This is a genomic window from Vibrio sp. 661, from assembly GCF_033339315.1.
Lineage (GTDB): Bacteria > Pseudomonadota > Gammaproteobacteria > Enterobacterales > Vibrionaceae > Vibrio > Vibrio alginolyticus.
In genome coordinates this window covers 708734-766404 of the sequence record NZ_JAWOUJ010000001.1, presented here as the reverse complement: position 1 = coordinate 766404, position 57671 = coordinate 708734, and the positions used below count along the sequence as shown (strand labels likewise).

At 45.4% G+C, this 57671-nt stretch carries 38 protein-coding genes and 1 pseudogene (1 of these 39 cut by a window edge); 21 read left to right on the top strand and 18 right to left on the bottom strand.

All coding sequences use genetic code 11. From position 1 onward, the window contains the following. The first annotated feature begins 283 nt into the window (after nucleotides 1–283). Nucleotides 284–1738: a molybdate ABC transporter ATP-binding protein ModF gene (modF, locus tag R7P69_RS03450; RefSeq protein ID WP_085569277.1), complete on the top strand. Its 1455-nt coding sequence runs from the start codon at nucleotides 284–286 to the stop codon at nucleotides 1736–1738. On the opposite strand, the gene R7P69_RS03445 is transcribed toward modF, so the two are convergent. After that, nucleotides 1726–3198 carry an EAL domain-containing protein gene (locus R7P69_RS03445; protein ID WP_005375659.1) on the bottom strand — a complete coding sequence of 491 codons (1473 nt, stop codon included), beginning with the start codon at nucleotides 3196–3198 and terminating at the stop codon, nucleotides 1726–1728. The genes modF and R7P69_RS03445 overlap by 13 nt on opposite strands. Before the next feature lie 348 nt (nucleotides 3199–3546). On the opposite strand from R7P69_RS03445, the gene R7P69_RS03440 reads away from it, so the two are divergent. The 3 genes from R7P69_RS03440 to R7P69_RS03430 all read left to right on the top strand — a co-directional run bounded on the left by R7P69_RS03440 (nucleotide 3547) and on the right by R7P69_RS03430 (nucleotide 8460). Further along, nucleotides 3547–4281 (top strand): IclR family transcriptional regulator, encoded by a 735-nt coding sequence (locus R7P69_RS03440; protein ID WP_005386192.1) that lies wholly within the window; start codon nucleotides 3547–3549, stop codon nucleotides 4279–4281. Between the two features lie 6 nt (nucleotides 4282–4287). Beyond that, nucleotides 4288–5127 (top strand): arginase, encoded by an 840-nt coding sequence (locus R7P69_RS03435; protein ID WP_033907142.1) that lies wholly within the window; start codon nucleotides 4288–4290, stop codon nucleotides 5125–5127. Between the two features lie 306 nt (nucleotides 5128–5433). Further along, entirely contained in the window at nucleotides 5434–8460 is a 3027-nt protein-coding gene (locus R7P69_RS03430; protein WP_238952555.1) for a DUF6701 domain-containing protein, read from the top strand. A 64-nt stretch (nucleotides 8461–8524) separates the two neighbouring features. Here R7P69_RS03430 and R7P69_RS03425 read toward each other — a convergent pair whose 3' ends face one another. The 4 genes from R7P69_RS03425 to pcp form a co-directional block, all read right to left on the bottom strand. Next, nucleotides 8525–9817, bottom strand: coding sequence for a DEAD/DEAH box helicase (locus R7P69_RS03425; protein ID WP_025768979.1), 1293 nt, complete (start codon nucleotides 9815–9817; stop codon nucleotides 8525–8527). Between the two features lie 170 nt (nucleotides 9818–9987). Continuing rightward, entirely contained in the window at nucleotides 9988–10974 is a 987-nt protein-coding gene (locus R7P69_RS03420; protein ID WP_054574376.1) for a CobW family GTP-binding protein, read from the bottom strand. Nucleotides 10975–11037: 63 nt separating this feature from the next. Next, nucleotides 11038–11301: a hypothetical protein gene (locus R7P69_RS03415; protein ID WP_054574377.1), complete on the bottom strand. Its 264-nt coding sequence runs from the start codon at nucleotides 11299–11301 to the stop codon at nucleotides 11038–11040. 197 nt (nucleotides 11302–11498) lie between these two features. Next, complete coding sequence (pcp, locus tag R7P69_RS03410) at nucleotides 11499–12137, bottom strand: pyroglutamyl-peptidase I (RefSeq protein WP_054574378.1); 639 nt, start codon at nucleotides 12135–12137, stop codon at nucleotides 11499–11501. Nucleotides 12138–12425: 288 nt separating this feature from the next. On the opposite strand from pcp, the gene R7P69_RS03405 reads away from it, so the two are divergent. The 4 genes and pseudogenes from R7P69_RS03405 to trpB all read left to right on the top strand — a co-directional run bounded on the left by R7P69_RS03405 (nucleotide 12426) and on the right by trpB (nucleotide 15480). Next, on the top strand, nucleotides 12426–12674 hold the full coding sequence (locus R7P69_RS03405) for a hypothetical protein (protein WP_005375646.1): 249 nt from the start codon (nucleotides 12426–12428) through the stop codon (nucleotides 12672–12674). Nucleotides 12675–12980: 306 nt separating this feature from the next. Beyond that, entirely contained in the window at nucleotides 12981–13193 is a 213-nt protein-coding gene (locus R7P69_RS03400; RefSeq protein ID WP_005375644.1) for a cold-shock protein, read from the top strand. A 357-nt stretch (nucleotides 13194–13550) separates the two neighbouring features. After that, a pseudogene (locus tag R7P69_RS03395) lies at nucleotides 13551–13857 on the top strand (S1 RNA-binding domain-containing protein); the annotation flags it as partial. A 399-nt stretch (nucleotides 13858–14256) separates the two neighbouring features. Then, nucleotides 14257–15480: a tryptophan synthase subunit beta gene (gene trpB, locus R7P69_RS03390; protein WP_005375643.1), complete on the top strand. Its 1224-nt coding sequence runs from the start codon at nucleotides 14257–14259 to the stop codon at nucleotides 15478–15480. A 131-nt stretch (nucleotides 15481–15611) separates the two neighbouring features. On the opposite strand, the gene R7P69_RS03385 is transcribed toward trpB, so the two are convergent. Continuing rightward, the gene (locus R7P69_RS03385; RefSeq protein ID WP_005375642.1) at nucleotides 15612–17069 is read right to left on the bottom strand and encodes a DUF3360 domain-containing protein; all 1458 of its coding nucleotides are present in this window, start codon (nucleotides 17067–17069) and stop codon (nucleotides 15612–15614) included. A 418-nt stretch (nucleotides 17070–17487) separates the two neighbouring features. Here R7P69_RS03385 and R7P69_RS03380 point away from each other — a divergent pair, with 418 nt between their 5' ends. Further along, the gene (locus R7P69_RS03380) at nucleotides 17488–17904 is read left to right on the top strand and encodes a VF530 family DNA-binding protein (protein ID WP_005375544.1); all 417 of its coding nucleotides are present in this window, start codon (nucleotides 17488–17490) and stop codon (nucleotides 17902–17904) included. Between the two features lie 151 nt (nucleotides 17905–18055). On the opposite strand, the gene R7P69_RS03375 is transcribed toward R7P69_RS03380, so the two are convergent. Next, nucleotides 18056–19306, bottom strand: coding sequence for a DEAD/DEAH box helicase (locus tag R7P69_RS03375; RefSeq protein ID WP_053350636.1), 1251 nt, complete (start codon nucleotides 19304–19306; stop codon nucleotides 18056–18058). Between the two features lie 576 nt (nucleotides 19307–19882). Here R7P69_RS03375 and R7P69_RS03370 point away from each other — a divergent pair. Together R7P69_RS03370 and yidZ are read left to right on the top strand one after the other, a co-directional pair. After that, nucleotides 19883–21088 (top strand): MFS transporter, encoded by a 1206-nt coding sequence (locus R7P69_RS03370; RefSeq protein WP_238952554.1) that lies wholly within the window; start codon nucleotides 19883–19885, stop codon nucleotides 21086–21088. Further along, nucleotides 21063–22019 carry an HTH-type transcriptional regulator YidZ gene (gene yidZ, locus R7P69_RS03365; RefSeq protein ID WP_033907131.1) on the top strand — a complete coding sequence of 319 codons (957 nt, stop codon included), beginning with the start codon at nucleotides 21063–21065 and terminating at the stop codon, nucleotides 22017–22019. Before R7P69_RS03370 ends, yidZ begins: the two co-directional genes overlap by 26 nt. 251 nt (nucleotides 22020–22270) lie before the next feature. Here yidZ and R7P69_RS03360 read toward each other — a convergent pair whose 3' ends face one another. Then, on the bottom strand, nucleotides 22271–22516 hold the full coding sequence (locus tag R7P69_RS03360) for a hypothetical protein (RefSeq protein ID WP_005375556.1): 246 nt from the start codon (nucleotides 22514–22516) through the stop codon (nucleotides 22271–22273). A gap of 40 nt (nucleotides 22517–22556) precedes the next feature. Beyond that, nucleotides 22557–22772 carry a DUF3820 family protein gene (locus R7P69_RS03355; RefSeq protein ID WP_005375557.1) on the bottom strand — a complete coding sequence of 72 codons (216 nt, stop codon included), beginning with the start codon at nucleotides 22770–22772 and terminating at the stop codon, nucleotides 22557–22559. Between the two features lie 143 nt (nucleotides 22773–22915). Between R7P69_RS03355 and R7P69_RS03350 the strand changes: the two genes are divergently transcribed. Further along, on the top strand, nucleotides 22916–23224 hold the full coding sequence (locus tag R7P69_RS03350; RefSeq protein ID WP_080276966.1) for a cysteine-rich CWC family protein: 309 nt from the start codon (nucleotides 22916–22918) through the stop codon (nucleotides 23222–23224). Nucleotides 23225–23262: 38 nt separating this feature from the next. Here the strand turns inward: R7P69_RS03350 and R7P69_RS03345 are convergent, their stop codons facing one another. Further along, nucleotides 23263–23607: a HopJ type III effector protein gene (locus tag R7P69_RS03345; protein WP_005375560.1), complete on the bottom strand. Its 345-nt coding sequence runs from the start codon at nucleotides 23605–23607 to the stop codon at nucleotides 23263–23265. A gap of 199 nt (nucleotides 23608–23806) precedes the next feature. Between R7P69_RS03345 and R7P69_RS03340 the strand changes: the two genes are divergently transcribed. Beyond that, nucleotides 23807–25576, top strand: coding sequence for a choice-of-anchor I family protein (locus R7P69_RS03340; protein WP_238952553.1), 1770 nt, complete (start codon nucleotides 23807–23809; stop codon nucleotides 25574–25576). Nucleotides 25577–25646: 70 nt separating this feature from the next. Here R7P69_RS03340 and R7P69_RS03335 read toward each other — a convergent pair whose 3' ends face one another. Together R7P69_RS03335 and phhA are read right to left on the bottom strand one after the other, a co-directional pair. Next, entirely contained in the window at nucleotides 25647–25985 is a 339-nt protein-coding gene (locus tag R7P69_RS03335; RefSeq protein ID WP_053303750.1) for a 4a-hydroxytetrahydrobiopterin dehydratase, read from the bottom strand. Continuing rightward, nucleotides 25975–26769: a phenylalanine 4-monooxygenase gene (phhA, locus tag R7P69_RS03330; RefSeq protein ID WP_238952552.1), complete on the bottom strand. Its 795-nt coding sequence runs from the start codon at nucleotides 26767–26769 to the stop codon at nucleotides 25975–25977. The genes R7P69_RS03335 and phhA overlap by 11 nt, the downstream gene beginning before the upstream one ends. 222 nt (nucleotides 26770–26991) lie before the next feature. On the opposite strand from phhA, the gene R7P69_RS03325 reads away from it, so the two are divergent. Then, nucleotides 26992–28965: an acetoacetate--CoA ligase gene (locus R7P69_RS03325; RefSeq protein ID WP_238952551.1), complete on the top strand. Its 1974-nt coding sequence runs from the start codon at nucleotides 26992–26994 to the stop codon at nucleotides 28963–28965. A gap of 149 nt (nucleotides 28966–29114) precedes the next feature. On the opposite strand, the gene R7P69_RS03320 is transcribed toward R7P69_RS03325, so the two are convergent. Further along, on the bottom strand, nucleotides 29115–29690 hold the full coding sequence (locus R7P69_RS03320) for a class I SAM-dependent DNA methyltransferase (protein ID WP_005375567.1): 576 nt from the start codon (nucleotides 29688–29690) through the stop codon (nucleotides 29115–29117). A gap of 171 nt (nucleotides 29691–29861) precedes the next feature. On the opposite strand from R7P69_RS03320, the gene R7P69_RS03315 reads away from it, so the two are divergent. Beyond that, nucleotides 29862–30740 carry a LysR family transcriptional regulator gene (locus R7P69_RS03315; RefSeq protein WP_053307827.1) on the top strand — a complete coding sequence of 293 codons (879 nt, stop codon included), beginning with the start codon at nucleotides 29862–29864 and terminating at the stop codon, nucleotides 30738–30740. Between the two features lie 176 nt (nucleotides 30741–30916). Then, nucleotides 30917–31810, top strand: coding sequence for a cation diffusion facilitator family transporter (locus R7P69_RS03310; RefSeq protein ID WP_238952550.1), 894 nt, complete (start codon nucleotides 30917–30919; stop codon nucleotides 31808–31810). 151 nt (nucleotides 31811–31961) lie between these two features. Here the strand turns inward: R7P69_RS03310 and yddG are convergent, their stop codons facing one another. After that, entirely contained in the window at nucleotides 31962–32864 is a 903-nt protein-coding gene (gene yddG, locus R7P69_RS03305; RefSeq protein ID WP_053350622.1) for an aromatic amino acid DMT transporter YddG, read from the bottom strand. Nucleotides 32865–32984: 120 nt separating this feature from the next. On the opposite strand from yddG, the gene R7P69_RS03300 reads away from it, so the two are divergent. From R7P69_RS03300 to R7P69_RS03280, 5 genes are all read left to right on the top strand, one after another. Then, nucleotides 32985–33134 (top strand): hypothetical protein, encoded by a 150-nt coding sequence (locus R7P69_RS03300; protein WP_017634379.1) that lies wholly within the window; start codon nucleotides 32985–32987, stop codon nucleotides 33132–33134. A 12-nt stretch (nucleotides 33135–33146) separates the two neighbouring features. Next, nucleotides 33147–33797, top strand: a complete 651-nt coding sequence (gene elbB, locus R7P69_RS03295) for an isoprenoid biosynthesis glyoxalase ElbB (protein ID WP_017634378.1) — start codon at nucleotides 33147–33149, stop codon at nucleotides 33795–33797. A gap of 333 nt (nucleotides 33798–34130) precedes the next feature. Beyond that, on the top strand, nucleotides 34131–35279 hold the full coding sequence (yiaY, locus tag R7P69_RS03290) for an L-threonine dehydrogenase (RefSeq protein WP_005388247.1): 1149 nt from the start codon (nucleotides 34131–34133) through the stop codon (nucleotides 35277–35279). Nucleotides 35280–35428: 149 nt separating this feature from the next. Continuing rightward, nucleotides 35429–36505 carry a PQQ-dependent sugar dehydrogenase gene (locus R7P69_RS03285; protein WP_005375583.1) on the top strand — a complete coding sequence of 359 codons (1077 nt, stop codon included), beginning with the start codon at nucleotides 35429–35431 and terminating at the stop codon, nucleotides 36503–36505. Nucleotides 36506–36647: 142 nt separating this feature from the next. Continuing rightward, nucleotides 36648–37262 carry an HAD family hydrolase gene (locus tag R7P69_RS03280; RefSeq protein WP_005442617.1) on the top strand — a complete coding sequence of 205 codons (615 nt, stop codon included), beginning with the start codon at nucleotides 36648–36650 and terminating at the stop codon, nucleotides 37260–37262. Between the two features lie 108 nt (nucleotides 37263–37370). Here R7P69_RS03280 and R7P69_RS03275 read toward each other — a convergent pair whose 3' ends face one another. From R7P69_RS03275 to R7P69_RS03260, 4 genes are all read right to left on the bottom strand, one after another. Beyond that, nucleotides 37371–37850: a Dps family protein gene (locus R7P69_RS03275; protein ID WP_005388254.1), complete on the bottom strand. Its 480-nt coding sequence runs from the start codon at nucleotides 37848–37850 to the stop codon at nucleotides 37371–37373. Nucleotides 37851–38150: 300 nt separating this feature from the next. After that, nucleotides 38151–40151 carry a methyl-accepting chemotaxis protein gene (locus R7P69_RS03270; RefSeq protein WP_238952549.1) on the bottom strand — a complete coding sequence of 667 codons (2001 nt, stop codon included), beginning with the start codon at nucleotides 40149–40151 and terminating at the stop codon, nucleotides 38151–38153. A 121-nt stretch (nucleotides 40152–40272) separates the two neighbouring features. Then, a complete protein-coding gene (locus R7P69_RS03265) occupies nucleotides 40273–40626 on the bottom strand; it encodes a hypothetical protein (RefSeq protein ID WP_005453713.1) in 354 nt (117 codons plus the stop codon). A gap of 448 nt (nucleotides 40627–41074) precedes the next feature. Then, nucleotides 41075–57671, bottom strand: the 3' portion of a protein-coding gene (locus R7P69_RS03260) for a tandem-95 repeat protein (RefSeq protein ID WP_318121342.1). Its footprint extends 932 nt past the window's final position; only the last 16597 of its 17529 coding nucleotides appear in the window; its start codon lies off the right edge, out of view; it ends in the stop codon at nucleotides 41075–41077.

Sequence of the window (57671 nt, the reverse complement as noted above, 5' to 3'; positions counted from 1 at the left end):
ACATGTGTCCTTACATTGATTAATTAACAAACGGCAAATATGAATTTATCAGCATAACATATACATGCATAATGATAGGTTGATTCAAAAATAAAACAAAATTATTGACAAGTTTACTTGTTACTTAATGACTCTAGTCGCATTTTTATCCTCTAATACAAGGCTTCGTTAATATGCACAAGACTGAGCACTGTTCAAAATTAATACACAAAAGCGCTTCCGTACTGAGTTCGTAAATTGTTATAAGTAATCCACTAAAACGAAAACAGGGAAGACAAACACAATGACTATTCACTTTCGTCAGCTTGCAGCTAAGAGAAACACGACACACTTGTTTATTGACGATTGGAAAATTAACACTCAGCAGTCTTGGGGGATATTCAGCGCGGATGGAGATATTGGCTCTCTGCTTGGAGACCTTATTTGTGATGAAATGTCACCAAATAGTGGGGAAATTGAGCTAAATGGGCTGTCCGTTGCGCAAGTGTCGTTATCAGAGCAACAGCGATTACTGGAAAGAGAATTAGAAAAGGATGATACGGATTTTCTTGATCGTATCGACCAAGGGAGCACTGTTTATTCATTAATCCTAGAGCAGAGCCAAGACACCAACTTAACTGAACAGCTAATTAATGATCTCGACCTAAGTCATCTTAAAGATAGTGGCTTCCGCGTTCTCTCTACCGGAGAAACCAGAAGAGTAATGCTCGCCCGAGCTTTAGCCACACAACCTGACTTAGTATTACTCGATAATCCATTTACTGGCTTAGATATTGCGCACCGAGCTGCTCTCGCTCGCTATTTACACTCGCTTTCTCAAAATGTGCAACTACTCGTAACCTTCTCTCGCGAATCTGACATGCCTGAGTGGATCAATAGCATCGCGCTTTTCAGTGCAGGAAAGCTTGATAGTACAATGGATAAGTCCAGGTGGGATAATCATCCAATCATTGGACAAATAAAATCTCAGTCAGAGCAACAGAGTGAAGAAATGATGAGCTTGATACGTCAGCATCAGCACTCGACGCCATTCAACAACCCAATATTTGAACTAAAGAATGGGACTGTTGAATACACCGATAAGAAGATTTTTACTGACTTGAACTGGCGCATAGACAAGGGCCAACATTGGCAGGTCAAAGGCCCAAATGGTTGTGGAAAGAGTACCTTACTTGGATTGATCTTTGGCGATCATCCGCAATGCTACAGCAATGACATTGATATTTTTGGTAAAAAGCGTGGTACTGGCGAGACAATCTGGGAAATTAAGCAGCATATCGGTATGGTGTCTTCAGCGCTACACCTCCAATATCGAGTCAATTGCAGCGCATTAGAAGTCATTTTGTCAGGATTTTACGATTCGATTGGGTTGTATAACCAGCCAACTCGCAAAGAGATGAATATTGCAAACGAGTGGCTCGATATCTTACATATGAGCCAGTACAAAAAAACCTCATTCAAGCAATTAGAGTACGGTCAGCAGCGACTATTACTGATTGCAAGAGCCATCGTGAAACAACCCACATTATTGATTTTGGACGAGCCGTATCAAGGGTTAGATTTTTTGGGTAGACGGTTAGTTAAGAACACACTTGAGCTCATCGCTAGAGAGAATTTAAGCCAACTATTGTATGTGTCTCACTACCAAGAAGACCGCTTAGATAGCATCAAAAATGAGTTAGAGTTTGTGTTTGATGAAAATGCTCAGTGTTATAGAGCTAACGTCTACCAATCATAATGACTTCGCTGCGCAAGCTGCTCATAAGGTAATGGTTTGGAGTACAGGTATCCCTGATGATATCTCACTCCCATCTTCTTTAAGTGTTCAGCTTGCGCTATGGTTTCCACGCCTTCAGCGATCAATTGTACTTGTAATTCTTCCGCGAAGTGAACCATCGCTTTTAAGACAGAAGCACTAAGGCTAGGAATACCAATGGTTTCGACAAAGCACTTATCGATTTTTAAGTAATCTATGCGCATGTGCTGTAGAAATGCTAACGAGGTTTGGCCAGTTCCAAAATCATCGATCAGCACATCAATACCATGCACTCGCAGCGCTGCAATGCATTTTCTCGCCTCTGAATCAATGAGCTGACGCTCCGTTATCTCTACCCCTAATGAGACTTTGTTTCGGCTCAACTGTCTGTCGAGCAATTGAATTTTTCTGATCGCGTTTGGTCCGACTAAATAACCAGGCGGCACGTTAATACCAAGGTGGACAGGCTGATCAAAGCCTAATTTACTGAAGTCCTCTGCCGCTTTATCCAGAACGAAATCAGTAAGTAAAAAAACCAATCCACTTTGCTCTGCCGCAGGGACAAACTCATCCGGAGAAATGAACCCCTTACTTTGATGCTCCCATCGCACAAGCGCTTCAAACCCGAATAACTGGCCGGTATCAACGTTAACTTGCGGTTGGTAATACAGGGTCAACTCTCCTCTTTTTATCGCTCTTTTAAGATCCAGTATCAAATTGCGATGGGGATCAATAAACTTATTCAACGCATACAAGCAAAGGTAGATAACGAAAATAATTGGAATTGAGTACAAAAAATAGGAAAGTGTTCTCTGTTTGACGAAAAGATCGCTGGCTTCGCTCAAAGCTTCATACTCAAACATTTGCGACGATTTGATACCGATAGGATTACTTCCCGCTCTTAATGCTCCTTCAGGTGAAACTTGATCATGGATAAACAGCGCAGAGCGTTTTAGGCGTAAATCGTTGTTAAACCCTATTGTCGCATTAAAGTAGTCATGATCGATAATCGTTACGGCTTGATAACCCCGCTCTCCCTCCGTTACCACAAGCAAGAACTGATCGTACAAGCTATCAACACTACCAAACGCTAGCGTTTGTCCCTTAGGAAAGGTGATGTGCTCAGCTAACGGTTTAGAGATACTTCCCAATTTCGAAGAACAAGTAATGACTCCCTCTTTCACAATGAGCATTTCTTCAATATCTCGTTCAAACATTAAGCTTTGCTGGAGCTCTTCACATCGTTCAGGGTGTAGCAACGCCGTGCGGTTTTCTGTCTCTATTTGGAATAAAATTTCATCTGCAATTTGCACATTTTTTTCTAATAAATGATTGAGATTGTTTTGCACGCTTTCACGAGCTAAATACAAAACCTCTCCAATAACCAAGGGAATAGGCAGAAGAAAAATGATGGCTTTTTTAAAAATCGCCTTATTCAGCATATAAAAGTAACCTTTTATAAAACCGATTTACTGAGATGGTACCTCGATTCCGATACCCGCTAGCAACTCACGTTTTTTAACATTATTTGTTTGGATTAACTCAGTATGCGAAACGCTGAGTAATACCGCAAACTAAACAATGTCTTATTCACTCCTGTTCCAATTTAGTATCAAGCGCCTCAAACCTGAGACTTTAATTCGACACCATGTTATGTCTATCGGTACTTGCGAAAGTCTTTACCTGTCTGTTTCTCATCATGTAAGAATTACCCATTAAAATTATTTTTCTTTTCTCAGTGATTAAGAATTATATTTGTCGTAACTCCTACAACACGTTACAACACTCTCATGACGACAAACAAAGCTAATGCTAACCAGGTAAACGAAAAATCACTGCAGTTGTTAATGCAAGTTGCAGTTAGTCCGTTCCCAGTTTCTGCGAAAACGCTAAGCGAGCAATTGAACGTTCCTTTAAGCAGCCTTTACCGACACTTAAAACTGCTTAAAGAGTGGAACTTGATCGAAGAAAGCGTTCACGACAAGACATTTGTAGTTGGTCCGGCGGCATTATTACTCATGCACAGCTATGAGACCGCGCAACATGGGCTCGACATGGTCGAAACCATACTGGCTAGGTTGGTACAACAAACCGGGGAAATGGCCGCTTATATGGTACCAGCGGGTTATCGTGCGCTTTGTGTCAGACAGAAAGAAAGTATGCAGGCGCTGCGTTGCAGCTTCGTCCAGGGTCAAAGTCAACCTCTGCTGCGCGGTGCCTCATCTAAAGTGATGCTTGCTTTTATGCCTCAAAGTCGATGCGAGAAAATCTTGAGATATTTTAATCAAGATCACCGACGTGACGAGTGGGAAAAAGAGCTCACAACCATCCGTAAACACGGATATGCCGTCAGTACTTCTGAGATTGACCCTGGTGTTTCAGGTATTAGCGCACCGGTAATGAAAGGAAGCAAACTGATTGGCGCAGTCTCGGTGATGGCTCCGGCCCACCGAGTCGAAAAGGATAAGCAGCGCATTATTTTACATGTACTGCAAGCGGCAAGGGCACTACCACCAGAAAGGTAATTCATCATGTTAAGCTTTTTCAAACGCTATAAACTCCACCACACCGTGAAACAGCCGCAGCATTACCCTTTTTCTTTTATGACAGTGTGTGAGTATTTGCCACCCATGTCTAAGGGCGCGTTTGAATTAGCTGATCAAAGTTTGGAAAATGCTAGCGATTGGCTATACCAACAGCATGATCATGAAACCGCTGAAAACTTTGGTCACTTCAACCACGACAAGCTGGAGAATGGCGAGTTTCAAGAAGCGTTAAGCCTTTCGCTTTCTCGCCACTCAATTCCTGTTTTAGTCACTAACTGTACCGAGGCAATCTTGTCCATGTTACCTGTGGTCGTATCCTATCGAGACGAAGTGGGTGTCGTAAATATCGGGCATAACATGAACTTGAAGCCGACACTTGAGCCACGCTTAGGCTCTGCATTCCATTTTGCTCTTTCTCGCTATCAAAACGTACGATTGTTTTTTGCTGGCGTCAGTGAGCAAGAGACGAAGCAGGAAACGTGGGAATACGCGGAAGATCAAGGTTGTGATTGGGTGACCGAGAAAGAGTTTTCTTTTCGTCATCGCAATAACGTTAAGCAACAGATCGGCAATTACCTAGACCACTGCGACCAAATAATCATCAGCATCGACCTTGGATCTCTAAAAACCAAAAACAGCCTTGATGGCGCGTCAGAAATTGATATCCAAATGGTTCTACGCACGATTAGGCAATGTCTGGTTGCAGGTAAAGTGAGAGCAATTCAGCTCGTTGGCGATCGAGATTGCCTGGTCTATTCGAGACAAACGAAAGCCATACTAGAAGAGTTATATCAGATGGCTCCACTCATCGTTCACGCTGCCTAGCGTTATAAACATTCAGAATCAGGATCGCTTCCTTCCTGATTCTGAATCAACATGCTTACTTATTATCCTTAACTAACAAATGGTTACACATATAAATCGACACACATCACACTTGCCTCTTGAACTAACCTGGCACTTACGTTGTAATAAGGCCGCTAAACTTTGGTATGACATACGAAATAAAAAATAACCAAAGTTCAATAACTAAGCGGCTTCAAAACAAAAAGTACCGCAGCTATTCCAATTTCAGTGAGCATTTGCTCACGCTCGCTTGATGCCATCTTGTTCCACTCATTAGGACATTTGATGATGCGTCTTTGCAGTATTTTCGCTGCGGTTCTTGTTTTACCGCTAGCCTCACACGCCAACACCTATGACGTAAAAGATCTATCTGAGTTAGGTCAACTTTGCTCACACAAGAGTTTTAGTATCGAAAGCGATGGCACGACTTATCGCTGTACAGGGAAACTAGTCCTACCCGCTGGTGATAAAATTGTCTCCTCATTACCGGAAAAAGAGATAACATTAAAAGCAGATTATGGCATTGTGTTAGAGGGGAATAATACAATTGGTGAACCCAATAAACGTATCTCTCTACACGCCCTCGCTACCGGATTAACGGTTAACAATGAGAAAGCATCAAACCTCGACGATTACCAAAACAAACACACTGTCATTTATGGTGATCTTCTATCGGCATACCCAACAAAGCTTCATAACATTCTCATAGACGGGAATATTAAGCTAACAGGTTCGACACTTAACATTGATGGAACGTACAACACCATTATTGGTGATATTTCGACACACAGCACGACCAATATACTTAATACAAACATCTGTGGTAAGGTCGAATCACAAGGCGAAACACTACACCTAAAAACAAACCATCCTTTACAAGACCATTTTGTCGTCGGTAATGTTTCTGCGCACAACTCTCTGATTATAAAAGATATGTCGATCTATGGTACAGCTGAATCTGTAGGATCGTCAGCTACATTAAGTGGCTCATTCTATAGTTCCATCGCAGCAATTAAATACTTCCAAACATTGAACTTCAACAACGCTCCAAATCAGCCTAGTCAAGTTTGTGGTGAAATCCAACAAACGCCAGGAAGTGCACAAACGAAAGCACAAGACAACAAATACACGCAATACTGTGGATTGGGCGAGGCTGATTGTCACTACTCTTCCCAAGTCTGTCCAATCACCCCTCAAGATGTTCCGAATTGCAGCATGCAGCCACCATCAGAGAACGACTTCGACCTAAGCGTCACACCATCGGACGACATGGCACTGATGTGCGGCGACGATCTTCCGCAATTTACAGCAATGACAACCAATAATGGAGAAGTTGTAAGCGCAGAAGTCAGTGCAGCCCTATCACACCCTGACTTGTTCACTTTAGAGGTGATCAAAGGTCAGCAGACATTAAAAGCAAACCAATTTATGTCTGACGACAATGGTGAGCTCGTTGTTCGAGTGGTCCCGAACGATATTGATACCATCGCGTTAGGTACTAACTACACGCTGACTTTCACTATGGCAGAAGACACCAGCAAGCATCAAACTGTTCGCTTTATGTTTACGCCATTTATGTTTGAGGCCTACTCAAAGACGAAAAGCGCAACTTTAAATGAAATACGCGTTATTGCAGGTAAACCAGAAAACGTGCATACGCGATTGCTTGCTTGTGCCTCCACCGGCGAACCTGTAGTGGCAAGCAACTACAATGGTACGCCTAAGGTTTTTCATCCATTGGTTCAACCATTAGGAGGAAGTGAACGAAACTTTAGCTATTCAGCGGAATTTAAAGACGGCTTGTCTGAACATGGTCTTATCACGAACGAGTCCGGCATATTTGAAGTGACATTGTCCGATCATTTTGAATGTGAGGGATTTGAAGAGTGTCCAGAAGAAGGCAAAGTGGAAGTGAAAGGGACATTTAATGTGCACTCGCGACCATGGACACTCGCTATTTGTGACAACCAACGTGCTTTGCCTTCTGGCACCTCTGAACAAGGAGAAGGGTTTCTTGCTGCCGGAGAACTTTTCTCTCTAACGGTGAAACCAATCATTTGGCAACCTGACGGCTCTGTAAGTGGATCTGTTGAATCAGCACGCTATTGTGATGCTTCTATCACCCGTAATTTTACGCTTGATGACGCTCCAGCAGCATCGGTTGTCTTGTCGAGTGAGCAACATACGCCATCAGAGACAGCGAACCAAACCTCAAAATTGCTAAAAAGTAGTGACTCACTGGCTCAGGCGCATAATTCAGCCAAGAATGATCAATTCGTCTTTAATGGATTATATTGGGAAGAAGTCGGGAGCTTGAGAGTAAAAGCAAACCTAGAAAGTAAATATCTAGGTATGACTGTGAACGAAGGCTATCGTTACGTTGGTCGTTTTTACCCAAAATATTTTCAAGTGCAAGACCAAGAATGGCACTACCCACATGGCCAAACTTTTGCCTACATGAATCAACCTTTTGAGAAAGTCACTTACGATGTTGTCGCACTCAATGCGAATAAGGAAAACGTGAAGAATTACGTCCACTTTTCGTCTAACCTTCAACAACATTTCGATTTAGGCGAGCTAAGCTCATACTCCGATCGGTTTTTGCCGCCTAAGCCTAAGAAGGTAGACTGGAAACTACTGGGTAGCGCGAGTGTTGGAACGTTTGTTATAGAGAAGCCCTCGACCAATGCGACTTGTAACAATAGCCCATGCTGGAAAAAGAACACGACAGATAAGCAATATCCTGATGGCCCATTTAATAAAGGGACTAACAGTGACAGCAGCAAAATAGGTATAGTCACGACTAAAGCCGTTGATGAGGTTAATTTCTTTGATAACAGCGAAATGCTCACTCAACAACCGGACATTCGATTCGGTCGTTTGAACTTTCAAGATGTAGATGGCAACCAAGGCATGGTGTTCAAAGTGCCACTTGCTGTAGAAACTTGGCAAAACGGTCGATTTACGACTAACTTCGATGACAGTTCAACGACGGCGAATGGTGAATATTACTTCAGCACGCCAATTTGGTCGAATGCGCCTGCAAACAACGCCATGCTTTCTGGAGTTGGGACAATGCATGTTGGCAGGATGACCGATATCGTTGCAAGCCAAATTGACTCAGCACGCGAGCAAATACAATTCCACCTGGATTTAGACGGCTCAGGTAATCGCATCCCTTGGCTGAAATACGATTGGGATAACACGACAAGTGAAGAGGAAAATCCACCTGTTACAGTTACGTTTGGTATTCACCGAGGAAACGATCGCATTATTTATCGTGGTGAGCCAAATATGCTTGGCCTAAATTAACGCGAAACGACAAAACAAAAAAAGCCCCTCAATTGAGGGGCTCTTTTCACACAGACTGTGTAATTTACTTTGCGCCACGACGCGCTTTCAGGCGCTTCACCATAGCAAGACGACGCTCTGCCGACCCTTGGTCTGTTGCCGACTGGTTCGGGTTATTACGACGACCTTGACGATTCTTAAACGCTGGTTTTGAGTGCAGCTTTTCAATGTAAGATTCACGCTGTTTTGGTTCATAGCCTGCAAGCTCAATACGGCGAATGCGTTGCTGGATTAGATTTTCAACCTGAACAACCGTGAGCTCTTCATCTCGATTTACAAATGAAACGGCATGACCTTGTTTACCTGCACGGCCTGTACGACCAATTCGGTGAACGTAATCTTCCGCTAGGAAAGGCATGTCATAGTTCACAACGTGAGGTAAATCTTCAATATCTAGACCTCGAGCAGCGACATCGGTAGCCACCATGACACGTGCTTTACCGGACTTGAACTCTTCTAACGCACGACGACGAGCACTTTGAGCACGGTCACCATGACAAACCACCGCTTTGATACCATCAAGTTTCAACTCTTTTACAACGTCGTTTGCGGTCTCTTTGTAGTTCACAAATACCAACACTTGTTTCCAGTTCTTACGACCAATCAGCTCCGAAAGCAGTTCCGTTTTTCGCTCTTGATCAACTGGATATAACACGTGAGCAACTGTCTGTGCTGTCGTATTCGCTCGCTCAACTTCAATACGCTTAGGCTTACGCAGGATATCTTTTGCTAACAGATTTAGTTGGCTCGAAGTCGTTGCAGAAAACATCATAATTTGCGGATCAGTATCCACATCTAGCATGATCTTACGTACTGCGTGAATAAAGCCCATGTCCAAGATACGGTCTGCTTCATCAAACACTAAAAACTCTAAGTGTGCGACCGAGACATTACCTTGTTCAATGTGCTCTTCCAATCGACCGGGTGTAGCCACTAGGATATCTACACCGTTTTCTAATGCCGTTACTTGAGAAGACATTTTACGGCCACCGAAAATCGCAGCCACCGACAGGTTCGTGTACTTCGTGTAAGCTTTGATGTTGTCAGCAATTTGTTCAGCAAGCTCGCGAGTTGGAGCCAAGATAAGTGCGCGAGCAGTCTTACGAGAAGCGCTACGGTTACTGTCTAGCAACTGCTGAATCATAGGCAGAGAAAACGCAGCCGTTTTACCAGTACCTGTTTGTGCTGTAGCGAAAATATCATGGCCTTTGCGAGCCATTGGAATCGCCTTCTGTTGAATTGGCGTTAACTTTTCATAACCGCATTCTGCCAGTGCTTTAACCACTTCTGGCGCAAAACCTTGAGATGAAAATGACATTGAGCGTATTCCTTAAACAAACCACTAAAAATAGCTTTAAAAATTTAGCCGTGCACTATACCCGAATTTGAGTGATTTATCTCACTTTTCTCATTGAAATCCTACAAAAGAAAAAACGGTGAGCACAGATATATTAGTGGTTCACCGTTTTCGTTTAACCTTTGCGCGATTTAATGTTTGATGCCAGATAACTGAAGGAGAATTCGCTCAAGCTCATCCCATGGCAACAGCTGAGAATCTATCACTTCTAATCGTGATTCAAAGCCTTCTAAGCTGATTTCATTCACCGACACGACTCGGTTGGCAACATTAAACGCGTAACAACCTTGATCCGTATTGACCACCGCTTTAACACGTTCAGCCGTTAAGTCCGAAAGCATAGAGAAAAGCTTTTCAAAATCAAACTTATACTCTGCCCCAAACAACCACCCACAACTAAAATAACCCTGCCCTTTGTTCTCTTTGCGCACAAAGGCTTCACCAGGCGCCAACTGGAATTGAGGCTCTTGATGAGCGTGGTCATGATGATGTGACTCGATATGGGAAGAAGCGCTGCCGTAAACACGCTCGATATCCAAGACTTCTATCGGTAACTCACCGTCATGAATAAGCTTACTGAATACTTTTGAAGGGGATTGGTCCGTCACCCAGTCATTAAACACATCAATGTCGTGGCTGGAACATAGGTCAACCTTATTACCAATAACCACATCTGCACTGTCTAACTGGTCCACGAAATTTTGGTTAGAAAGATATTTTTCATCACTTAAGTTACGCGGATCAACCAAGGCAATCGTCGCTTTAAGATCAACGTAAGGTTCATACTGCTGTGAGGTAAGCGTCGCGATAACCTGTTTGGGATGACCAAGGCCTGTCGGCTCAATCAATAAACGGTCCGGTTTTTGACGCAATAATGCGGTGATACCTACCGACATCGGCACACCCGCAGTGCAGCACATACAACCACCCGGCACTTCTTTAATCAGCGCTCCTTGGTCGGTCATCAATGCACCGTCGATGCCAATCTCACCAAATTCATTGACCAAAACCGCCCAGTTTTCTTTTTCCGGTTTGTTCTTCAGTAGATTTAAAATCGTGGTCGTTTTACCGACACCCAAAAATCCGGTCAGTATGTTGGTTGGTACTCGATTTGACATGCTTATCTCCGACATGTTAGTGCATTAATGCTCCAGCAAAGTATACGGAGAATGTGACTCGCTTCAACGCTTTTTATCGCACTCATCAAGCTCATTGCGTGATGCGTTGGCACACATTTTTCGAGCTTGTTTGGGTTGACTTATCAACTCTGAACGCTTCATATCAGACAGGTATCTACTGGTATAAATAACGCAAGTAAAAAACGCGATAATAGCGACTACGATGGGAAGAACTCCGAGCGTGTTTTCGAATTTAAGCGCAGCAATAGCCAACGCGAAAACAACGACAGAGATAAGTGCGATTGACTTACTTTTGTTGCTTTTCATAATAACTCGCCTTTCGTAAAGTTAGCCCCTAACACCTCCTGTACTAGAGGAATGCCAGTTTGAACAACATCCAACCTGACTATTCAATGCTACTCCTTTCGCTACTTGTGAAATTTGACAAAGCTAACATTTACTACAACATCAAACGACGAGCTTATTTTTATCTTTCAGACACTTACTGGATTTTAAAACACTTACTAGCAAATCGTTCCACCGCTTACCAGGATATCGCTATCATGGGCAATACAAACTTGCGCCACCAGCCTTAGCCCTTCGACTATCATGTCCAAAGACATAGAAGGCTGACTGCCATCTGCTGCTTGTTCTGGCAATAATGGAATATGAACAAACCCGTGACGAATCGGATTGTCTTTCAAGTAATGTTGGATCCCATAAAAGAGATGGTTACATACAAATGTTCCAGCACTGTTGGAAATCTGGCTAGGTATACCCTGCGTTTGCAACGTTTGCACAACACGCTTTATCGGTAGTGTCGAGAAGTAAGCATCAGGACCATCAGCCACCACGGGTTCATCAATCGGCTGATGACCAGCGTTATCTGGAATACGAAAATCATCGACATTAATTGCGACACGCTCTGGGGTTATCGCGCTACGCCCGGCCGCTTGACCTACAGTAATTACACAGTCTGGCTGGTGCGCTTCTATTGCTTCAATAACGACTTTCACCGAGTCATATCGAACTACGGGGACTGGGCAAGTAACTATCACACCGCCTTTTATGGCCGCAGCCTCTAATTGCTTGACCGCTTCTAAGGCGGGGTTAATGGCGTCACCACCAAAAGGTTCAAAACCGGTAATCAGGACTTTCTTCATAACAGCCTTTAGGAAAAGAGTTTTACAAATTATTGCACTCCCCTTCCCCCCATCCAATAGCAAAAGTATTGATGAGATAAACCAGACAACATTATGTGACTCATGTCTAACCAGAGAGTGTTTTCAGACTTATTAAATCTAGGCAAGTTCCGGACTATCGAGACTAACTATCGATGATTAATGGCAGGGCGAAGCTCTCTTATTACATGACTCACGCAGAAACTTGGTTTCCACGCTTAACTTAGGTAGAGTACGCGACCGCAATGCAATTCGAAGAGATTGAATACAATGAATATTGATAACCATGTAATCGAAACGATTGAAGAGTTAGAGGCATTTCTGCATTTAGTAGAAAGCGGCGCTCTGGGCCTTGAAGGTGTCACTGGCGTTGCGCTAGCCACCTCTAATACCGATGGTCGTCCATTTGTTGCCGTATTAGGAGAAAAGCACCAATTACTCCTCGGTCGCTGGGTTTCGCAGCACGTATATGACAATGGTAAAGACATCGTTCGTAACGGCCCAACCAGAAAACACTAAGCGCTCGACACCACCTATAACATCACGCCGTCTTATACACCAAGCGTATGCTTTGAAAGCAATGCGCTTGGTGTACTCAAAAAATAAAAAAGAAAAGGCTAGCCTTTATTAATTTTGTCGGTATACTGCACATCAGCTCTTACGGAAAGAGCTATTAATGTAATTAAAGATCAAAGTTTCTCTCAGTTCCACATCGAATTCCTCGTTTACGTTCCTGCGACAAAATAGTTATCTCTAAAATCATATAGTAGCACTTGATATTAGCTAAAAATTCAATATTTAAAACAATCAAATATAGAGGTATCTATGTCTAATAAATTAACTGGTTCAGTAAAATGGTTCAACGAAACTAAAGGTTTTGGTTTTATTTCTCAAGACAATGGTGGTGATGACGTATTCGTTCACTTCCGTTCTATTGTTTCTGAAGGCTTCAAAACTCTTACTGAGGGCCAAAAAGTATCGTTCGTTGTTGAACAAGGTAACAAAGGTTTACAAGCTGCTGAAGTAACTGCACTGTAATTCTTTGTGTGGCATCAACGTTGTTGGTGCCACCATCCCCTTCCACTTATTACTGCCCTTACTATTCTCTATCTAAGTTTATATACCCAAATCACTTACCTCTCCCACACCATCATTAATTACTTTCAATAAAGTCACTTTGGTATACATCTTTAGGTAATCACACAGCCTACCTTGCAATTCCAGTTTGGCTAAATTAATCTCATTTATATCTGAATCACTTCGCCTCATGCTTTGCTCATAAAAATAAAGTTTATAAAATAAAAGCGATTGGCGAATATAAGAGAAAAAATGAAATTAAATATATCTGCTCAATCAATAAATTCTAATAACTACGAGCACATAATCCCTAGCTAAGAGGTTGAGTCAGCACTGAAATGTCATTACATGAAGCCATTTATCGGACAACACTTCATAGGAACAGCGTCTGGAGTCACATACTTCGCGGGATTTGTTGAGTTAGAGGAACCGAATCGAAGGTCTCATTCCTTTATCAAGTTTCCAAAATGGTGAGTTCGAATTTGATGTAGTCAAACAAAAAATTTCCAGCCAGAGCGCCACGTTTACTTTAGGGACCAAAGTGCACGTGTTGGTTAAAGACGCCGATTCGAGACAAAGAAAGATCATGTTCAACTTAAAAGACGCGGAACACTCGGTAGGTTAGCCTGTTTTAGGTTACTTTCTAATCCATTAATCAAAAATAAAAAATAAGCTTTTAATACCGCAATTAACTTGTGACATTTCGCTGACATCGACTCATTCTAAAACCCTAACATCTGACAAAGGAAACGAATCTAATTTTTGTTTCCAGACACCATCGCAGAGTGTATTTCCAGCACTCTGTTTGCCTCGAGAGGTTCTTATGACAGCCTAGGATCTCTCGAGGCTTTTTTGCACCTATTCAAACCACCTGATTCTACATCCCAACTATTATCCCCTACCCAAGCTGTACTTTTTAACTAGTTCACTAGATCGACAATTGTTATTTAAGCAACTGATCACACAACCTCTTCCAAATTTTGGGTATAAAGTATCAATACTTTCGTTAACTAGGATGTAAATAATGAAAAACTCGTTTGATCTCACTATGCCCAACGAAGAAGGATACTTTGGTGAATACGGTGGTAGCTTTGTTCCACCTGAGCTTGAACAAATCATGCATGACATCAACGCAGCTTATGAGGAATGCAGCAAAGATCCTGAATTTAAAGCGGAACTCGCTCGCCTATATAAGCACTTTGTTGGACGACCTAGCCCAATCTTCCATGCGGAAAACTTGTCTAAAAAATACGGAGCAGACATCTACCTAAAGCGCGAAGACTTAAACCATACAGGCGCACATAAAATTAACCACTGCTTAGGGGAAGCCATTCTCGCTAAAAAGATGGGTAAGAAGAAACTGATTGCTGAAACTGGCGCAGGGCAACACGGTGTTGCGCTTGCTACAGCCGCGGCATTGGTTGGCTTGAAATGCGATATTTACATGGGTGAAGTTGATATCGCCAAAGAGCATCCGAATGTCGTCCGCATGAGAATCCTTGGTGCTAATGTCATTCCTGCCACTCATGGGCGCAAAACCCTCAAAGAAGCGGTAGATTCTGCATTCGAAGCTTATCTGAAAGATCCTGATACACAACTTTATGCGATAGGCTCTGTCGTTGGCCCTCACCCATTCCCTAAAATGGTACGAGATTTCCAATCAATTATCGGTAACGAAGCACGAGTTCAATTCAAAGAAATGACCGGCAAGTTACCCAATAATCTCGTCGCATGCGTTGGAGGTGGTTCTAACGCGATGGGGCTATTTACTGCTTTCTTAGAGGATGAACAAGTCGCCATTCACGGCGTTGAACCTGCGGGCCGCTCTTTGCAAAAGGTTGGCGAGCATGCTGCAACACTCACACTCGGTGAGCCAGGTATCATGCACGGATTTAAGTCTTACATGCTTAAAGATGCGCAAGGCGAACCTCAGGAAGTGTACTCTGTAGCAAGTGGCTTGGATTACCCATCGGTTGGGCCTCAGCATAGTTACTTAAAAGACATTGGCCGTGTCAATTACGGCTCAATCAGTGATGACGAAGCGATTGATGCCTTCTTTGAGCTGTCTCGTGAAGAGGGAATAATCCCTGCTATTGAATCCTCACACGCTGTCGCTTACGCAATTAAACTCGCACAGCAAGGAGAAACCGGCTCGATTTTGATCAACTTATCAGGCCGTGGTGACAAAGACATTGATTTTGTCGTTGAACACTACGGCGCAAAATACGGCATTGAATCACTCATATAGCCTAACTCCGTAGCCTAACCCTACATGCAAAAAGCTACCTGGTACTAGGTAGCTTTTTGTTTTTGTCTACTATTTTAAGAAGCAAGTCCCTTTACTCACTGCTCTCACTATACCTTTAGAGCATAATTCGATTAACCGATAAGAGCTGGAATGCCTGGAAGCTGACCAACAATAGCAAGGGAGCCTGCACAAACGATAAACGCAGTGCCAGGAATCAGATATTTATCTTTGCGCGATAGTTCGTTAGCACGCTCATGGTCGCCGATAAGCCCGAGGTTATCCAACAGCATCGTGATTGCCCAACCGAAGACTGGATTAACGAATGCACAGGCAAAAATACAGATACCTGCACTGAGTGAATCTTTATGCTTATGGATCATCTGCATACCCGCTTCAAGGAGTGGTAAGAATACACCCACAATCAAAGCAACGCGCAGAACAGGTTCCCACATTGCTAGATCCATTGGGTAGCCAATTACCGCCGCCGCAATACACATGAAACCCGTCAACAGAGCGCCACCTGGAATAGGACGCTTGGCAATTGCGGCAGGAATCATGTACGTTCCCCAAGAAGAAGCTAGGTTTCCGCCCCCTAAGAGTGAACCAACCCCCTGACGAACAGATGCTCCGACCATCGTGTCGTCGACATCCATGAGTACACCTTTCGCTTCTTTTGGGTAGTTAAGTTCTTGAAACACACGATGGCCGAGATAATCAGGGGACCACATAGCGACTGCCAGTAGAGCAAATGGAGTCACGGCAATAAAGTGCTCTAGGGTTGGCCAGCCTAGCTGCCAGCCTGTATCTTCACCCCACCAGTAGAATGGACTGAAATTAGGCAGGCCCGGTTCTGTGGTAAAGGCAAACTCAGCGCCCATCAAATAAGCAACAATACCCGCGAGTGCAGAGCACAATGGGATAGCGAGCCAACGTTTATTGATCTTGGCTAAGTAAGCGTAAACCATAACGGTTAGGCCTATGACCACAAACGAAATGTAACCTTGGTCCGTACTTGCAGCCCACGCTTCCGTCTTATTAATTTGCCCGAGCAACCCAACGGCACCAAGGTAGATCAACAACCCTCCTCGAACCCCGATACCAGTCAGAGTCATGAGTTTAGAGCCACCTTTGGTTAAGGCGAGAATTAACCCAAAAACACATACCATCAAACCTAGCGCGAGAGGGTGCCCTCCTGCAGCTGCAATCATAGGAATCAGCGGTATCATTGGGCCATGGGTTCCCGCTAAGTTTGCATTCGGGTTTAGGATGGCAGAAAACAGGATGACGAACAGGGCTCCAGCGATAAGTAATTCGTAACGCACGTTTTCTGCAATGAATTCCGGAGATAAACCAAACTGAGCAGCAAAAGCGGAAACCATGGCAGTGACCATAACCACTTTACCAATGGTTGCTGCTAATGCCGGTACCCAGTCTTCGATTTCAATACTGTAATCACGTGAGGGCAAATGAATTCCCCAGCGACGGAAACTCATGACGGTTAAATCATGATTTAGAAAGTCTTCTCGGTTTTCAAATTCATGCGGTTTTTTGCGCACATCCCTGTAAAAAGTCTTACTTTTGTCAGACATTGAGTCATCCTTTTATGTTTCAACGTTGAACTACGTCAACTAGAGTTTCGCTTGGTAGACAGGCCTTCGACCAATACGAGACAACACCCACATCAAACTTCTAGGCCATACTAAGAAAGCGGCATGAACCAATTTTGATTTTGAGCTTATTAAGCATGTGTTGCTATGGGTAGGAATATTAGACATTAGTAAAAGAACAACAAAAATCTCACTTATTACACAATAATTTAACATCGAGCTGGGACGCTTGAACTTTTAAGAGTCATTTTTGAGCAGAGAGCCAAGTAGAGCGGCCAATTCCGATTTATACTTTCAAGGTAGAGAGCACTGTGCTCGCATCCATCGCAAAGTAACTATCGATATCTCTACATTGTATACTTTGTTAAACTCCGCCCTTTAATGAGTAAGGCCCTTAAAAATGATGACTGACGAAGAGAGAATCGAGCTGCAACAGAACAATCCACTGCACGGATTAAAGCTAGAGACTATGTTGCAAGAGTTAGTGGATTTTTACGGCTGGGACATTCTAGATACAGCAATGCGTTTTAATTGCTTTAACACTAAGCCTTCGATTGCAAGTAGCGTGAAGTATTTAAAGAAAACCGAATGGGCGAGAGAAAAATTAGAAAACTTTTACCTTTATCGCTTTAAGCGCATGCCACGCGCGAGCGAAGAAGAATACAACTTACCACCAAGAGCTCGTACCTTCCCTCATGGCCTTGAACCTAAAGAGCCAATGCCGCTAACCGTTGACTCTATTCTTAAGTCACAAGCCAAAGCAGCGTCTGCATTTAAAAAGCGTTCACCTCGCGGACGCCCTGCTCGTCGCCAATAACACTATCTTGAAAAGCAATAGAGCCCTACTGGTAGCTCCAGCAGGGCTCTATTGTTCTTTAAAGGAATGGCTAGAAGCGAAGACTCAAGCTAGTGAGCATTCCTTTTCTCTAACAACTCCCGTAAGTAAACTCACATGTAGTTTACGTTTTCTATTGATTACGCTTTTTCTTCTTTTTACCCGTACCTGCCGGCTTCGCTCGCGGCTTCATTGGTAAAAAGTAGGCTTCACTCTGATCGTCTTCCACTTCAAAACCGACTACCTGCTCGCGTTCAAGTTGGAACTTATTTTTCTTTTCTATCACTTTGAAATGGTGGTAGTCGTCGTAATCGATAAGAGATAACCCTAAACCTACTTCACCAGCACGACCACTACGACCGATTCGATGCATATAATCAGCAGGGCTACGCGGAAGATCGAAGTTAATCACCACTGGAAGTTTTTCTATATCAAGGCCGCGTGCTGCGATATCGGTGGCAATAAGAACTTGAATCTCGCCAGACTTAAAACCGTCAAGGACACGAGTACGAGCGCCCTGCCCTTTATCACCATGGAAAACTTCAGCGGTAATACCGCGTTTTGACAACTTTTGAGCTAAATGATTACAGGCATTCTTAGCATTCACAAAAATCAAAGTCTGTCGCCACTGATGCTGTTTGATTAAGTGCGCGAGTACCGCCGTCTTCTCACCTTTATTTACACTAAACACGCGCTGCACCAAAGTGCTGGCTTCTGCGCTCTGCAACTGAACTTCAACAGGGTCGCGGAGCAACTGCTGAGCCAGCGTCGTGACTTTATCAGGGAAAGTTGCAGAAAATAACAGCGTCTGTTTCTTCTCTGGCAGTAACGCAAGAATCTTATTGAGTTCTTCGGTAAATCCGAGGCTCAACATTCGGTCGGCTTCGTCAAGGACGAGCGTTTCTACTTGGTTCAACTTAATCGCGTTACTGGATACCAGATCAAGTAATCGACCCGGCGTAGCTACGATAATGTCACAGCCACCGCGAAGCGCTAGCATTTGTGGGTTCACCGATACACCACCAAATACGGCAACCGTTTTGATCTTATCTCTAAGATGGTATGAGTAAGATTTGACGTTGTATGCCACCTGTGATGCCAACTCACGAGTTGGCACTAAAATCAGGTGAGAAACGAAGTTACCACGGCGATTGTTTGATCCGTCTTGCTGAACAATTTTTTGCAGGATTGGCAGCGAAAAAGCAGCGGTTTTACCAGAACCCGTATTGGCACCACCAATGATATCTTTCCCTTCAAGGATATCAGGAATAGCACGGGATTGAATAGGCGTCGGTTGGCTGTATTCCAACGCTTCTAGTCGCTCGACTAATGTTGGAATCAGGCCAAGATCGGCAAATGTCGCTTGCTGTGTTTTATCTGTCATTACGATGAGTGGCTCAGTGCTAGTAAAGGCCGTGTATCTTATGCTATTTCGCGTCTGGATGTTAGAAATAATGGCCCAAACAGAAGATTGGTGAAAGAAGCACTATAGGGTTCAGGAATTTCCTTTCACTAACATGAGTTAATGGTTTCGGTAACCAATACTCTACGACCAAGATGGTAGAGCTCACGACAAGCAAAGGGAAAAGGAGCCAGGCATTCTGACTCCTGTAAAACAAAACATATTGTATTTTGGGGAAAGAGATTACAAAGGCAGGCCACATCCGAATCAAAGGCTTAACCACACTATTTAAGCTCTGCGGTTTTGAGAACTTAATATAGCTTGAGAAAACTCCAGGTCACTAATGTCCATCGTTGTCTATTTAACTAATGTAGTGGACTCGGTTGTATAGATTACTTTCTCCCAATACCACGGTTCTTCTTAGGGCAAATTTGACTGCTATAGCCACAATCGTTACTGATGTCGTATATGGAAATACCTGTTGTCAGAAAGGTAACGCGCCAAGATGAGTAATGTTGCATATCATCCTCGTAAGCCCAATTCCTTCACGAGGTAGTAATGGAAAAAATTAATTTATCCCGATATCTGATATGTAGCTTCGCCTTTGTGTTGCTTTATCCTACGGCAATAGATCTCTACTTGGTTGCTTTACCACAAATCGCCCATGACCTGTCTGCCAGCGAATCACAACTTCATATTGCTTTTTCTATTTACCTCGCTGGTCTAGCATCGACTATGGTTTTTGTTGGGCGAACTGCTGATTGTTTAGGACGCAAACCTGTTGCCATTTGCGGTGCAGTGATTTTTACCCTTGCATCAATGTTCTCGGGCTCTGCTGAGACCAGTAATAGCTTCCTAATAATGCGCTTTTTCCAAGGCGTAGGTGCCGCATGTTGCTATGTAGTGGCCTTTGCCATTTTGCGTGACACTCTAGGGGACCCAGAGCGAGCTAAGGTTCTATCGATGCTCAATGGAATTATCTGCTCTATTCCAGTACTTGCCCCCGTGATCGGCAATCTGATTATGATCAAGTTTCCGTGGCCCGTGTTATTCACTGCCATGGCGATAATGGGTGTTGTGATAGGTTTAATTGCTTGCTTTGTCTTAAAAGAAACCTTGCCTAAAACCAAGCGCACAACTTTAAATGTGAGTGAAGCTTCGGACGAATCACTATCTAACCGCTTTTTCATATCGCGCGTTATTTATACATCTTTAGGCGTCACAGCTATTCTCTCTTATGTAAATACGTCACCAATGATAATAATGGATTCAATTGGTTTTACTCGAGGCGAATATTCAACAACGATGGCACTACTCGCGATGGTAGGTATGACGACATCGTTTTCAGTTCCATTTGCTCTTTCTTGCTTCAAACAAACCACATTGATGTTCGCTGCACAAATGACCAATTTTCTGTCGGCTATCGTTATTCTCGCGGCTCACTTGAATAGCGATAGTCCGACACTTTATATGGTAGGATTCACTCTGCTCAGCATGAGTTTTCCAATGGGGTTTGGTGTGGCGATGAGCCAAGCGTTAAGCCAGTTCTCACGCAAAGCTGGACTTGCAAGCTCTATGCTTGGCATAGGTCAGGTTTCTTGGTCTGCACTTTACATTTGGTTGATGGCGACGCTAGGTGTGTCGGCCGTGATGATGTTAATGATAGCGTTGGTTGCTAGTGGCGTTATTGGACTCTCCGTAATATTATTATTTCCAAATCATAACGTTAGTGAGCCTCATGAAGAAATCTCTTGCCCGACTTGATCTTAATTTACTGCTCACTCTGCAATTGCTACTGCAAGAGCAGAGTGTTACTAAAACGGCGAAAAAACTTAATGTAACTCCCTCAACCGTGAGTAAGTCTCTAGGCAAACTACGCGCTTGGTTTGATGACCCGCTTTTTGTGAATACGCCGCAAGGCCTAAAACCAACAAATCTCGCGACAAACGTGCAAGTGCTTTTGTCAGACTGGATGCAGATCGGTAACCAGATTGTTTCACTCAGAGGTGATGATGTTCCAAGCGGAGTTAAATTTCATCTTGGAGTAGAGTCGCCATTGTCACTCATCATGGTCGACGAACTGACCAAACGAATCCATGACTTTTACCCAGACTCAACGGTAAAGTACCATAACTGGGATGAGGACTCATTAGATGCCATCACTAGCGGTGAAGTGGATATTGGTTTTACTGGCCGCGAAAGCCATCCTCGCTCCAAAGAGTCGTTAGAACTGCTACCGTATTTCATTAACTTCGAAGTGTTGTTCTCAGATTTACCTATGGTGTATGTCCGCAAAGATCATCCTGCGCTCAAGCAAGAGTGGAATTTGGATACTTTCTTAAGCTATGCCCATATCAATGTAGCATGGGAGAAAAATGACAGTTGGGTGTTGGATGAGATCTTGGCTGAGCAGGGACACACTCGAAACGTTAGCCTAACGATGGCGAGTTTCGAGCAAGCTTTATTTGTTGCAGAAAAGCCCGACCATCAAATGTTAACCACAGCACCAAAATATTGTCAGCGATACTGCGAACAGCTTCACCCCAACTTAATAGCGTTGCCTATCCCCGTTGCTGAAGATTATCAGCACAAGCTACTGATTCCATTTACTATGATTTGGCACAAGCGCAATAACCAGAACCCTAAAATCGTGTGGTTGAGGGAGACGATAAAGAGCCTGTATGGCACAAGTTGAACAGTTAATGTTTAAGTACATTTAAAGTAAAGGAATAGACATTCTCCCCCTTTATGTTGTCAATAAGCGTAGGAGTGTGATCTTGCCTTCTATTAGATTAAATACTTGAAAATCTTGAACTCTATTATCCACTTCGAAATTGATTTCAGCTCATTTGGGGACAAAAAAGAGTCAGCCTAACGGTCTGGCTCTTTTGAATGAAAAAATAGTCTGGTGGAAGAACTTGTAAGGCTGTGGCAGGTTACACTCACTTACTCCTTAGGCAGGTGACCAGTTTCCTTCGCAAGCTTTTGCATCGCCTCGGCAAACGTTGTTGTCCCGCCTTTAGCTTTAACCTGTATTACCTTATATCCCAACTTTTCCAACGCTTGGCGCTCTGCCAAAACAGCTTTGTCATTGTGTTGGCTACCTTGAGCTGGCTGATGAATGTAGCATCCCTCTAGTTTACCATCTTCGACCAATTGGTGATGTTTCAGTGCATCGATATCAAAATTCATAATAAGTCTTTTCATTAAGAGTGGGAGTTTCTGTGGCTAGTTACATACGCTTCAAAGGCTTCACGACACTATCTAAGCCTTCAATTTTGAGCGCTAAACATAGCTTGAGCAAATCCCCTAGCTCGCCGCTTGGCCAGCCCTTTTTATCAAACCACAGTAAGTATTCTTCAGGCAGGTCGATTAACACTCGCCCTGCATATTTCCCAAATGGCATTTGCATTCTAGCGAGTTTAATGAGGTTTTCTTTTTCTAACATAAGTGACAGAGAGTTAAGGTAACTCGTGCAAGGGTAACACTGGTTCTCCCTCCTCACCAGCAAATCGCAGTCACGTTTATTTTGGCGGCCTTGACTCGCTTTGTGCTAGAGTACGCGGCATAAAAAATGAGAACGAGAAAGCAATGAAGTCACCTTGTCGAGCAGCATGTAAAAATAACGCCGGAATATGCTCTGGTTGTCACCGGACGATGGATGAAATCATCCAATGGAAAGACAAAACCGATCTCCAACGAGATGCGATTATCGAACAAATCGCAGGAGAAGATTCAACGCACAGTTGTCCTGAGTGCGGGACTCAAGCCCATTGTGATATCGCCGCAGGCAAAGAGACATGCTGGTGCTTTACTATTGAAACCCGTGATTTACCCAAGCCAAGCGCCAACCAGCTGTGTTTGTGCCGAAAATGTCTAGAAAAAAAGCCAGTCGCGTAATACGACTGGCTTACTGATCATCGTTTTCTGACTGGTGTTTATTTAGCGGTTAAAGCGGACGCTTCAAACTTAATGCCTTCCCACCCTGTCACCATAAAATTACGAATATTCTGGTGATCGCTGTTCTCTGGATGCTGCAATACATCTTCACGATAAAAACGGCCAAAGCAGGCTAGCGTCGCTTCTTTGTCTAGGTTGTTTAGCAAACCGAAAGCGAAGATCTTACACGAACCGTTGTTCTCGCCTGCATTGTTTTGTGTCTCACCATTTACAAAAGCGGTTGGCTCAAACGTATAGTTATCTTCGATCACCGCCATCGTTGCTTCAAATTCGACCTGCTCTGGTGACGCTGCCAATAAATCTAAAAACGATTTTAATTCCATTATTCCTCTATCCCTACTTCATCATATTGATGACACATTAGTTTCATAAAAAGCCAATATAAGAGTCATCAATCATACATATATTCAGAGCCTTACCAAATCACACGTCATTCAGCGCTCTATCATTCCAGTTGCGGAAATGGACAGCAGCATAAAACCCATGCTGATTGACAACCTATCGGATTGATAAGGAGATATCATGATCACCCCTTTAAAGGCAATCGGTGCACTCGCATTGTCATCACTTGCCATCGCGTGTTCATCACAACCCGAAGATACCGTGGCTTCATTCGCTACACAATGCAAACCTACCACTGCGCCCGTTACTGGGGAAACTTCAATTCAAGGGTTAACGTTTATCGGGACATCCGTTGCTGATGCTCCATTCGATACATCGGCAGCTGAAATCGTGAGTTATGACGCCTGTACAGATAAGCTCTATGTGGTGAATGCTCAAGCAAAACGTATCGATGTACTTTCTATGGATGACAACGGCGTACCAACGCAAAGCGCATTCATTGATCTCAACAGCGCTGGCGAAGCAGCGGGCATTGAAATTGGCGCAGCAAACAGTGTCGCTGTATTCAATGGTTTGGTAGCTGTTGCGATTGAAAACAGTAATAAACAAGCGAATGGTATTGTTGGCTTGTACCGCTCCGGCGATTTGTCATTAGTCACGACTTTCCCAACAGGCGCATTGCCAGACATGGTTGGCTTCTCAAAAGATGGCCGATACATCGCAACCGCTAATGAAGGAGAACCAAACAGCGATTACAGCATTGACCCTGAAGGTAGTATCACTTTGATCGATCTGAGCCTTGGTGTTACTCAAGCAGAAGTAACACAAATTGGCTTTAACGAATTTGATGGTTCACGAAAAGCAGAGCTCCCAATGAATGTGCGTATTTCGGGGCCAAACGCCACCATCGCACAAGATCTAGAGCCTGAATACCTCACTTTTGCAGATAACGGTAAAATCTATGTCGCGCTACAAGAAAATAACGCCATGGCAATCGTCAATCCAGAGAGCAAATCGGTAGAAAAAATTGTTGGCTTAGGTGAGAAGTCTTGGTCGGGCGCTAAACTCGATGCATCCAACAAAGACAAAATCATTGGGAACTTGAAAAGCTACCCACAACTGGTTGGCTTATTTATGCCTGACACTATCGACAGCTACTCAGTGAATGGGAGTACTTACATCGTATCTGCAAATGAAGGCGACGGGCGTGAGTACGGATTCAAAACCACTCAAGAACTGTGCGACAAAGCTGGCTTTATGTGGGATGAAGACGATTACCTTGGTACAGATGAATACACATCTGAGCAAGGGAGCTGTTTAAGCCATATTGATGAAGTGCGCGGTAAGAAGCTGAAAGTAGCAGCAGAACACCCATTGGCAGAGGCACTAAAAGACAACAAACAACTCGCGCGTTTAAAAGTGATTAAGCCGGAACAAACGCTTTCTGCACAAGAGAATGTTCAATCATTTGGCGCGCGTTCATTCTCGATTTGGGATGAAAACGGCAAGTTGGTCTTCGATAGTGGTGACGATTTCGCGACTATCGCGCTGCTGAATGAAGGCAAGAACTTCAACAGCACCAACGATAACAATAATAGTGGCGATGACCGAAGTGATGATAAAGGTATTGAGCCAGAGGCGATTGAAGTAGCACAAATTAACGGTCGTCATTACGCGTTTATCGGCTTGGAGCGTCAAGGCGGTATCATGATTTATGACATCACAGACCCGAAACAAGCGCAGTTTATGCATTACGTAAGCCGCCGTGATTACAATCAGCCAGTATGTACAGAAGTCGAAGATGGCGAATGCATGAATGACACATACAATCCAAAAGCAGGCGATTTAGGTCCAGAGTCCATTAATTACTTTACCCGTAACGGTGGTCATTTTATCGTCGTTGGCAATGAGGTATCGGGCACGACATCCGTCTTCCGAATCAATCTATAAAGTAATGTAAAAGTCATTTAGAACCAAAACGCCCGACATAAGCCGGGCGTTTTTTGTATGAGGTAATGTCCTACTCTGCCGATGCTAGCGAGTCACACTTTGATGCGCAGATAAAATCGTTTTTATGCAGACCTTTGATAGAGTGACTCCACCACGTTACGGTAACCTTACCCCATTCCAACAAAATAGAAGGATGGTGGAACTCATCTTCTGCCAGTTCCGCGATTTTGTTACTGAAAGCCCATGCTTGTTTGAAGTTCTTAAATTTATACACCTTTTCTAGTTGAGGTATATCTTCTCTTTCAATGATCTGCCAATCAGACAATTGCAGAAGCAGAGACTGTTGCTCTTCTTTGCTTAGTGCAATGGCATCGATACTACAAGCTTCGCATTTTTGTTCATTCAACATGAGCAGGTTCCTTTGGTTCAAAAAGTGGAGGAAGCAGTCCAGCTTCAATCGCTAGATCGGCTTGTTTCAATAAATTTAACTGACTGATTTTAAAGAGCTGAGAAAAGTCATCAATCACGTAATACTTCGGTTGCATGATGTCGATACGATAAGGCGTTCTCAGCACTGTTTGTAATTCAAATGGGTCGCGAATTGCTACATCACTCTCTAATGCGTAGAGGGTTTCGCCAGGAGATGAAAGAATACCACCACCGTAAATTTTGGTTTTGTCCCCTTCTTTCACCAAGCCAAACTCTACGGTAAACCAGTAGAGGCGAGCGAGATAGGCTCTTTGTTTTGGGGTAGCGGCTTGCCCTAGTTGACCATAATGCTCGGTAAATGCAGCAAAGTCTGGGTTGGTTAACATCGCGCAATGACCAAATATTTCGTGGAAGAAATCTGGCTCCTGTAAGTAATCGAACTCATCTCTTGTACGCAAGAATGTGGCGACTGGAAAGCGCTTATTACCGAGTAGATTAAAAAATCGGTCGAAATCAATAAGCGCGGGAACGGGCTCCACTTGCCAACCTGTTGTCTCCATCAAGACACAATTAATTTCTGGTAACTGAGGAACGCGGTCTTGAGGTAAATCAAGCAGCGTCAAACCGTGTAAATAAGCCTCACAAGCTCTGTTTTGGATCACACCCATTTGTCGTGTTACCAAATCTCGCCAAATGGCGTCTTCTTCACGGCTCCATTCAACCCTGCCTTCCTGGTTTACGGGTTTAGAACGATACTGGGTCATGGCTCATCTCCATTAACAAATCCTTTACATTAAGCCTATCTGTAGTCTTAAGAGCTTCCAATCCCTGCGCGATTTTCTCAGCATTATCCTGATGTAACATATTGTTTACAATGCATCGTAACTGCATGATTTTTATGACACGATATAATATCTGGCTTGTTTGACTTTATCGTGTATTCCTCTCACACTAAAACCTGTTATCACTTTGTTATAGAGGGACCTATGCGCGAGAGCAGCAAAGTATGGCAACCGAGCGAAAGTCGTATCGAAGAAGCCAACATTACACAGTTTATTGAACACATTAATCGACAAGGAAATACCCTTGAAAGCTTCGCTGATCTGCATCAATGGTCACTCGATCATGTAGAAAAATTTTGGCAGGAAGTTTGGCTATTCTGCGACGTCATTGGCACTCAGGGAGAGACCATAAAAGAGCGAGCAGAAAGTCGCTGGCAGCAACCTGTTGAAAATAGAGATATAAAATGGTTCCCAAACGCGCAAATTAACTACGCCGAAAATTTGCTAACCTACGCGTGTCACCAACCCGATGATCTCGCTATTTGGTTTGAAAATGAACGTGAAGAAAAACAGACCTACACCTGGAAACAATTGTGCGAAGAAGTTTCGAGTGTGCAGCAATGGTTGAAAGAATGTGGAATTAAGCAAGGTGATGTCGTCGCTGGTTATTTACCTCACCTACCTCAAACGGTGGTAGCCATGCTAGCAACCAGTAGTTTGGGGGCGACCTGGACTTCCACCTCACCTGATTTTGGCGTCGAAAGCGTTTTGGAACGCTTTGGTCAAGTGAAACCCAAAATCCTGTTTACTTGTGATGGCTATACATTCAATGGCAAAACTTTCGATATGTCTGAGAAAAACCAGCATATTGCGGATCATCTTGATGGTCTTAAACAAGTTTGCCAAATTAGCTACCTTAAACCACACATTTTTGAATGCGATGTCTGCACTCAAGATTGGCAAAACGTCCTGAATCAATACACACCCGAAGCGCTGACTTTTACTCGTGTTAATTTTAACGATCCGCTATTCGTGCTCTATTCTTCAGGCACGACAGGCAAACCGAAATGCATCGTTCATTCCGTGGGCGGAACAGTGCTTAACCATTTGAAAGAGCATCAACTGCATTGCGACATCCAACCGAACGACAGAGTGTTTTATTACACGACCTGTGGCTGGATGATGTGGAACTGGCACGTTTCTTCACTCGCGAGCGGTGCATGTTTGGTGATTTTTGATGGTAGCCCTGTTTACCCCACTCATGATGTGCTCTGGGACCTCGCAGAACGAGCCGAAGTGACGCTGTTTGGAACCTCAGCAAAATACCTAGAGGCGCTGGAAAAAGCATCTTTTTCTCCGCAGAAAAGTGATGCATTTCCAAGTCTGAAAACCATTTGCTCAACGGGCTCTGTTCTGTATCCAGAACAGTTTGATTATGTCTATCAGCACATTAAAGAAGATGTACACCTCGCCTCGATTTCTGGCGGAACAGACATTTGTGGCTGCTTTGTATTAGGCAACCCTATTTCTCCCGTTTATCGGGGAGAGTGCCAATCAGCGGGGTTAGGGGTCGATGTCCGAGTCTTTAACCCACAAGGTAATAGCGTAATGGGAGAGCGCGGTGAGTTGGTTTGCGCCAATTCATTACCCAACTTCCCTGCTGGCTTTTGGAACGACACCGGTGAGAGATATAATCGCGCTTATTGGGATAAATTCGACAATATTTGGCACCACGGCGATGATGTTGAACAGACCAGCGTTGGGGGATACGTGTTTTATGGTCGAAGTGATACCACGTTGAATCCCGGTGGCGTAAGAATCGGCACGGCCGAAATCTATCAGCAAGTGAACTGTATAGACGGTATTCTAGATTCGATCGCAGTAGGAAAAGAAGTCGATCGCAACGAACAAATATGGCTGTTTGTCCAATTAGTCAAAGGGGAAGAGCTCAATGACGAGATGATCGCTTCCATCAAAGCACAGCTAAAGTCTGCATGTTCTCCAAGGCATGTACCTAGTGCAATTTACGCAATAAGCGATATACCTAAGACACGCTCAGGAAAGCTGGTCGAGTTAGCCGTTAAGCAAATCGTTAACAACCGAAGCGTCGAAAATTTAGGCGCAATAGCCAACCCTGAAGTGCTGGAGGAGATACGCAGGATAGTCGTCTCAAAATAACCTCCGAAGACTTAGTTGTTCGAGTATGTCCTTGCCTGCACCACGACGACTTGTTTAGAGCAAGTGAAGTTACATATACCCTCAGCAGATAAGAAAAAAGCGAGCTTGTTAGCTCGCTTTTGTCATTTTGTGTTCTTTATTCAGCGGTATTAGCGGCGACCAAGCCCCATTAATACCGACATTGTTTTACCGTCAGATACAATGTCAAAAACGTGTTGCGATTCAACTTCAGTAAAACCCGCTTCTTTCAGTGCACGCTCAGACTTCGCAAGGGTAAAACCGTCTTGTTCACATTCTGCAATCCAATCAAAATGAACAAAATAGCCGCCGTGGTTAAGTAGAGAATGCGAGATCGTTAATGACGCGTCTAAGTCTTCCACAAACGCTAAAACTGATGATGCAACCACCAAGTCGAACTGTCCACGAAACGCCGGATGCTGAGCGACCAAGCCGCGAGATAATGCATCTACCACAGGTTCTACGTTGACGAGCTCTTTTTTATCGAGTTCCTCAATCATGGCTTCCGATGCGTCTAATGCTACGATGTCTTTAACCATCGGTGACAATCGTTGACTTAACTGCCCTGTTCCGCATCCAAAATCTAGTACTTTAATGCCATCAAGCTGAGTTAGCTGTTGTAACTGCTCAAACACCGACTGCGCAAATTGCTCTGTTGCTGGATTTGATTCCCAGTTTTTTGCTAAGCCGTCCCAATCTTGTGCCATCGTGGCCTCCATGTTCACTTTTTGTAACCCACATAGATTACCGCAAAACCGCTAAAAGACCATAGACTTATCTGGCGGATTCGCGTTTTTTTCGATAATCTTTCATGGCTTTGGGAGCGCATCTGCATAATACCCAAATTATTTGAATTCATTTATTGGTTGTGTCAAATCATGAACTTAACTCAAGTAGAAGCCTTCTGCACCATCGCTGAGTGTGGTTCTGTTTCTGAAGCGGCAAGGCAACTCGACTGCAATCGCACCAAACTCAGTATGTCGATTAAGGCATTAGAGAAAGATCTCGACGTTGAATTGTTTAACCGAACTGGCAACCAGCTCACCCTCTCTGAAGCTGGGAAAGCCATTTACAAAGATTGCGAACACCTACTTATCATCGCACAACGGGTCAGAAAGACCTGCGCTCAAATCTCGGAAGGGTTTAACGCGGAAGTTTGGGTAGCACGTGACGACTCCTTACCTGATGATCTCTGGCAAGAATTATCTCATACATTGAATAACCGCTTTCCTTCAACAACCTTCAACTTAATCTTGGCATCCAGTGGCGACTTAGCCAACTTGGTCAGTACCCACCAAGTAGATTTTGCTTTCGGCGTTGATTATGAGCGAGTAGACGATCCTCGTATCGTATACAACCCGTTAGGCAAGATACGTATGATGTCAGTATGCAGTGTAGAACACCGCCTAAGTAAGATGCGCCGTGTCTCAGACGAAGATCTACGTAGTCAAATGCAAGCACTAATGGTGTACCTAAATGAGAAAGACAACCCTGAACTGCAACCTTTCTCGACTCGATATATTGGTTTTTCGAGTTTTGACTACATGCTGAACACCATCTTAGAAGAAGACGCTTGGGGCGTGCTTCCAGAACCATTAATCCGCCATTACCTTCGTCAGCAGAAGCTCGCCGTTATCAAACACACATACGGATTGACGCAAGAAGACTACTGTATGTTTTCACCTAACGGCCATGCTGAGCATCCTGCAATGACGTGGTTAGCAGATAAATTGAGCGAGTATTTATTTGACTTCTAAACATTTTATCAGTGAGCGTCAATTTTACTGACACCAAAAAACAACAGTAAGTCATTGTTTTATAAGAACATAAATAAAAACGCATTTTTTTAGATTAGTTACTGGTCACTTTGTGGTTGCCTAAATTACCTTATGAGCGAAGAATAGTAAGGTATTAAAATTCAAAGGCATCTTTTATGTGTGACAGGACAAGCAAAAACGAAAACCGTATTCTAACCATTTCAGCCCTTTTGGCATCTGGGTTCGCTGCTGGTGGTATGGTACTTGGCTTGCTTGTAGGCTCAATTGTCATCGTGTTTGACGGTGTTTACTCTTTGGTCAGCTTACTGTTAACTTTATTGTCACTGGCCGCTTCTTACTATATTAACAAGCCTTCAAAGTCTGTATTCCCATTTGGAAAAGCGGTCTTAGAACCAATCGTTATTGCGATAAAATCAGCCGTCATTTTAGTGGTTGTAAGCTTCTCTCTCTACTCTGCGATATCAGCATTGATGTCTGGAGGTCGTGAGGTCGATGCTTCTATTGCGACCTTATTCGGCGTTGTGAATGTTATCGGCTGTGGTTACGCTTGGTGGTTTATGGCGAAACGCAGCCGCCGCTTCTCATCAGGCTTGATTGAAGCGGAGAAAAAACAGTGGCAAATGGATACTCTGCTAAGTGTGGCGGTGACCGTAGGATTTATCTCGGCTTGGGCTGTTTCACTAACGCCATTCTCTGAGTATGCGGTATATGCCGACCCCATGATGATGGTTTTAATGGGCTTTTACTTCCTCAAAGTACCGTTCGATATGCTAGTAGGTGCCTTACGTGAACTACTAATGATGGCACCAAGCAAAGAGCTGTGTCAGAGCGTTGGCAAAGATGTTCTTGAGATTGAAAAAGTAACTGAGCATCAATTGAAACTGGCTGGCGTAACGAAGGTGGGCCAAGAGCTACGAGTAAATGTGGACGTACATATTGATGACGACACATTGGAGCTTGATACACTAGAGCACACTCGTAAGCAGCTTATCAAGCGACTGTCGAAGCACAGATTCAAGCTTCAACTACACTTGAACGTCGCTTATTAGAGTGCCACCAAAGAGCCGTTAAAACTCAATAAAAAGCTCCCAATCTCGGGAGCTTTTTTAATTTTTTCGATTTATTTGCTTCGTATTCGAATACAGCTCGCAAGGGAGATCTGTTCGTTGCTCACTTAAATTCTCTGATCTCGTTGGTAACTTACCCAGCCGCTTCGCGCTTCTCTTTGGTGACTAACCAACACATCAGCGAGCCCACCGTTACCATCACAACGCCCTGCCAAAAGCTATGGCTCAGAGTTACGCCAAGAATAATGGAAGAAAATAAAGCGGAAAAAATGGGCGTGAAGTAAGACAAGGTGGCGAGAAAAACCATATTGCCGCCAACGATCGCGATGTTCCATAAACCATAACCACCAGCCATTAAAGCCGCAGAAGCCACTAAGTACCCCATCGCTTCCCAACTGAATGTCATTGTTGGCTCATCCGTAAACGCATATTTGACCCAAAGCGAAACAGCAGTTGCAATGAAAAACAGGGTAATCGCATTATGTTTAGATTGCTGCCTTTGGGTTAAGTTGCAATAAAAAGCCCATATAACCGCGCCAGCGAAAGCCATAAAATACACCAGAGGGTTACTACTAACATTGGACATGATCTGAGTTATGGATAAGCCATTCTCACCGCTCACAGTCCAAGCAACCCCAACAAACGCCAGCGTAACTGCTGGATAAAGCAACCAGTTTGTTTTTTTATTACTGCCAAGGACCGCAAATAAAACCGTCAGTGCAGGCCAAAGGTAGTTGACAATCGACACCTCAATTGCCTGCGCGCGCGAGTTGGAATATCCCAAAGATAGAGCGAGAAATATTTCATAACAAACGAACATCGCACCACCAAGCACAAGATACTTGGGAGAAAAGTAAGACAACTTTGGAATACCGACCACGATAAGAAGGAAAACAGAGCTAAGAGAGTACAACATGGCTGCCCCGCCTACAGGACCTAAACTCTCCGTAACCAACCTCGCGATACCAAGCAGACAACTCCAAGAGAGAATCGCGATACAACCATAAAGTGTGAAACGAAATTGCACTGATTTCATGTGACCTACCACTCACGAATGCCAAAGGAAACGTCAGCTTAACTCAAAAATGATCAGGTTCAACGTACTGTTTTATAAAAATCAGTATAAAAATCATTCTATTAAGCCGTTGGAGTTGATATGAAACATTTTCTGCCCTCTAGTGTTATGCTTACACCCTTTGTTGTGCGCTACTATGATGAAGATGACAACGAGAGTGAAAACGTTAAAACACACTCGGAAACGCATGGTCTAGATAGCGAAGAGCAATCTAAGGAACGTTCAGAGTAAAGGAATCCAAACATGAAAAAAGTCGCAGTCATTTTAAGTGGTTCAGGCGTTTACGACGGTTCTGAGATCCACGAAGCAGTGTTGGCGCTCTACGCCATCGAGAAAGCAGGGGCAACTTGGCACTGCTTTGCACCTAACATTGACCAACTCCACGTCATCAATCACCTAACTGGTGACGAAATGGATGAAACACGTAACGTATTGATCGAATCAGCTCGTATTGCACGCGGAAATATTGACGATGTCGCCAAACTTAACGTCGATGAATACGATGCCCTACTGCTTCCAGGTGGGTTTGGTGCCGCGAAAAACTTAACCGACTTCGCTGTTTCGGGTGCGGAGTGCTCCATTAACACACACGTAGCTCAAGCTTGTCGCGCGTTTGCTAATGCGAAAAAACCAGCTGGCTATCTGTGTATTTCTCCTGTCATTATTCCGATGATTTATGAGCAAGGCGTGAAAGGAACGGTAGGCAACGATGAGGCAGTCTCAATAGCGTTTAATCAAATGGGCGGTGAACACACCACGTGCCCTGTCGAAGACATCGTTTTTGATGAAAAACACCTCGTACTTTCAACCCCTGCTTACATGTTGGCAGAGAATATCTCTCAAGCGGCTTCAGGTATCGAAAAGTTAGTATCAAAACTGATTAAAATAGCTTAATTATTAGTAGTTAGCTTATAAAACACTTCCCTATCCCCATTGATAATTAAGTTATTAATGGGGATTTTTTATACTTTAGTCGAATTTAGAGATATATCCGCGTCAGAAGTCAATTTCTGCCAATCGTTTGCGTCCATAGTTTCATATTTGTTCTACTTTATATCAGTGTTGCACTTATATGCAGTGCAACAAGATCACTGTCACAGTTTTTCTCTTGCAAGTACCTCTAAGTGGGTAAACTTGCTTTAGATCAACTTCAATCTGGAAACGAATGTGCGACAGTAAATGGCAAATTAAGAAAGATTATTAAAAATAACGACGGAGCTATCCAATATGACAAGTGCATTTTTTATCCCTACGGTAAACCTAATGGGCGCTGGTTGTTTGAAAGACGCAGCAGACAGCATCCAATCTCAAGGCTTTAAAAAAGGTTTGATCGTTACGGATAAGATCCTTAACCAAATCGGTGTAGTCAAACAAGTTCAAGACCTTCTCACTGAGCGCGATGTAGCAACCGTTGTGTTTGATGGCACTCAACCAAATCCAACTATCAGCAACGTTAACGACGGCTTAGCACTTCTTACTGATAACGAATGTGACTTCGTTATCTCTCTAGGCGGCGGTTCACCACACGACTGTGCGAAAGGTATCGCGCTTGTTGCTTCTAACGGCGGCAAAATCGCAGATTACGAAGGCGTAGACCAATCTGCAAAACCAATGATGCCACTTATCGCGATCAACACGACGGCGGGTACTGCATCTGAAATGACGCGTTTCTGCATCATCACTGACGAAGAGCGTCACATTAAGATGGCTATCGTTGATAAGCACACAACACCGCTTATCTCGGTAAACGATCCAGAGCTAATGCTCGCTAAACCTGCTTCGCTAACTGCGGCAACAGGTATGGATGCCCTAACTCACGCGATTGAAGCTTACGTATCTATCGCGGCAACACCAATCACTGATGCAGTAGCAATCAAAGCGATTGAGCTTATCCAAGCTTACCTACGCACAGCAGTGAAAAACGGTGAAGATCTAGAAGCTCGTGAACAAATGGCATACGCACAGTTCATGGCGGGTATGGCGTTCAACAACGCTTCTCTAGGTTACGTACACGCAATGGCACACCAGCTAGGTGGTTTCTACGACCTTCCACACGGTGTTTGTAACGCGATTCTTCTACCTCACGTACAGCGTTACAACGCGCAAGTATGTCCTGAGCGTCTACGTGACGTAGCAAAAGCAATGGGCGTAAACGTAGAAGGCATGTCTGCTGAAGAAGGTGCAGCGGCAGCAATCGACGCTATCGTTACTCTAGCGAAAGATGTGGGTATCCCAGCAGGTATTAAAGAGCTTGGTGCGAAACTAGAAGACATCCCAACACTAGCAGACAACGCACTGAAAGACGCTTGTGGTTTCACTAACCCTAAACAAGCAACTCACGAAGAAATCTCTAAGATCTTCGAAGAAGCGATGTAATCTCGCTACATAAACAATTCTCTAGCCTTAATTCAATCCCCGATCTCGTATCGGGGATTTTTTACATTCATATACAAGTGAATCTCTGCCAAACATAGTCTTTTAGTGTTAGCTTTTAAGTATTAACACGATTCATATTGGAAGGAACCATGAGAACGATTGCTGCTACCCTACTCGCTTGTTTATCCTTTTCTGCCAACACTGCCGAATACCGCGCCAACGAAGTGGCGAGTGGATTTCAGATCCCTTGGGGGATCGAGTTCTTAGATAATCAACGCGTTATCGTCAATCAAAAGAACGGTACGGTTTCGTTGCTGGATATCACCACAGGCAAACCTCAAAAGCTGTTTAACGTCCCCGATGTGAACACCAGTGGACAAGCCGGCTTATTGGATGTTGCGCTCGCACCGAATGCCGATACGCAAAACCCGCAACTCTTCTTTACCTACAGCAAGCGCACAAGTAAAGGCAATACGGTGGCGTTAGCGACGGCGCAATTGCAAAACAATCAACTTGTGGGTTGGAACGATCTCTTTGTTGCTGATGCCATCACCGACACGGGTCGCCACTACGGCAGTCGAATTTCATTTGTAGACGATAAAGTTTACTTCTCAATCGGTGACCGTGGCGAACGTGATAATGGGCAAGACAGTCAAACCCATGCTGGTAGTATTGTGCGCCTTAACCTTGATGGTTCGGTTCCGCAAGACAACCCATTCAAACCTTCCGAAGCTCGTCCTGAGATATGGAGTTACGGGCACCGCAACCCACAAGGTATGTTTTACGACGAAGCAACAAAACAGCTGTGGTCTATTGAACATGGACCACGCGGCGGCGATGAAATTAATCTAATCAAGAAAGGCGCGAACTACGGCTGGGCTAAAGTCTCTCATGGTAAAGAATATTGGGGGCCGTTGGACGTTGGGGAAGCTAAGTCGTTACCGGGAATGGAAGATCCCAAGCTGGTATACGTCCCTTCTATCGCGCCCAGTAATATGATTTTGTACCGTGGTGATAAATACCCAGAATTGGACGGAAAAATCCTCGCAGGCGCATTGAAACTGGCGCACATCAACGTGGTTTCTATTGATAATGGCAACCTTACCGAATCAAAAAGATTAATGGAGAATCTTGGTGAGCGAATAAGAGATATAACCATCAGCCCCGATGGTTATATCTATTTTTCTACCGACAGCGGCAAAATATTTCGTCTTGAGGAAAGGTAATCAAACACTAAAATCATTAAGACTATTTGATTTGTGACGTACTAGTGATTTATTTTCGTACAATCTAAGCAGAAGAATCTAAACTTAACAATAACCTTTTGTTTTTTAAAACGATAGTTCGGTTAAGTTGTACGAGGTCATTATGATTCCATTCCCTTTACAGCTCGATAAAATTAAAGCCGTGGTGTTTGATTTAGACAACACCTTGGTGAGTTCTGATATGAACTTCGGCGAATTGCGACAACAGCTAGGTTGTCCGCAGAGTGAAGATCTATTGGATTTTGTCGACGCACTTGAGCATCCTCACCATAGAGAGCACGCTCATAACGTGATATTTGATTACGAGATTTCTGATGCTGAGCAGTCTGCGCCAATGATTGGCTGCCATGAGTTGCTCGCCCACTTGCATCAAAATGAAATCAAAACCGCTATCGTGACGCGCAACTGCCAAATCGCCACGCAGCGCAAACTAGAACACAACCAAATCTCAGTGGAACGAGTCATCACTCGTGAATGCTTCCCGCCCAAGCCAGACCCTTTGTCTCTGCAGGTATTGGCAAAAGAGTGGCGTTTGATGCCTGATGAAGTGCTTTATGTCGGCGATTACCTTTACGACTTACAGGCCGCGTATAACGCGCAGATGCCCTCTTGCCTTGTGCACCATGGGAATCAAGAAACCTTCAATGACTCAGCCTCGTTGGCGCTTAATGAGCTCAGTGATTTATTGAGCCATTTCGAATCCTTACCACGCAAATAAAGCACACACAAAAAATACGCAAACAAAAAAAGGGGCACCAACGTGCCCCTTATGACTTATTCCCGATTGTTTCATGCGTTCCCAAGGATTGCTTGGGTGATGCGCTGCTTAGCCTTGTAGGTAAGCGTTAAGCATCCACATTAATTTTTCTTGCTCACGGATGTAGTCACCCATCAATGCCGCTGTACCTTCGTCATCTGCTTCACCCGCGTTTTGTAGAATCTCACGCTGTTTTAGAAGTAGAACGCTAAAGCCTTGAACCAGACCTTGTACACACTCCTCACCAGAAGTCGCGTTTTGATGTTCTTTAATTTCACTTGCTTCCAAGTAGTTGCTGAATGCGTGCGCTGGCGTATGCCCCAAAGTTAGAATACGCTCTGCAAGCTCATCGATTTTTGTTTGTAGATCAGTGTAGATCTCTTCAAATTTTACGTGCAGTTCGAAGAATTGCGCACCTTTAATGTTCCAGTGGTAACCGCGAGAGTTCATGTACAACACTTGGTAATGCGCTAGCAGTTGATTTAGCTGTTGAGCTAGTTGTGCTGATTGTTCGCTGTCTAGACCAATTAGGCTTACTTGTTTGTTCATAATCTTGCTCCTAGAAGGATGATACCAATCGTAGTAACGAACGATTCTCTTACCGGGATTGGTATAAAGTTTAAAAATTCTTTTGCAGTATTTGCTGCCGATGGAGTCATACTACGACTCCGGCTCGGTGAAGAGAATTTGGTTTTAACTATGATTTAAATAGCCAAATCCAATGAGCAAGCAGACGAATATCGGCGTATCATCCAACAAAAAGCCCCAACCCTTTTTGTGTCAAAAGAATTGGGGCTTTTTTACTATTTGGTTAACGTTCAAAAGTAGATGAACAGACCTAAACCTTATCTACGCCGTTTTGAAAGTTGCCATCTGTTGATTCAGTTCGGTAACTTGCTCTTTTACTTGCAATGATGTCTCTGATGCGCGTTGGCTGTTATTCGAAACCTCATCCACTGATTGAGTAATACCGGACATCAATCCAGTGATCGAATTGGTCGCATGAGATTGCTGCTCTGCCGCTGCCGCAAGCTCTGCCATTTGTTCATTCAAGGAACCTATTTGCTCGGTCGTGACGAGCAAACGAGTTACCGCTTTTTCAATGTGCTCAGCGCCCTGCTCCGCAAGTGATTGACTGTGTTCAATCTCCTCTACCACCGAATTGGTCGAGCGTTGAATCGCATTGATGATACCGTTGATTTCTGTCGTCGATTGAGTAGTGCGAGTCGCTAACATACGTACTTCATCCGCCACAACCGCAAAGCCTCGTCCTTGGTCACCCGCACGCGCTGCTTCTATCGCGGCATTCAATGCCAGTAAGTTAGTTTGTTCTGCTAAGCCTTCAATCACCTCTGTAACTCGGCCAATGGCTTCGCTCTCTTTGCTTAACTGCGTCACCTGCGTACTCGCGGTTTCAATGCTGCCGTGCAAACTTTCCATAGTGACTTTGTTTTGCTCTAAAGCATCACGACCTTGTTCAATCTCGCCTTTTGAATCAGAAAGCTTCTGCACTGATTGGTTGGCTTGATCTAGGGTGTTACGCGCGGCTAAAGCGATTTCATCCAATTGGCTTCCCATTTCAACAATGCTGGTCTGTTGCTGTTCAACATTCGATGAAGTGACTTGCGCCGATTCCAACAAAGCTCCCATGCTGGTATCCACTTGGTGCGCTTTTTCACTCACCCCTGCCACGATGCTCGCTAACGATTGGTTCATGCGGTTAATCGAATCGGTAAGGTCTGCCAATTCATCTTTCCCAACAACAGTTAATGGAGGCTGAGAAACATCTCCTGAAGCGATCGTCTTGGCTCGCTCCGATAAGTTTTTCACTCGGCGACCAATGGTATTGCCCATGTATTTTGAAATCGCTACTGCGGCAAACAAAACTAATGCCGCTGCAATCAACATAGTGGTCAGTACGTTCTTGATCGACTGATTAATACCCTGTCCGCTTTGATCAGCACGACTTTGCTGAGACAATACGATCGTCTCTAAGCTTTGGTCTAGTGCATCCGCTGTTGGCAACAGTTCATTCGCCATTAACAAGTTTGATTCATTCCACTCTGGCGATTGACGCAATGCAATTACCTGCTCTGCTAAAGGAAAGTACAGTTGCTGCATTTCCTTAAACAGTGACCACAATGATTGGTCGTTATCAGTCAGTCTGTCGAGTTTACTGTCGATTTCCGCCACGGACTGATTGTGGTACTTAATCAAGTCGTGGTATTTGTCCAAATGCTCTTGCTGCCCGTACAACAGGAAATCTCGCAAGGCGGACAGAGCATTGGCGAGCGAGGTATAGCTGTCGGCGTAGACTTTAAACAGACGTTTTCTGTCTCCACCAAATGGGTTTCCTGACTCTTCGTTGATTAAGCTTTGAAGCTGATCAAGTGCCACTTCTGCAATGGGTGCCGCTTCGTTAATAAAGAGGTTGTGCGCGGGTAAGTTCTCATCACTGTGGCTAAGTTCAATCAGCTTGTTCAAAGAGACTTTTACCGCATCCCACTGACTTTGAATCGCTTGAAAATCCTGTTCAGAGATCAAAGCCTGCAACGTTGGAAGCGACTCGTCTGTAGATGCCATGATATTGCGAACGTCCTCACTCAAACGTGCGCTCGCCTCTTCATCGCCACCTAGCAACATGTAGGCTCGAATAGAAGACAGCGACGCTTGAACGGACTGTTGGATACCGCGACTGGTGTCGACGGTCGGTAAATCGGATTTAAGTAACGAAGAGGCGTATTGCTCTACGGTGGTGACGTTGCGATACGTAAATACCGCTGATGCCATAAAAAGTACGGCTAGCAGCACAAAACTGAGCTGCAACTTCCCTGATATCGTAAGGTTCATCCATAAACTCCTGACAACGATGAGCCTTAAATATAACGATGTTTATAAAAATGTTAAATACAAGTATCAAAAGTTACTAAGAAAACCATGTAAACCACTATTTTAAGCCGATAAATGGGACTTATTCGAAGTATGGTATGCGCTCACTACGTAAAATCAGATAATTAACGTAAGTCGTTTCTAAGCAGTCTTGCTCCCACAATGAAAGAATCCGCTTGGTGGCAAAGTAGTAATCTTTATTACGCAGTAGCACGCCCACCGTGCGGCTGAGCTGCTCAAAGCGCTGTTGCTCATTAGCAGAGATGTAATTGTCTTCATTCTGAATGATGGGCGCCAATCCATCGGCAAACCAATTGTTCAGAATTTCACGCATCTCAAGTTCTGACTCCGGCACATCCATACACGACAACTCACGATGCAGTGGCGGCGGTACTATGTACTTTGACGCTTTTGGCGAACTGACATAACGGTACATGTCGCTCCTCCTTGTAAATGACTCTTATACCCAAGTGACTTCAAGATGCAGGATTCAGAGCGTTGTCATTGATTCGGGGTCAAGGAAAACAACGCAGCGTAATAGTCAGCTCTTTCCAAGTTGTTTGACACAGCCATTGATTCAATAAAGAAGCGAGTCAATGACACGCTCCCGAAGGGCGAGCTGTCTTGGTTTGTATACTTTGTTGTCGATTCTTGATTTAGACCCACTAGACCTTTAAATCGCCGCCGCGTCTACAAACCAAGCCATTCTCGCTGAACCTAACATCTCGAGGTTACTTGGGTATAAACTAGCTAAGAATACTTTTTTCAATTTCCAAGTTTTTTTCTACAGCTCATAGAAAGAAGCCCAACAAAAAAGCCATGCAAAGTAGGCTCTGCATGGCTTTGGTTCGGGCAGCAATGACACTGCCCTTGTCTAGGACTGGTTACATTGAGCTTTGATCGAAATCGTTGCCTTGGTCAGTACCCGTTTGAGTATCCGAGTCGAAGCTGCCAGAGTCATCCGTGAAGTCAACACCTTGATCTTGACCTCCCGCACTTGTCCAGTCGCTGCCGCCAGATTCCATACCCGCCATGTCTGGTTGCTGATCTTGAGCAGAACCTTGCATGGTGTATTGATCATCGACTTCAACTTCAACTTTGCCACTCGCACCTTCTACTGCGCTGCCCAATTCATCGTAACCTTGGAATTGGATTTCGCTCGTACCTTCGTAACCTTCTGGTAGGTCAACCGATACTGGTTGGTTCAGGTTGCCACTTAATGTGAAGCTGCCATCGCCATTATCCAGTGCGTTGCTTACTGATGCACCATCAGGTAGACCGGACATTTCTGCATAATCCACCGATTCGTTACCACTGACCTCATCTGGAACCGAGATAGAAATGGTATCGCCTGGTGCTGCAGTCACATCAGCTGTGCTCTCGTCTTCACTGTCTGCACCGTTTGCTGCTTGTTCTTCAGGCTGTTGCGCTTCGCCAACTTGCTGCTCTGCTGATGCTTGAGCAGTTTGGATTTGTGGCTCGTCGCTTTGCGCTGAATCGTCCGCAACTTGGATGCTCAGATTCTGGGTCGATACTTCACCGTTGTCGTTGACCTGAACATCCATAGCCAAATTGCCATCGAAGTCATCGTTCGGCCAGTATGTCCACTCTTCATCACCTGATTTCGCAAAGAAACCAGCATCGTTTGCATCGGCGACATCCAACACTTCTGCAGAAGGGCTAATGCCAAGCTCATCAATCAACTGCGCTTCCGTTAGTGTTAGTGAACCATCATCAGCCAGTGCGTAGCCTTCGCTGGTTGTGGTTTCACCTTCACCTTGGATGTCGACATTGAAGAAGCTCTCAATGCGGTTTTCACCGTCAGTTGCAATGAAGCCAACTTGAACATCTCCGGTGTAGCCTTCTGCTGGTGTGAATTGGTAGTTACCTTGGTTATCGGTCTCTATCACACCTTGACCTTCCATTAGGCTCACTGACTCAATGCTCAAGCTGTCGCCTTCTGCATCGCTCAAGGTCGATAGCATGTCATCATTGGTGAACGACAAGGTGCCATCCGCTGCCATTTCTGTGGTAGAAATGCTGTCGATTTCTGGAGAAGCATTCTCTTGTGGTGCGTCTTCTTTCACGACCACGCCTGTTTGCTCATCATGAAGCACACCGTCTTTATCAATCACGTAAGCGATATCCGCTTCACCCGTAAAGCCTGGTGCTGGATTGAATGTCCATGTGCCATCACCGTTATCGACAATCTCACCTTGGCTGCGATCAGCTAGGTGAACGAATTTCACTTCATCACCCGCGTCAGCATCTACGTTCTCTGCCAATCCGATTAGGTCATCAGCGGTTAGGATAACTGGTTCACCCGCTAGGGTTTCGAAGTCACCTGAATCGATGCCATCTTCGAACTCTTCTGGCTCGTCACCATAATCCACCGTTGTTGCGGTCACGGTTACGAAGAACTCGCCATTAAAGTCAGCCGGAGGCGTCATTTGCAGGTCTGAAATATCCCACTCGTTCAAGTCGATGTATTGACCCGGTTCCGTAATGGTAATGGTGTTCACACCATCCGTAACTTCGAAGCCAACAGGGAAACCAGTCATCACTAGGTTACTTAGCGTTTCTGAATCGTCGATTAGACCGACATTCAAGCCTAGGTGACCTGTTTCGTCCTCACCGAAGACTAACGGACCATCATGGTCGGTTGTGATGACCGCACCATCCGCAACAGGGCGAACAAACACTGGTACATCAAGTACTGTTTCAAACTCACCGTCACTTACCACAACTTGCAAGTCAGAAACCCCTGCAAAATCGCCAGTCGGTGTGAATGTCCAAGTACCGTCACCGTTGTCCGTTACCTCACCACCATCTTCACCTTCTGCGGTGATAATGCGTGATACGACTAGGTTTTCAGTGTCGATATCGCCGAACAAGTTCATCAGGTCGCCAGCGTCGAAGGTGAATGCGCCATCCTCGTCGGTTGCCATAAAGGCATTACCCACATTGAATGGAGCATCGTTGACTGGAATAACATCCACATTCAACGAGCCTTCAACCACTTCTTCACCATCCGTCGCGGTGTAGCCCAGTTCCACCAAACCATTGAAGTCTTGAGTGGTTACCAAGTGGTACATTCCATCTGGCTGCTGAGTTAATGTCGCGTTTGCAGGCGCACGAACCGTGATGCTTTCTACGCTGATTTCGTCACCATCAAGATCCGTAACTTGATCAGCGATGTAAGCTGGGTCAATCACCATGACCACATCTTCTTCGCCTTGCATCTGGATGGTTGGCGCTTCTGGTGCATCGTTAACCGCTTCGATGTTTAGATTGCCTTCAACCGGCGTCACTAAATCACCATCGCTGACACCAAACGACATTGGCACATCACCATTGAAGTTCTCAGCCGGAGTGAATGACCAAGTACCATCACCGTTGTCTAGCAAGTCACCGTATTGCTCATCAATCACTAGGTCGACAGCAGACAGTTCGTCGTAGGTGTTATCGATGTCTGTCGCGTTAGCAAGCAACATGTCCTGCGTGATAAGAATGGTGGTATCTTCGGTGCCAGCAATATTCACTGGCGTTGATTGCGGCGCATCGTTAATTGGGTTCACCGTTAGGTCAACGCCCACTTCCACGCTTGCACCATCGTTATCAATCAAGTCGAAACTTAGGTCTATATCGCCATTGAAGTTCGCATCAGGCGTAATCGTAAAGCTACCATCTTGGTTCTCAACAACGGTTGCATTGGCTACCGCGGTTAAGTTCACTGCTTCTAGATTATCGCTGTCGACGTCACCCGCTTGAGCCAGTAACTGCTCTTGACTCAATGTGATTGAACCGTCTTCATCGACGCTGTAAGCCAAGTCGCCAGATACCGGAGCATCGTTGACTGGCAATACATCAATGTTCGCGTTGGTTGTCGCAGTTGCGCCGTCTTCATCAGCGACTACTACGTCTAGGCTTACGCCACCGTTGAAGTTTTCATTTGGTGCGAAGCTATAAGTACCATCATCATTCGCAGTTAGAATGCCGTCGCTACCACTGTAAGAGACGCTTTCTAGGCTCACGTCGCCTTCCACATCGCTTGATTGCGCTAGCAGTTGCTCTTCCGTGAAGGTAATGACTTCGTCTTCATTGACAGAGTAACTTGTCGCACCTGCGATTGGTGGATCGTTCACCTCAAGTACTGTGATACCCGCAGTGGTTGAGTCTGTCGCACCCTCTTCATCGACAACTACAACGTCTAGGCTGACCTCACCATTGAAGTTCTCGTTTGGAGAGAAGGTGTACGTACCATCGCCATTGTCTTGGAAGACGCCATCGTTGCCACTGTAAGTCACACTACTGATGTCTACGTCGCCTTCAATATCCAACGAATTAGCCAGTAGTTGCTCGTCACTGATGGTGATCGAGTTGTCTTCATGTACGGTGTAAGACGTGCTGCCTGCCACCGGCGGATCGTTCTCTGGCGTCACACTCACATCAATGTTGGCAGAGGTCGTATCCGTACCGTCTGACACATCGAACGTAAAGTGCACGTCGCCATTGAAGTTCTCGTTCGGTGTGAAGCTGTATGAGCCATCACCATTGTCGGTTAGGACACCATCGGCACCAGTGTAAGTCACGCCTTCAACTGTTAGGTTGTCACCTTCTACATCCGTCGCGCCTGTTAACAAGTCTGCGTCTGTGAAGGTAAGAAGACCGTCCTCACCCACTGTGAACGCTTGATCTTGTGGCTCTGGCGCATCATTGACTGGTGTTACTGTTAAGTCGAGACCAGCCGCGACCACTTCTTCCCCGTCAGTCACGTCGTAGGTGAACTCGATGTCACCGTAGAAGTTCTCGCTCGGAGTAATGGTGAAGCTGCCATCCTCGTTCATTTCAACCGTTGCATTTTCATCATTGGCGCTCAGGTTGATTGCACTTAGGTCGTCGCCATCGATATCAACAGCGTGCTCCAGTAACTGCTCTTGAGTTAGCGTAATGCTATTGTCTTCGGCAGTGACTGCGCTGATATCACCCGTCACTTCTGGTGCATCATTGGTTGGCGAGATATGAATCGTCACATCTTGCGTTGCTGTTGCCGTGGTTCCGGTATCCACATCTGTAGAGGTTGCATTCACGGTTAGCGTCACATCGCCATTGAAGTCCGCAGAAGGAATAAACTCTAGCCCTTCTAGCTCGCCTGGTTGTAGTGACCAAGTGCCGTCGCCATTATCAACACCTGCTGATAGTGCGCTGCCTTCTGGCACGTCTTCAATCAAGATAGCGAGGTTTTCTGAACCATCGGTATCGGTTAACGCTGCATCGATATCAAGCGGCACTGGTGTATCTTCGGTACCAATGATCTGGTAATCCGCGTCCGCTACCGTGATTTCGATGTTGTCGATACCAAACGATTCATCCCAAACGTCTTGATTCAAGGTTGAACCGAAGCCGAGTTGCAGTTCGCCATCCTCGACAGGAACCGTCAGGTTGATTTGGTGAGCTTGGTCATTCCAACCACTGAAGCCTTCACGTTGAGAGGCTCCGTGGATCACTTCACCCACTTCGTTACCGTCAGAATCGTATAGCGTTGTCGTACCATCTTGAGTACGGAACGCTGAGTTTTCCAAGGTGGTTAGCTGTTCACCACCCACAAAGATTTGGAACGACTCGCCATCCCATGAATCGATTTCGTAGAAGCTAAACGATATATTCACTTCATTAACATCACTTGGAATATCGTAGGTTTTGCTGACCGCTTCATCACCGCCAGTACCACCAATACGACCCAACATGTCGCCTGTTTCGAAACCTTGTGAACTTTCAGTATTCGCGTTCCAACCGTTCGAGCCAGACTCGAAATTATCAGAGGCAATCACCAAGTCTGAAGCAATCGAAAGCTCTGGCATATCAACCACAGATTGAACATCAATGTTCGCTTCTGCTGGCACGGTTGCAGTGCCATCGTTGACATCAAACGTTACGTTCACGTTGCCATCGAAGTTTTCGTTTGGCGCGAAGGTGTACGTGCCGTCACCGTTATCGACTAAAGTACCGCTGTCAGAAGCAACGTTTTCAACCGTTAGGTTATCACCATCGATATCACCTGCATTTTGCAGCAGTTGCTCTTCGGTGAAGGTGAAGCTGGTGTCTTCTTGCGTAACAAACTGTGGCTGACCAACCGTTGGCAAGTCATTCACTGGGTTCACAGTCAGATCGGCAGTGGCTTGAATGGTTGCATCACCGTCCGTAATGTCGAAGCTCAAGTCAATGTCGCCATTGAAGTCCGCATCTGGTGTGATAGTGAAGCTACCATCGTCATTCGCAACAACGGTCGCATTACCGTCAACAGTCAGGTTGGATGCGGTTAGATCATCACCATCCACATCGCCCGCTTGTGCAAGAAGCTGCTCTTGACTGAGAGTGATAGAACCATCTTCATCCACGCTGTAAGCCAAATCACCTGATACCGGTGCATCATTGATTGGCAATACATCGATGCTTGCATTGGTTGCTACCGTTGCACCATCTTCATCAGTCACAACCACATCAAGGCTGACATCACCGTTGAAGTTTTCGTTTGGTGCGAAGCTGAATGTGCCATCGCCGTTGTCAGTAAAGATACCGTCGGAGCCGCTGTAGCTGACGCTATCAATCGCGACGTCACCTTCAACGTCAGAAGCATTCGCCAATAGCTGCTCAGAGCTGATGGTGATGACTTCGTCTTCGTTGACTGAGTAGCTAGTTGCACCGGCAATTGGTGGATCATTCACCTCAAGTACTGTAATACCTGCGGTGGTTGAATCCGTCGCACCGTCTTCGTCTACCACAACAACATCTAGGCTGACTTCACCATTGAAGTTCTCGTTTGGCGAGAAGGTGTATGTACCATCACCATTGTCTTGGAACACGCCATCTGCGCCGCTGTAGCTCACGCTGTCGATTGCTACTTCGCCTTCGACGTCAGATGAGTTAGCCAATAACTGCTCGTTACTGATGGTGATCGAATTGTCTTCATGCACCGTGTAAGACGTGCTGCCTGCAACCGGAGGATCGTTCTCTGGCGTTACGCTTACGTCGATATTCGCCGTCACGGTATCCGTGCCATCGGAAACATCGAAGGTAAAGTTCACGTCGCCATTGAAGTTTTCGTTTGGCGCGAAGCTGTAAGTGCCGTCACCGTTGTCGGTTAGGACACCATCTGCGCCAGTGTAAGACACACCTTCAACCGATAGGTCATCGCCATCGATATCCGTTGCGCCATCAAGCAGATCTTCATCAGTGAACAACAAGACGCCATCTTCACCAATGGTAAACGCTTGATCTTCTGGCTGTGGTAGGTCGTTAACTGGATTAACCGTTAGGTCAGCCGTTGCAACAATAGTGTCGCTGCCATCGTTGATGTCGAACGTGATATCAATATCACCATTGAAGTTCGCATCTGGCGTAATGGTAAAGCTACCATCATCGTTTGCCGTAACCGTTGCATCACCGTCAACAACTAGGTTAGATGCGGTTAGCGCGTCGCCTTCTACATCCGATGCTTGGGCAAGAAGCTGCTCTTGGCTTAGCGTAATTGAATTGTCTTCATCGACACTGTAAGCCAAGTTGCCCGATACTGGCGCATCGTTGATTGGCAAGACATCGATGTTTGCGTTAGTTGCCGCAGTTGCACCGTCTTCATCAACAACCACAACATCTAGGCTCACATCGCCATCAAAGTTGGCGTTTGGTGCGAAGCTGAATGTGCCGTCACCGTTGTCAGTAAAGATACCGTCGGAACCGCTGTAGCTGACGCTATCAATCGCAACTTCACCTTCAACGTCAGAAGCGTTCGCCAATAACTGCTCAGAGCTAATGGTGATGACTTCGTCTTCGTTCACTGAGTAGCTGGTCGCACCTGCGATTGGTGGATCGTTCACCTCAAGTACTGTAATACCTGCGGTAGTTGAATCCGTCGCACCGTCTTCATCGACCACGACAACATCTAGGCTCACTTCGCCATTGAAGTTCTCGTTTGGCGAGAAGGAGTACGTACCGTCACCATTGTCTTGGAACACACCATCTGTGCCGCTGTAGCTAACGCTATCAATCGATACATCACCTTCAATATCCGATGAGTTCGCTAGTAGCTGTTCATCACTGATGGTGATCGAGTTGTCTTCATGCACTGTGTAAGACGTGCTGCCTGCCACCGGTGGATCGTTCTCAGGCGTGACTGTCACATCGATATTCGCGGTCACAGTATCCGTGCCATCAGAAACATCGAAGGTGAAGTTCACGTCGCCATTGAAGTTTTCGTTTGGAGCGAAGCTGTATGTGCCATCGCCATTGTCAGTTAGGACACCGTCCGCACCTGTGTAAGTGACGCCCTCAACAGATAAGTCATCGCCATCAATGTCCGTTGCACCATCAAGCAGGTCTTGATCAGTGAAGGTCAACAAGCCATCTTCACCAATGGTGAACGCTTGATCTTCTGGCTGCGGCAAGTCATTAACTGGGTTAACCGTTAGGTCCGCCGTTGCAACAATAGTATCGCTGCCGTCGTTGATATCGAACGTGATATCAATGTCGCCATTGAAGTTCGCATCTGGCGTGATAGTGAAGCTACCATCGTCGTTTGCCGTAACCGTTGCATCGCCATCAACCACTAGATTAGATGCGGTTAGTGCGTCACCTTCTACATCCGTTGCTTGAGCAAGAAGCTGCTCTTGACTCAACGTGATTGAGTTGTCTTCGTCGACGCTGTACGCCAAGTTACCCGATACTGGTGCATCATTGATTGGTAAGACATCGACTGTGATGTAAGTATCGACCTCTGCGCCATCTTCATCGCGAATGGTCACATCCAACTGTACTTGGCCGTTGAAGTTTTCATTCGGTGCAAAGCTACAAGTGCCATCGCCGTTTACTGAGAAGATACCATCTGGACCGTCGTAGCTGATGCCTACTAGCTCAACATCCCCTTCAACATCCGAAGCATTCAGTAGCACTTGCGATTCACTGAAGGTTAGAACTTGGTCTTCATCGATAGTGTATGCGGTAGGACCTGCGATTGGTGGGTCATTTACCTCAATCACAGTAATGCCAGCAGTAGTAGAGTCCGTTGCACCCTCTTCATCGACTACGACAACATCTAGGCTCACCTCGCCGCTGAAGTTCTCGTTTGGTGAGAAAGTGTAAGTACCATCACCGTTGATTTCCAGCACACCATCGTTACCGCTGTAGCTCACGCTATCAATCAACACATCGCCTTCAATATCCGATGAGTTCGCTAATAGCTGCTCGTCACTGATGGTAATCGAATTGTCTTCATGAACGGTGTAAGCCGTACTGCCTGCCACCGGTGGATCGTTCTCTGGCGTCACTGTTACATCGATATTTGCCGTCACGGTATCCGTGCCATCGGAAACATCGAAAGTGAAGTTCACGTCGCCATTGAAGTTCTCGTTTGGTGCGAAGCTATATGTGCCATCACCATTGTCAGTAAGAACACCGTCCGTGCCTGTGTAAGTGACGCCCTCAACAGAGAGGTCATCCCCTTCAATGTCGGTAGCGCCTGTTAGCAGATCCGCATCAGTAAAGGTCAGCACACCATCTTCACCAACAGTGAACGCTTGATCTTGTGGTTCAGGCGCATCGTTAACTGGTGACACCAATAACTCAAGGTTGGTAGAGACAACATCATCGCCATCAGACACATCGAACGTAAAGGTGATATCACCATTAAAGTCCGCATCTGGCGTTAAGGTGTAAGTACCGTCGCCATTGTCTGTGATGGTGATGTTTTCATCATCCGTTGCCAGATTCAGTGCTGTCAGCTGGTCTCCATCCAAGTCACGCGCATTAGCAAGCAAATCTTCTTGCGTAATTAGGATTGAACCATCTTCTTCAACCATCGCTGAAACAGGCAATGCTTCAGGTGCATGTTCAATATGTGCACCTGTTGCATTGACGTAGATGGTTTGAGAAACGGTTTCAGAATCATTATTTGATAGCTCTGTTGCCGTTGCCGTTACGTTGATTTCTAGCTGTTGGTTAAAGTCTTCTGGCAATTGAATCTGTAGCTCTTGTTCAATTGCTGTGGTTGGAAGCGTTACAGAACCATCTGGACCGACTGTTACTTCACCACTGTAGATCTGGCTGTTCACTTCACCTACATCAATGGTGAAGTTGAAGTCACTATAATCGGCATCGCCGCCACCGTAGAGATCTTCAAAGCCGTAAACCAGTTCACCGTCTTCGTTCACAGTAGTTCGAGTATGTTCAATGCCATCTTGGTTGAGCTCTGAGCTTGTGCCGCCATGGAAGACTGCATCACCAAATTGGCTTTGAATCACGGTTTCAGAACCATCAGCACCCACAAACACGAGTTGTGGGTCGACCGTATCCATGTTCGCAGGAGAGCCATCTGCCGCACGGAACTCATACTGACCATCTTGCATGGACGCAAAGTCATTGAAGTTATGACCGTTAGGAATCAAGAATAGGTTGAAGCTTTCCCCTTCCGAGATTTGGAAGCTGAACTGATCTTGTCCCGGAATGAGGTCACCGCCGCCGCCAACTTGAGAGGCGTTTTCGTACACCACTTCAACGCCCGTGATGTTGCCATCTTCATCGACTTTGTAGTAACCCGCTGTGTTTTGGTAACCCGCGGTTTCACCTTCAAACGTAACCGTGATTTCAGTATCGTTGAAACTGGTGATACCGTTGTCTTGATCGTTAAGTACCCCTTCGTTGTCGTAGCTGATCACCGAACCTTCAGGAACACCATCAACGGTCACCGTCAGCGTTTCTGACAAGTCTTGGTCAACCAATGCTGCGGCGATGTTCACTTCAACAATACCGCCTGGCTCAACCAAGATTGCTTGATCATCCACGTTTCGACCGTCGCCATCAGTGATGACTAGGTCTGGCGCATCTGCCACGGCTTCGATATGGACATTAATGTCTTGCTCAACTTCATCCGTACCGTCAGAAACCGTAAAGCTGAACTGCAAGTCACCACTGAAGTGCTCTTCTGGTACGAAGCTAAATGTACCGTCACCGTTGTCCGTTACAGTACCTTCATCACCCGAGTAGTTAATGCTGGTAACAGTGAGGTCATCACCATCAATATCAATCGCGCCACTTAGAAGATCTTCTTGCGTGAACAGGATGCTACCATCCTCTTCAATGTGGTACATGCCAGGCGCAACAATTGGAATGTCATTGACTGGGTTCACCGTCAATGTCATTTCATTGGCAACACTCAATTCACCGTCGCTCACTTCATAAGTAAACTCGATGTCTCCGTTGAAGTGCTGTGAAGGCGTAACGGTAAAGGTGCCGTCGCCGTTGTCCACGATAGAGGCATTCGGATCATTGGTTTCTAGTGCCGTTGCGTATAGGTCATCACCATCTTGATCGCTGGCGTTTTCAAGCAGCATTTCTTGTGTCACGAGGATAGAGCCATCCTCGTCCACGTCTGCCACGATTGGCGCTGCTTCTGGTGCATCGTTGACGAACTCAACTTTCAAGTCGATGTTTGCCGCCACCACATCGGTGCCATCGCTCACATCAAACGTGAGGTCAACATTACCAAAGAAGCCTTGCTCTGGCGTTAACGTGTAAGTGCCATCGCCATTGTCTGTTACTTGAACCGTATCGCTTAAGCTCGTCACGTTCACAACAGATAAGTCATCGCCTTCGATGTCCGTTGCTTGAGCCAGCAGCTCTGCTTCAGTAATCGTGATAGCTTCGCCGTCTTCTGTGGTGAAGGACAAATCAGGCACATCTGGCAGATCGTTCACTGGGTTAACGGTGAGGTTTAGATCCGCAGCGACGGTTTCAATCGCGTCAGTTACGTCATAAGTAAATTCGATTTCACCAAAGAAGTTTTCGCTCGGTGTAATCGTGAAGCTACCATCAGCGTTCTCAACGATGGTTGCATTAGGATCGTTGGTCGACAGGTTCACCGCTTCAAGGTTGTCACCATCCACGTCCGTCGCGTTCGCTAACAAGTCTTCTTGAGTGATGGTAATTGAGCCATCTTCATCAACAACCGCATCAACTGGACCGCTGACCTCTGGACCTTCGTTGACGATCTCAACGTCGATCTTCGCTGTGCTTGGTGCACTTGCTTGACCGTCGCTGATGTCGAAGGTCAGGTTCACTTCACCGTAGAAGTTCGAAGTTGGTTCGAAGGTAAAGGTGTTGTCGCCGTTATCTGTCAACGTACCTTGTGACTGGTCGACAAGCAGTAGATTCTCGATATGCAGAATGTCGCCATCCACATCGGTCGCACCTGATAACAGGTCTTTTGCTTCGATGATGATGGTGCCGTTTTCTAGCATTTGAGTATGCAGCGGCGCACCAGGAACTGGCACATCGTTGACTGGAATAACGGTCAGATCTAGATGGGTATCGACTTCATCGGTGCCATCGAAGACTTTGTAATCGATGTCGACTTCACCATTGAAGTTTTCATTCGGCATAAAGGTGTAAGTGCCGTCGCCATTGTCGACGAGCTCACCGTTATCACCGCTGTAAGAGATATCAGAGATAGACAGTGCATCGCCTTCCACATCACTTGTATTCGCAAGCAGATCGTCCGCGCTAAACGTAATGCCCACATCCTCATCTGTCGACAACACAATCGGACCAGAAACAATTGGCGCATCATTTACTGCTTCGAAGTTGATGTTGATGATGTTGTCGTCGGTGAGTTCACCATCCGTAACTTGGTAACCAAGCTCAATCTCACCATAGAAGTTCTCATCCGGTGTGACTGTCCATGTACCATCGCCGTTGTCGGTTAACGTAGCGTGCTCCGCGTTATCCCCCACCAGCTCTAGGTTTTGAATATCAAGAACGTCACTATCGATATCACTCGCTTGTGCGAGAAGCTGCTCTTCAGTGATAACCACAGAGGCAAACTGCGTAGAACCTTCGGTATCGATGGTCACATTTGGCAGATCAGCCGTCAGTTCGATTTCACTGTCACCTTCACGGATATTCAGTTCTACCGTTTCCGTGATTTCCGTGCCGTCCACGCCAATAGATGTGAACACCGCTTCATCATGACAAGTTTGCGAAACCGTCATGTTTTGAACCACGTAAGTACCGTTACCTTGAATCGTTCCTAACTCAAAGTAAGACACTGGCTCGTTCACCGTTAGGGTGTAATCCGTCTCATAGCTACCACGATCTTCTTTGTGGTAAGTCATCGAGTCGATCAAGTCACCATCAGAGTTAAACGCGCGAATTTCGACTTCGGTAAAGTGGCGAGACTCCTCCATAAACCAGCCGCCTAGACCATCTAGGTGGAAGCTGATTTCGTTGATGTCTTGACCTTCAACAGTCACAGTCAGTTTTTCATCACCGCTCAAGCCTTGGCGGTCAGTATCACCAATACCGTGACCGATGTGTGTTTTACCATTCCACGCACCGAGTGGGTCATCATTACTTTGAACGGTAACTTTCAAATCACCATCAACAAACTCACGTGTGTAAGGGTCAACAGCAGTACCCCAATCATCAAGGCTGGCGTTGTCATCAAAAGTACCAATTTGACTCGTATGCGTACCGTTCGCCAATGCATCATCATTTGGAATAAAGCGCACTTCCGTATCTGCAGGCACCTCCTGCCCGACTTCTAGCTGTACCCATTCGTCATTTAGATTCGCTTCAATGATGCCGTTTTCAGGGGCTTGGTCGAGACGTAACGCAGGCTCTTCACGCAGAGAAACACCCACTGTTTGGTCTTCTTCTGCTTGAATAAAGATCTCGTCGCCCGCTTCTGGCGCATCGTTGACAGGATTAACGGTCAGATCCAACGTGGTCAGAACATCATTTTCGCCATCGCTGATGTTGTAAGTGAAGTCCAACTCACCATTGAAGTTTTCCGTATGCGTAATGGTGAATGAACCATCATCGTTGGCTACGATCGTCGCATCCGGGTCATTGGTTTGTAGATTGCTGGCAACAAGGTCATCTCCTTCAATATCTGTCGCATTCGCAAGCAACTGTTCTTGCGTGATGGTAATGGCGTTATCTTCATCCACCTCAGCTTGAATGCCTGACGTTTCTGGTGCATCGTTCACCGCGATAACATCGATGCCTGCGGTTGTTGTATCCGTTGCACCATCTTGGTCGATGACCGTAACGTCGAGCGAAATGTTACCGTCAAAGTTCTCATTTGGCGTAAAGGTATATGTGCCGTCGCCATTGTCCACGAAGCTACCGTCGTTACCAGAGTAGCTAACATTCGCCAAGGCTACATCGCCTTCCACATCAGAAGAGTTGGCTAACAACTGCTCGTCACTAATGGTGATTTGACCATCTTCTTGAACCGTGTAAGACGTAGAACCTGCCACCGGAGGATCGTTCACTGGAGTCACACTGACATCAATGAATGCTGGTGTTGAACCTGTGCCGTCAGACACATCGAATGTGAACTGAACATCACCGTTGAAGTTCTCATTCGGCGCGAAGCTGTAAGTGCCATCGCCATTATCGGTAAGCACACCATCCGCACCTGTGTAGAGTACGTTTTCGATAGACAGATCATCGCCATCAATATCCGATGCGCCTTCCAATAGGTCTGCATCCGTGAACAGCAAGGTGCCATCTTCTTCTACCGTGAACTGTTGATCTTGCGCTTGTGGCAAGTCATTCACAGGATTAACCGTAATATCCAGACCAACTTGTACCGAGCCACCATCGTTATCAATGATATCGAAGGTCAGATCTAGGTCGCCGTTGTAGTTTTCATCCGGTGTGATGGTGTAACTGCCATCATCGTTGTATTGAATTGTCGCGTTGTCATCTGTCGATAGATTGATGGCTTCAAGGTTCTCGCTATCAATATCGCCCGCTTTGGCAAGCAACTGCTCTTGGCTTAGCGTAATTGAGCTGTCTTCGTTGATGGTGTAAGCCAAATCACCCGATACTGGTGGATCGTTGATTGGCAATACGTCGACATTGATGTGCGTATCAACGGTCGCCCCATTTTCATCTTGAATGGTCACATCCAACTGAACTTGACCATTGAAGTTCTCGTTTGGTGCAAAGCTGCAAGTACCATCACCATTGACGGTAAAGATACCATCCGAGCCTTCATAGCTGATGCCAACAAGCTCTACATCGCCCTCGATATCAGATGCGTTGGCAAGAATTTGTGACTCACTGAATGTCAGTACTGAATCTTCATCAACCGTGTAAGACGTTGGACCGGCAACTGGAGGGTCATTCACTTCAATGACCGTAATGCCTGCGGTTGTTTCGTCAATCGCACCTTGCTCATCCGCCACAATCACATCAAGGCTGATATCACCGCTGAAGTTCTCATTCGGCATGAAGGTATAAGTGCCGTCACCGTTGTCTTGGAATACGCCATCGGTGCCTGAATAGGTCACGCTATCGATGGACACTGCGCCTTCCACATCCGAAGAGTTAGCCAGAAGCTGCTCGTCGGAAATGGTAATCGCATTATCTTCATCAACCGTGTAAGACGTAGAACCCGCAACCGGAGGATCGTTCACTGGAGTGACGCTCACGTCCACATTTGCTGGTACGGTCTCAGTGCCGTCAGAAACACCAAAGCTAAAGCTGACGTCGCCGTTGAAGTTTTCATTTGGTGCAAAGGTGTAAGTACCATCACCGTGGTCAGTCAACACACCATCGCTGCCTGTGTAGCTAATGCCATCAACCGTTAAGTTGTCGCCATCGATATCGGTCGCGCCAGCAAGCAAGTCTGCATCGGTAAACTGAAGCGAGCCATCTTCTTCAACACTGAACTGCTGGTCTTGAGGAACAGGAAGATCGTTAACTGGATTAACCGTTAGATCCGCCGTTGCTTGGATAGTGTCTGTGCCATCTGTAATGTTGAATTGGATATCAATGTCACCATTAAAGTCCGCATCTGGCGTAATCGTGAAGCTGCCATCGTCGTTCGCTGTGACGGTTGCGTTTCCATCTACAGTCAAATCGCTAGCAGTCAGACCATCTCCCTCAATATCAGACGCTTGAGAAAGAAGCTGTTCTTGGCTGAGTGTAATCGCACCGTCTTCATCAACACTGTAAGCCAAATCACCCGATACTGGCGCATCATTGATTGGCAATACATTCACATTAATGACGGTATCAACTTCTGCTCCATCTTCATCTCGAATGGTCACATCAAGTTGAACTTGCCCGTTAAAGTTCTCGTTTGGCGCGAAGCTGCACGTGCCATCATCGTTAACGGTGAAAATGCCATCCGGACCATCGTAACTAATGCCAACAAGCTCTACATCGCCTTCCACATCAGAGGCATTCAGCAGCACTTGCGATTCACTGAAGGTCAGAACTGAATCTTCATCAATGGTGTAAGAAGTTGGTCCTGCGACTGGTGGATCGTTCACTTCCAGCACCGTAATGCCAGCAGTGGTGGCATCCGTTGCGCCTTCTTCATCAGCGACGACAACATCAAGCGTAACTTCACCATTAAAGTTTTCATTTGGAGAGAAGGTGTACGTGCCGTCACCATTGATTTGCAACACACCATCGCTGCCAGAGTAGCTCACGCTATCAATCGAGACATCCCCTTCTAAATCCGAAGAGTTTGCCAACAGCTGTGCGTCAGAAATGGTAATAGAGTTGTCTTCGTGAACCGTGTAAGACGTTGAACCAGCCACCGGAGGATCATTCACCGGCGTGACGCTCACATCTACATTCGCTGAAACTGTATCTGTGCCATCAGATACATCAAAGCTGAAGTTCACATCGCCATTGAAGTTTTCATTTGGCGCAAAAGTGTAAGTCCCATTACCGTTATCGGTCAGGATGCCGTCGCCACCATCGTAACTTACACCTTCAACTGTGAGGTTTTCGCCTTCAATATCCGTTGCGCCAGTAAGCAGGTCTGCGTCCGTAAAGATCAGCGTGCCATCTTCTTCCACGCTGAACTGCTGGTCTTGAGGAACCGGCAAATCGTTTATTGGGTTAACGGTTAGATCAGCGGTTGCTTGAACGGTGTTCGTGCCATCGGAAATATCGAAGCTGATGTCGATATCACCGTTGAAATCTGCGTCCGGCGTGATAGTGAAGCTACCATCGTCGTTTTGAGTCACCGTCGCGTTGCCATCTACCGAAAGATTAGATGCCGTCAGTGCATCGCCTTCCACATCGGAAGCTTGCGACAACAACTGCTCTTGGCTCAAACGAATCGAGCCATCTTCATCCACCGAGTATGCAAGATTGCCAGATACTGGCGCATCATCGACAGGTGTGACGCTTACATCAATGTTGGCAGAAACCGTATCCGTGCCGTCGGACACATCAAAGCTGAAGTTCACATCGCCATTGAAGTTTTCATTTGGCGCGAAAGTGTAAGTCCCATTACCGTTATCGGTCAGGATGCCGTCGCCACCATCGTAACTTACACCTTCAACTGTGAGGTTATCGCCTTCAATATCCGTTGCGCCAGCAAGCAGGTCAGCATCGGTGAAGATCAGCGTACCATCCTCTTCAATCTCAAAGGTTTTATCTTCAGGCACTGGTGCGTCA

Bases quoted from the DNA above. Each gene is read 5' to 3' on its own strand.
- modF (WP_085569277.1), top strand. From the start codon at position 284: ATGACTATTCACTTTCGTCAGCTTGCAGCTAAGAGAAACACGACACAC.
- R7P69_RS03445 (WP_005375659.1), bottom strand. From the start codon at position 3,198: ATGCTGAATAAGGCGATTTTTAAAAAAGCCATCATTTTTCTTCTGCCT.
- R7P69_RS03440 (WP_005386192.1), top strand. From the start codon at position 3,547: ATGACGACAAACAAAGCTAATGCTAACCAGGTAAACGAAAAATCACTG.
- R7P69_RS03435 (WP_033907142.1), top strand. From the start codon at position 4,288: ATGTTAAGCTTTTTCAAACGCTATAAACTCCACCACACCGTGAAACAG.
- R7P69_RS03430 (WP_238952555.1), top strand. From the start codon at position 5,434: ATGATGCGTCTTTGCAGTATTTTCGCTGCGGTTCTTGTTTTACCGCTA.
- R7P69_RS03425 (WP_025768979.1), bottom strand. From the start codon at position 9,817: ATGTCATTTTCATCTCAAGGTTTTGCGCCAGAAGTGGTTAAAGCACTG.
- R7P69_RS03420 (WP_054574376.1), bottom strand. From the start codon at position 10,974: ATGTCAAATCGAGTACCAACCAACATACTGACCGGATTTTTGGGTGTC.
- R7P69_RS03415 (WP_054574377.1), bottom strand. From the start codon at position 11,301: ATGAAAAGCAACAAAAGTAAGTCAATCGCACTTATCTCTGTCGTTGTT.
- pcp (WP_054574378.1), bottom strand. From the start codon at position 12,137: ATGAAGAAAGTCCTGATTACCGGTTTTGAACCTTTTGGTGGTGACGCC.
- R7P69_RS03405 (WP_005375646.1), top strand. From the start codon at position 12,426: ATGAATATTGATAACCATGTAATCGAAACGATTGAAGAGTTAGAGGCA.
- R7P69_RS03400 (WP_005375644.1), top strand. From the start codon at position 12,981: ATGTCTAATAAATTAACTGGTTCAGTAAAATGGTTCAACGAAACTAAA.
- trpB (WP_005375643.1), top strand. From the start codon at position 14,257: ATGAAAAACTCGTTTGATCTCACTATGCCCAACGAAGAAGGATACTTT.
- R7P69_RS03385 (WP_005375642.1), bottom strand. From the start codon at position 17,069: ATGTCTGACAAAAGTAAGACTTTTTACAGGGATGTGCGCAAAAAACCG.
- R7P69_RS03380 (WP_005375544.1), top strand. From the start codon at position 17,488: ATGATGACTGACGAAGAGAGAATCGAGCTGCAACAGAACAATCCACTG.
- R7P69_RS03375 (WP_053350636.1), bottom strand. From the start codon at position 19,306: ATGACAGATAAAACACAGCAAGCGACATTTGCCGATCTTGGCCTGATT.
- R7P69_RS03370 (WP_238952554.1), top strand. From the start codon at position 19,883: ATGGAAAAAATTAATTTATCCCGATATCTGATATGTAGCTTCGCCTTT.
- yidZ (WP_033907131.1), top strand. From the start codon at position 21,063: ATGAAGAAATCTCTTGCCCGACTTGATCTTAATTTACTGCTCACTCTG.
- R7P69_RS03360 (WP_005375556.1), bottom strand. From the start codon at position 22,516: ATGAATTTTGATATCGATGCACTGAAACATCACCAATTGGTCGAAGAT.
- R7P69_RS03355 (WP_005375557.1), bottom strand. From the start codon at position 22,772: ATGTTAGAAAAAGAAAACCTCATTAAACTCGCTAGAATGCAAATGCCA.
- R7P69_RS03350 (WP_080276966.1), top strand. From the start codon at position 22,916: ATGAAGTCACCTTGTCGAGCAGCATGTAAAAATAACGCCGGAATATGC.
- R7P69_RS03345 (WP_005375560.1), bottom strand. From the start codon at position 23,607: ATGGAATTAAAATCGTTTTTAGATTTATTGGCAGCGTCACCAGAGCAG.
- R7P69_RS03340 (WP_238952553.1), top strand. From the start codon at position 23,807: ATGATCACCCCTTTAAAGGCAATCGGTGCACTCGCATTGTCATCACTT.
- R7P69_RS03335 (WP_053303750.1), bottom strand. From the start codon at position 25,985: ATGTTGAATGAACAAAAATGCGAAGCTTGTAGTATCGATGCCATTGCA.
- phhA (WP_238952552.1), bottom strand. From the start codon at position 26,769: ATGACCCAGTATCGTTCTAAACCCGTAAACCAGGAAGGCAGGGTTGAA.
- R7P69_RS03325 (WP_238952551.1), top strand. From the start codon at position 26,992: ATGCGCGAGAGCAGCAAAGTATGGCAACCGAGCGAAAGTCGTATCGAA.
- R7P69_RS03320 (WP_005375567.1), bottom strand. From the start codon at position 29,690: ATGGCACAAGATTGGGACGGCTTAGCAAAAAACTGGGAATCAAATCCA.
- R7P69_RS03315 (WP_053307827.1), top strand. From the start codon at position 29,862: ATGAACTTAACTCAAGTAGAAGCCTTCTGCACCATCGCTGAGTGTGGT.
- R7P69_RS03310 (WP_238952550.1), top strand. From the start codon at position 30,917: ATGTGTGACAGGACAAGCAAAAACGAAAACCGTATTCTAACCATTTCA.
- yddG (WP_053350622.1), bottom strand. From the start codon at position 32,864: ATGAAATCAGTGCAATTTCGTTTCACACTTTATGGTTGTATCGCGATT.
- R7P69_RS03300 (WP_017634379.1), top strand. From the start codon at position 32,985: ATGAAACATTTTCTGCCCTCTAGTGTTATGCTTACACCCTTTGTTGTG.
- elbB (WP_017634378.1), top strand. From the start codon at position 33,147: ATGAAAAAAGTCGCAGTCATTTTAAGTGGTTCAGGCGTTTACGACGGT.
- yiaY (WP_005388247.1), top strand. From the start codon at position 34,131: ATGACAAGTGCATTTTTTATCCCTACGGTAAACCTAATGGGCGCTGGT.
- R7P69_RS03285 (WP_005375583.1), top strand. From the start codon at position 35,429: ATGAGAACGATTGCTGCTACCCTACTCGCTTGTTTATCCTTTTCTGCC.
- R7P69_RS03280 (WP_005442617.1), top strand. From the start codon at position 36,648: ATGATTCCATTCCCTTTACAGCTCGATAAAATTAAAGCCGTGGTGTTT.
- R7P69_RS03275 (WP_005388254.1), bottom strand. From the start codon at position 37,850: ATGAACAAACAAGTAAGCCTAATTGGTCTAGACAGCGAACAATCAGCA.
- R7P69_RS03270 (WP_238952549.1), bottom strand. From the start codon at position 40,151: ATGAACCTTACGATATCAGGGAAGTTGCAGCTCAGTTTTGTGCTGCTA.
- R7P69_RS03265 (WP_005453713.1), bottom strand. From the start codon at position 40,626: ATGTACCGTTATGTCAGTTCGCCAAAAGCGTCAAAGTACATAGTACCG.